Origin of the sequence: Paraglaciecola arctica BSs20135 (genome assembly GCF_000314995.1) — a bacterium.
Classification (GTDB): domain Bacteria; phylum Pseudomonadota; class Gammaproteobacteria; order Enterobacterales; family Alteromonadaceae; genus Paraglaciecola; species Paraglaciecola arctica.
Genome location: NZ_BAEO01000060.1, coordinates 115,343 through 173,013 on the forward strand (window position 1 = coordinate 115,343; position 57,671 = coordinate 173,013).

A 57,671-nucleotide genomic window follows, 5' to 3' on the forward strand; every position below is an offset into this window, starting at 1 on the left:
GATTTATAAATTCCCCCCTCGCTTTGTACTAATGGCATCAGAGGCCGCAATTCAGCACGTGGTTAACGGCCGGGAAATTCGACTTGTTCAATATGATCATGTTGACTGGGATTTCGGCACCTATGTTATTGAGCTTTTTGCAGAAAAGAGACCTGATGTGCTTGATACAGTGATAAGCCCCTTTACGGGAGACATTGCAAAATCTCTTTCAAGACCAAATTCGAGCTGGTTTACAGATTCAGGAGCCTTCCTGGAATCATTACGTAACCACTCCCCGGATACTTTACGTTCAATCCTAGCCAAAGTGGATACTGCAACAGCTTCAGAAGGTTGGAGTGATAGTCTTTCGAAAAAAGACGGTGCAAGAATATCTGCCGCCATCTTAGTGGATTTCGCCATAGAACTTTCTGGAGAAATAGGAGCTCTAGCTCAAAGGCTACGTAAACACTTTCCCTCAGCATCCATTCCAAAACAAAAAGCACTCCCCTTCGCCGAAAAACGTTCAAGCCGCTGACGTCATAGTCGATAATTTTATTGGGTTTACCAAGCTGGGTTTACCAAGCCACCCATAACAATTTGACTAAATAAAAAGACAAGCTAGGCTTTGATAGGGGTTTACCAAGCCACCCATAACAATTTGACTAAATAAAAAGACAAGCTAGGCTTTGATAGGGGTTTACCAAGCGGGGTTTACCAAGCCACCCATAACAATTTGACTAAATAAAAAGACAAACTAGGCTTTAGTTAGGAAATAAATCAAAGGATTGATGTCATGCCCCAGCCACGTAGTAGTCAAATTTGTTTATCGGATACTCCTTATTACCATTGTGTTTCCCGTTGTGTACGGCGTTCTTTTTTGTGCGGTGTGGATAGTTATTCAGGTCAAAGTTATGAACATCGCCGTGGATGGGTTGAAGAGCGGTTGTTGTTTCTATCTTCAATATTTTCAATTGATATATGTGCTTATGCTGTGATGAGTAACCATGTGCATGTGGTATTACATGTGGATGTGCAACAAGTGATGGCTTGGACAGATAGTGAAGTGGTTGAACGCTGGCACCGCCTACATAAAGGCACATTGCTCACGCAAATGTTTGTAAGAGGTGACACGTTAAGCCAAAGTCAACAACTCACCTTAGATGACACCATAATCGAGTATCGCAAGCGCTTACATGATATTAGCTGGTTGATGGGTAACCTGAATGAACATATTGCCCGAGAAGCCAATAAAGAGGATGACTGCACAGGCAGGTTCTGGGAAGGACGGTTTAAATCACAAGCCTTATTAGATGAAGCAGCATTACTGTCCTGTATGGCCTATGTTGACCTTAACCCTATTCGAGCCAAGATAGCGGATACCCCAGAAACGTCAGAGCACACCAGTATTAAAAAACGCTTAGAATCAATAAAAGCCCCCATCACAACACCTTCACTGATGTCTTTTGTCGGCAACCCCAGACAAGATATGCCAAAAGGCATCGCTTTCTCACTCAAAGACTACTGTGAGTTAGTGGATATAACAGGCAGAATAATCAGAGATGACAAAGCAGGACATATTGAGCATCAACAACAACCCATATTACAAAGGTTAGGTTTATCAGACGACCAATGGCTCACCCTCACCACAGAGTTTGAAAGGCATTTTTGTTATGCTGCAGGAGCAGAAATGATGATGAACCAGTTCAAAGCGCACACAGGCCATCAACGTATTCGAGGCATGGGTAAAGCAAAAACGCTGCTACGTTGCGCATAACCTCAAGAAACCAGTCAATGTATAACCAATAAGGCACAGTTGTGCCCACACCCAGTTTAAAAGCCTATTTTTTCCACAAAAAGGCTGAAACTAACCTTCTGTTTCATTCCTCCTATCAATCCATAGCATTTACACACTGAAAATCGATATTGAATATTTAGGGTAGAATCATAATTTTATTATGGGTGGCTTGGTAAAAGCTGGCTTGGTATAATTTTATTATGGGTGGCTTGGTAAAAGCTGGCTTGGTAAAAGCTGATGACAACCACGACGTGATTGTTTGAATGTAAGTCAATGCCCGAGTAAAATGACATAACAGCCTCCCGTTGTGATGGTTTGAGCACCTTTCAGCATAGCTGAACATAGACTCGGAGGCTGACTTGAGGATTTTTACAGAGAGCACAGAGGAAAAACAGGTGAAAAACAGGTGAAAAAGAGAGTTGTTATCTATCACAATACATAAACCATTTATGATTTAACTTATCCTCGTTGGCTGGGCTAGTAGGCAAACATCAAGTTGTAAGTATTTGAGAGCACTTGTATCTAAGTAATTCCCTTAGTGCGATTACTGCAGGGCTGACTTGTTTTCTGCTTGGGCAGACTAGGTGGAGTTCTACTGATGGTGACTGATAATTGGAGAGGATCTGTAGCAGTTTTCCACTGAGTAAGTCTGCAAAGACATCTATCTTCGCCCTATATGCAATACCTTTGCCGCGAGTAGCCCAGCGTCGAACAATATCGGTATCATTACTCAACTTGTTACCATCAACTCTAATTTTGCAGTTTCCAGACTTACTCATATATTCCCAATTGCTAAAGGGATGTCCATCTCTTTTATGTAGTAAACAATTGTGTTTTCTCAGGTCCCTAGGATGTACAGGCTCACCGTATTTAGTTATGTAATCTGGTGATACACAGGTGACCCTATCCATAGCCGCAATCAGAAATGACACCATTGTTGAGTCTTTGGGTTGGCCATAACGAAGTGCTACATCAACGTGGTCTAAATAAAAATCAGAAAGGGAATCACCTATACTTAAATCTATTGATAAATTGGGATGTAGTTCGACTAATTCATCAATCCAAGGCAGCACTACATTACGACCTAAATCTGATGATACCGACAATCGTAGTTTTCCGCGTATATTTCCTTCAAACTGATGAGCAGCTATTTGCCCTTGCTCTAAACTGTCTAGTGCTTGTCGACAATGAAACAGAAATTGCTCTCCTTGAGGAGTAATACGTAGCTGTCTTGTTGTTCTTATAAACAATGGTACATCTAGCTGTTTCTCTAATCGTCGAAGAGCAGCGCTAACGGCAGGTGGCGTTACACCTAACTGTTTTGCCGTTTCAGTTATGCTGCTTGTTTCAACAATTCGAATAAATAAACTTAGATCTGATGTGTTCATTATAAACTTATTTTTAATAGTGTTTTAAGTATTGGTGTGTTTTTAGTTTATAGAAAGTGATTGATAATGTCTTATCTTCTTTATAAAGTTTTTGATTAATCAAAGGTACTTATGAGTTCCCCCGCTATATTTGAACATTCGCTAGATCGTCCGCTAATACTACCTTGTGGCGCAGTTATTAAAAATAGACTCGTAAAATCTGCTATGTCAGATTCGCTTGCTGACGGGGAGGGTAATGCGACAAATGCTCAAGCTCGACTTTATGAAAGGTGGGCTGAAGGTGGAGTTGGGTTATCTATTATTGGTGAGGTACAGGTAGATCATCGCTATCCTGAAAAACCCGGTAATTTGGTTTTAGAGAAGGGCACTGATCTTTATATGTTACGTACTTTAGCTGCTTGTGCCTCAATTAATGGCGCTCATATATGGCCTCAATTGGGTCACGCTGGAGGGTTGTCTCATTTGCCAATAAGTAAACCAAAAGGGCCTTCTGCACTCAATATTGATAATTTTGAGTGTGCTGGAATGTCGGCGGTGGAAATATCTCAGTTACCTGAAATATATGCTAAGGCTGCAATAATTGCGAAGGAGGTTGGCTTCACAGGTGTACAAATCCACGCTGGTCATGGCTTTTTACTTAGTCAGTTTTTATCTCCACTATTCAATCATCGACAAGATAAATATGGCGGTTCCATAGCAGCACGATGCAGAATTATTGTCGAGATAATCGATAAGGTCAGAGATGCGGTTGGTAATTCATTTCCTGTAGGAATAAAGATTAACTCAACAGATCAGCTTGAAGGCGGTTTAACAGAAGATGATGCTTTAGAAGCTATCCGTATTCTCGATAATACCTCGATTGACTTAATAGAAATAAGTGGGGGATCTTATTTTCCAGGAGCAGAATCTAGCTCCGAAGGGGCTTTGAAAGGGCCATATTTTATCGAATTTGCAGTAAAAGCAAGATGTCTAACACGTATACCTTTAATGGTAACTGGTGGCTTTAAAAATTGCGATCAGGCAGTAAAATCACTGGAAAGTGGTGTTGTCGACTTTGTAGGCTTAGCGCGAGCATTAGTCATTAAGCCAGATCTTGCTAATGACTGGCTATCAGGCACAAATAATGGGCCTGATTTTCCTAAATTCGAATCGCCACCTTCTGGTGGAATAACGGCATGGTACACGATGCTTTTAACCGCAATTGGAAATGATAACGATGATGGTTTTAAAACTGGGCTTTTATCCGCAATCCATCAGTATGAGAGTCGTGATGATGCTCGCTGTAACCAGTGGATTCAAAAGTTTTCAGACTAACGAATAACTAATTATTAAGTCTTGTGACGCCGTGAGGCTTCAGTAATCTGGGATTGACCTTCCCAGAAAAATATCCCGTTGCACATGCCAAGTTCCCTTTTTATTCTTTGTTGGATTTGTTACTCCGCACCCTGCACGACATGGACGACTCTCTATGAACTCATTCGTCATCAATGGGTCATCACTAAATTCGACACTATCGATATAATAAGTGCCTTTTTGGGGCTCAATTACATGTAAATGAATATGCTCAGGTATACTTCTATTTGGATATGCTTGCGGACGAATTGTTTCAAAACTATATTTGCCATGTTTGTCGGTTAACACCCAGCCTCGGAATCCACCATGAAAGGTTTTCCCTTTAGGATAAATTCCTTCATTATTCGTTTGATAGGCATAAATGATAACTCCTGCTGCTGGCTTTCCGTCGATCTTGTAGGCAGTTCCATTTAGAATGAGAGGTTCCCCTTCCACTTTGTATGGCGCAATTCTGGCATGAGACTTTAATTGTTTTGGCAATCCAACGAATACTAACTCGCATCCCTGACATGGACCACCAATCGTTGGTTCATTGGCAACTGCGGAAGTAATTACAAGAAAAAATGTAAACATTAAAATCATAGATTTTTTCATATTAGGCTCTCTCTTTTATTTTAAATTATTAAAAAAACATCTTTCGTAATGTGTCGTCTTTCCTGATGAAGTGATGATAGGACCCTGCAAAAACATGAAGGATGATGAGCAGGCCAGCAATCCATTTTCCCAAAAAAACATGAACCAGTTCAGCTACTTTTTCTAGTGATTCTATGGTTGTTCCAGCGACCTTCTGAATTTCGATGTCCCCTGAAAAATCTAGATCATAAACGAAAAAGAAATCAATTTTCCCTCCGCCAGAATGTAGGTAGTTTGCAATTGATAGGTAGCCAGTTATTGGCATGGTGAACATGATTGCATACAACGAGAAGTGAACCAGCCTTTTAGAAACAACAATCAGTTGAGATTTAGTTTCATTTGTTGGGACTGGATCCAAGGTTCGCCACAGTATTCGTAAGATGACAATGACGCCAATACTAATACCGACAGACATATGAAGTTGAATAGCAAACCAATTTTCAAATTCGCTTTGCGCAAGCCATTCACGGAAATAAATAGCTACATATGACACTGCAAATAACATTGCTGTTATCCAGTGAAAAGATTTTGCGATTAATCCGTATGACTGGTTTGTGTTGGTGAGCTTCATTTGTGTACCAAGAAAAACATCCAGAAGATGCCTGCAAAGTCACATATGAATTACTTAGACTCAATACCAAATCACTTAAAGTGATGAGTTTATAGCTTTAGCTGAGGAGCAATCAAATCGACGCCTGAACTGCTTGACATAATTTCTGCTTAGGCGAAGGGTTGTGCCATTGAGCAACGTCAAGTCATAATCGCCATTTAACCTAGATTGGTAGGAATGGATCTTGTCCAAATTTACAATGAATGAGCGATGTACTCTAACAAATCGAGGAGCCAAACTTTCTGATAAGGACTTAAGAGATGCGGTGTGCAGATATTGTTTATTCGCCAACTGGATAGAAACGTAAGGCGTAGCGGATTTAATAAATAGTATATCCGAAAACTTAATAAGGAAGTTACTTTTGCCTGATTTTATAGATATAGAATCAGGTCTCAAACTTTGCTTAGCAGATGCCTGATCTTTAAAATTTTGTTCTCTTTTCTTTTTTATTATGAAGTACTTTAAACTGCTAATGAATGCTGCATACACTAACAATATCTTAACCAAGTCGTTGGCTAAGGTATAAGTTAATACTTTCATGAATCCGTATGATTGCTCTCGAAAGATGGATGATAAAAACCAAATTATTAATGCAACAAGCAATAAATGCGCTAAGGAAGCAAGAGTTAACATCTTTGCTAAGAATGTAAAAGAGACGGTCGATTTTTTATCAAATTGCAGTTTAATCAAAAGGATAATGGGAGGGAATACTACCCAGAAGCACTTAAACAGCATGGACTCATAAAGAAAAAATGGATATCCATTTCGTTGTGAATGCAGATAATCCTGAAATATTGCCAGAGTTATAGTCATGGTCAATAATGCTAAAGCTGTTAGTTTTAGGCTGTGATTTTCTAGAGTATAACCGCCAAATTTAAGCTTATATATCATTCAGTATCCCCTCATACTCCGAATATCAAATTTTTGGATCGCGACTATTACTTTCAAAACATCATAACGAAACATTGGTAAGTGTAGTAGAGCGATTAGTAAATTATGTTTTGGGTCTAATAGGGCAAGTCCACGGCGTAGATGTCCCCTTGAACTCACAGGCTTTAACGGATATTTACAGCCTGCGACCGACTGTTTTTCGCTCAGGAGCCATTCTCTATAAGTTTGGGGATGTGTCAAATCAATAGATTCGCAGAATAATCATATTGATCTAAATATATTTGATATCAATCTTGGTTTTTATCAACTGCTTTTCTCTGCGGACTCTGTGGTTATTATTCTTATCTTTTTTGACTTTTTTTTAGGTCTGTTGTTTTAGGTCAACACTGCAAGAGTATTCTGTTATAATCGCGCCGATTTTTTGAACAGCTTTTTAGAACTTTTTTGAGACCATAATGCCAACTATTCAACCTGCCTCTCGATCCAAGCCTGTCGCCCGTATGAAAGCGGATCGCGGCTTGTTTTCCTTTCCTAAATATTGGGCGGAATGTTTTGGGCCTGCGCCGTTTTTACCTATGTCCCGTAAAGAGATGGATCAACTTGGTTGGGATAGTTGCGACATTATTCTGGTTACCGGTGATGCCTATGTGGATCACCCTAGTTTTGGTATGGCGGTAATTGGTCGGACATTAGAAGCGCAGGGGTTTAGAGTAGGGATTATTTCTCAACCTGATTGGCATAGCAAAGATGCGTTTATGCAACTCGGCGAACCTAATTTATTTTTTGGTGTGACCGCAGGCAACATGGACTCGATGATCAATCGTTATACAGCCGAGCGTAAGTTACGTCATGATGATGCTTATACCCCAAACAACGAAGGCGGAAAACGTCCAGACCGTGCAGTTACTGTTTATACTCAGCGTTGTAAAGAAGCCTATAAAAAGCCTGTTGTCATTGGCGGTATTGAAGCCAGTTTAAGGCGTATCGCTCACTATGATTATTGGTCAGACAAAGTGCGTCGTAGTGTGTTGTTTGACTCAAAAGCCGATATGTTGATGTTTGGTAACGCTGAGCGACCTTTACTCGAAATGGCTCATCGTTTTGCTGCTGGTGAAACCATAGACCAAATGCAAGATATCCGTGGTACGGCAGTTATTCGTAAAGAGCCGTTACCCGGTTGGCAAGGTGTGGACTCGACCCATCTAGACAGTATTGGTAAAATTGAACCTATTATTAGCCCATATGAAACTATAGAAGATAAATGTGCAGTCTCCTCAGAAGCGGAGAGGCAAGCGGCAATTGAAGAGCAAAAAGCTCAGCCTATAGTGATCCAGCCGTTTACCTCGAAAACCGAAAGGCGCAAACCTTGGGATAAAACCTATGTGTTGCTGCCAGCTTATGATGTGGTGCGCGCCGAAAAAACCCATTACGCTCATACATCACGTATTTTGCATAAAGAAACCAACCCAGGTTGTGCCCGTGCACTTGTGCAACGCCACGGTGATCGCATTATTTGGATCAACCCACCTGCTTATCCACTGGAAACCGAAGAAATGGATGCGGTGTTTGATTTACCTTATGCACGTGTGCCACACCCTAGTTATGGTAAGGCGAAGATCCCAGCCTATGACATGATCAAAACTTCAGTGAATATCATGCGTGGTTGTTTTGGTGGTTGTACTTTTTGTTCGATTACCGAGCATGAGGGCAGGGTGATCCAAAGCCGTTCAGAAGAATCCATTATTCGTGAAATAGAAAATATTCGCGACAAAGTACCAGGTTTTACCGGTGTTATCTCCGATCTTGGTGGTCCAACGGCGAATATGTATAAGTTGCGTTGTAAAAGCCCTAAAGCCGAACAAGCTTGTCGTCGTTTATCTTGCGTATGGCCAGAAATATGTGGGCATCTCGATACAGACCAATCACCTACGACAAATTTATACCGTAAGGCCCGTGATGTGGAGGGGGTTAAAAAAGTATTGATTGCCTCGGGCGTACGTTACGACTTGGCTATAGAAGATCCTGAGTATGTTAAAGAATTAGTGACCCATCATGTTGGTGGCTACTTAAAAATTGCTCCAGAACATACCGAAAAAGCACCGCTTGATAAAATGATGAAGCCGGGCATGGGCACTTACGACAAGTTTAAAGTGTTGTTTGATAAATACACCAAAGAAGCGGGCAAAGACCAATACCTTATTCCTTACTTTATATCGGCGCATCCGGGTACTGAAAACGAAGATATGCTGAACTTGGCGTTATGGCTCAAAGAGCGTAATTTTAAGTTAGATCAAGTACAAAACTTCTATCCGTCACCTATGGCCAATGCCACCACTATGTATCACACCGGCAAAAACCCGATACATAAAGTGAATCACAAGAGTGAAGAGGTACAAGTGCCTAAAGGTGAAATTCATCGCCGCCTGCATCGAGCATTTTTACGTTATCACGACTCAGCCAACTGGCCGTTATTGCGTAAAACTCTAAAAGAAATGGGCAAAGCACATCTTATTGGCAACAGCCCTAAATGTTTGGTACCTGCAGAAAGCCGTAATGAACTTAAAGGCCGTGATCAGAAAGAGTTCGCCAAGCGTTCAGGCAATAAAGCGTTTGCTAAAGGCAAGTCTGCTAATGCTGCAAAAGCGCAGAAGGGGCTCACGCGTTTTAGTGACAATCAACCCCATAACGACGCGGCTAAAGCAGCCCAAGAAAATCGTGGGAAATCGAGTAGTAAAAAAAGAAAACCACATTAAATTAATGGTTTAGAGCAAATTTGCATTTTTGTATTAATACAAGGCAATCTGTTGATCTAGTAATCTATGGTCAATCAACAAAAGTGATTGACCATGTGTGTTGTCAACTAAGTTTGGGCGCTCTGTGGGCGGTATGGACTATCTCAAACACAGGTTACCTATAACGGATAGTAAATGGCTAACTTACAGGTTTTTACAGACGCTAGTGTTAATACTCAGTTGAAAGTGGGATATGGCGCTTACCTCGTTGTATCCGCTCAAGATACCTCTATTGATACGCTGAAAACCAAGGTGAAAATCAAACGTTTTGAGCACACAAGCTCGACTAAATTGGAATTACAAACCTTGTTGTGGTCATTGAATGAAATTATTGCATTCAATGATAATAGCGATATCACTTTGACTATTTATACTGATTCTCAAAATATCATAGGTTTGCCTGATAGACGAAGTCGCCTCGAACAGGATCATTATTTATCAGGTAATAATAAGCTGCTGAATAACTATGCCTTGTATCAGGAGTTTTACCGCGTAATCTCTAAAATAAAATGCCAATTTGTCAAAGTGGTTGGCCATCAACGTTCTAGTAAAAAAGATGAAATAGATAGAGTGTTTAGTTTGGTTGATAAGGCATCTAGGCGAGCGTTGCGTGATGAGTTTTAAAGTGCTTTAAGATTTATGCCAAAATTTGAGCGAACAGTATTTCCGAATAATAAAAGGCACATGATCTAATGTGCCTATATCTATATATTTTATAAATGAGGACCCGCTAAGGTAAGGGCTTTACCTTCTTCATTATCAGTGAACTTAGTAAAATTGTTGATAAACAATTCGGCTAGGTTTTTTGCTTTTTTATCCCATTCATCCAAGTCCGAATAGGTTTTTCGTGGGTCTAAAATGTGGCTATCTACTCCCGATAACGTTTTTGGGAATGCTAGGTTAAAATAGGGCAAAATTTCACATTCAGCATTTTCCACTTCGCCACTTAATATTGCATTAATAATAGCCCGCGTTGCCGCCAAACTAATACGTTTACCTGTGCCATTCCAACCAGTGTTAACTAAATATGCGCTTGCTCCTGCATCGGCCATTCTTCGCTCCAATACTTCGGCATACTGAGTTGGATGTAAGCTTAAGAAAGCCTGTCCGAAACAAGATGAAAAGGTAGGGGTAGGGTGAGTCACACCGCGTTCGGTACCAGCTAGTTTTGCAGTGAAACCTGATAAATAATGATACTTAGCTTGTTCACTGGTTAAACGTGATACTGGCGGAAACACCCCAAATGCATCGGCGGTCAAAAAAATAACTTTTTTGGCGGGGCCTGCTTTGCTAATGCCTAGAACGCGATTTTCTATATGTTCAATGGGATATGACACACGAGTGTTTTCTGTTTTTGTGTTATCAGAATAATCAGGAATATTGCCCTTAATGACAACATTTTCTAATAAGGCGTTACGTCTAATAGCGTGATAAATTTCTGGCTCTTTATCTGGATCTAAATCAATGGTTTTTGCATAACAACCACCTTCGAAATTAAACACTCCATCATCGTCCCAACCGTGTTCATCGTCACCAATTAAGGCGCGCTGAGGATCGGCTGACAAGGTTGTTTTTCCTGTACCCGATAATCCAAAAAATATCGCGGTATCATTATTTTTACACACATTTGCCGAGCAATGCATTGAAGCAATACCTTGCAGAGGAAGAAAGTAGTTCATCATTGAAAACATGCCTTTCTTCATTTCGCCGCCATACCAAGTGCCGCCAATTAATTGCATTTTTTCAGTTAAGTTAAATGCAACAAAGGTTTCGGAGTTAGTCTGATGTTTTTTGAAATCTGGGTCGGAAGCTTTTGAGGCATTCATGACCACAAAATCGGGTTCAAAATTATCAAGTTGCTCTTCTGTAGGGCGAATAAACATATTTTTCACGAAGTGGGCTTGCCAAGCAACTTGCATAACAAACCTGACGTTAAGTGCCGTATTGGTGTTTGCCCCACAAATAGCATCCACCACATACAGCTCGCCATCTGAAAGTTGTTGCTGACTGATGTTTTTTAACGCTTTCCAGGTTTCTAATGAAATAGGTTTATTGTCGTTATTATTTTCTGGGGTCTTCCACCAAACTGTATCTTTGGTTGTATCATCTTTTACCAAAAATTTATCTTTTGGCGAACGCCCTGTATAAATTCCAGTGTCAACATTGACTGCACCCGAATCAGTGACTGTGCCTTTCTCGAAACTTTTTAAGGCTTCATCCGTTTCAGCTGCAAACAGGGCATCATAGGTGGGGTTATGGATAATATTGGTTATGTTTTTGAGTCCAATCGTCGCTAAATGCGCGCGAACTTTATCGAGTCTGGTACTTTTTGATCTTTGTGGTTGCTGTTCTTTAATTGTCATATTTAAATCCCAAGGCGCTAGTTGTACTGGACTTGTTAATCTGTGGCATTATCCTCACTGTTTTTATACACAGAAAAAAATAATAAATCACAATAACCATATTATGTCGGTTATAAGGACTGTGAATAAAAGATTACAAAATGGAAAGAGATTTAAATTTAGCAACTCATTAAATATAAAAAAGAGAGCCCTAGGGCTCTCTTCTATTTATTACTTACAAACTAAGTTGAAATTAAGCTTTTTTCGCCGCTGGCTTAGCAGCTAATTTAGCAACAGCAGCTGTTAATGCGTCTATTTTTGCACTTAACTCTTCGATTTTCTGGTCATTGTCTGTGTTGTTCAAACCAAGTTTGCTGCGAACTGTCTCGATGCGAGCTTCGATTTCAGTTTTTTCAACCACTTTGGTTTTTACTTCTTCAACTTTGTCTTTACCTTCAGCTTCAAGCTTTTCGCCTTTAACTACTAGCTCGTTAAACAATTTGTTTGAATCTGTTGATAGTGATTCGATACGGCCTTTTACTTCTTCATAGCCTTTACCATATGCACCAAGTCCAGCTAACCAAACTTTACGAGCCATATCTTCAGCAGTAGCGGCTTTTTCTTTAATCATGTCGATGTTGTTCATAATATTTACTCCGTTGATATTTAAAATTATGGGTCTTGCTTTGATGGGTTCTATATTAGGGAGATAAATTAGAAATCGCATACTAATTACACAACTATTTTGAAATTATTTTAAATCTTAGTGAGCGACTTAATTATTCCTAAATTGGCGTGCGATTACGCGAATTTTAAAATATGGAACTAATTATGTTGTTTGGTGGTTTTATTATCATCGCTGAAAGCTGGTTTGAATTGTGGCGTTCTGAATCTATGCTGGGTCCAGTGCTGCAATCAGCGTTCCGATATGGTGGCTTTATTGGTTTCATTGCTTTGTTCGTGGTCGCGAAGTACAGTTAACCTGAACACCGGAGAGGCCAAACAGTCCCACACCACTTTTATTGCGTCAATCTTCGTTGAACTTGCATACAATAGTGCTAGTACTACACAAGTTCGCTTCGATAACCCCAATAAAACATTGCGAAATTAGGTTGTTTTTCAAACCATTCTTCGAAGAATATTTCAGCTTGCGCATACATCATATGATGTACTAGGCCGCCCCGTTTTTAGTGAATTTCTTTAAGTGTTTTCTGCTGTGACTTGTTTTGTGCCGTCACTATATCTCTACAAAGTAACATGTCAGGAATTTTTGCTGAGGCTCCTTTGTAAAATCCTATTTCGGCCGCAAAGTTGGCGGGATTGTTAAACGTACCAAACAGAATATCGAAAATAGGTAAGTCAGAATAATTATAGGCATGAACACCTTTTTCATGATGCACTGAGTGGCTTTCTGGACGTTGCACTAAGTAGCCTAACCACTGGGGTGTTTTGATATTGGTATGTTGGAATATTACCAAAAACATAGTAATGAATAAAAAGTAAGTTGTGGTTTGCGGACTCACACCAACAATGAGCGCCAAACTTAAACTCCCTACCATAGTAAAGCCAATCATATCTAAGGGACTAAAATAAAACGCGCCATAAGTATCGACTCTTTCTACACTGTGATGCATTTGATGGAATGAACGCCACAACCAATTGGTTTGATGCATAGTGCGGTGCCAAACATAAATCAGAAATTCAAACACCAGTACGGCTATTAATGTGCTCAAATACACATTCATCGAAGCAAGGTTGAGTAGTTGATATTCGACTAGGTACTTGTCCCAATATAGAGGTAGGTAGCTAGCAAGGTAAAAATACACGACAAAGGTTAGCATTGCTCGTGGTATCCACCCTTTGACTTTTATCAGCTTGCGTCCCGGTGTTATAGCTTCGAGTATCATTAATGCTGCATATAGAGCGAGGACGCTCAAAGAAATAGGGTCAAGTAAGATTTCAATTGGTGTAGGCATAGTCTTTTCCTTGATGACAAATAGTGTTGGTTGCAGCTGTCTAGTATCGAATGTGACTATTCATTTGCTTGAATTTTGCGTAACCATTAGCTAACCATTAAGTAATTTTTTTGGTTTATCCTTTGTTATAGGAGGTTGTTGGTGCAAAATGTTGGTAGCAGGGAATACTTATGAAATATCGAGTCGCAGAGTTTGAAATTGACACAACACAGTTCCAGATTACTTCTGGCAGTACTGATGTTTCTGTTGAGCCCAAAGTGTTCGATCTGCTGGTTTATTTGATAGAAAATCCCATGCGAATAGTCTCGCGTGATGAATTGTTTGAGAAAATATGGGCAGGCCGTGAGGTCTCAGATACAACCTTAAGTAACCATATTAAAAGTGCTAGAAAGACTCTTGGTGATAATGGTGATCTTCAACTCGTTATAAAAACTATTCGAGGACGTGGTTATCAGTTTGTAGCAGAGGTGTTGGAAATAGCTGCAGAAAATCTTCCCGAAACGATCCCAACTCCTTTATTAAATAATCAGCGGCAACTCACAAAACTGGGTTTATTGATCTTTTCTATTATTATTTTGATATTTTTGGGGTGGCAGACGACTAGGCCTACCTCGCCCGATCTTGTGTCTGATCCCCGACCTTATCTACTGGTGGTACCCTTCAGTGTTTCAGGAGGAGACATCGATAAATGGCAACCCTTTGCAGATCAAATCACTCGCGAAGTGATTTTAAAACTCAGACAAATTTCTGGTTTACGAGTGATCCCAGCTTCGTCGGCATTTGCTTTTAAACATAACAAAACACCAGCATATGTTCGTGAAAAACTTCCCGATGTGCATTATTTATTAGATGCCATTGTGAGTGTAGAAGGCAATGTAAGCATTCAAATAACCACCGTATTAGAGAGTTTAGATAACCATGATTTGGTATGGAATGACCACTATCAAAGTCGCATTGATAACACCAATTTCTTCTCGGTTCAGACCGATATCGCCGCATCAGTCTCTGATTCTCTAAAGGTAGTGATCCTTGCAAAAGAACAAAGTGCATTAGCTGAGTTACCAACATCCAATTTGGCCGCTTATGAACTCTATGTGGCAGGTCAAAAGCAGTTAAATCTGCTGACTTATGATTCTTTGAAACTTGCAGTTGTGTTGTTTTCTCAGGCTATAACATTAGATCCACAATTTGATGGGGCTTATGTAGCCAAGGCTGACGCCTTTCGTATAATCATGTCTTATTTTGAGAAGCCTGCAGAGGTTTTACCTAATGTTGTTGACTCAGTATTGTCTGCATTGGCTATTCGGCCAGATTCAGCAGAGGCGCTGTCATCTCTGGGCTTGGCTTATGTATTTGCATGGCGCTGGCAAGATGCTTGGAAAGTATTAAATGCTGCCCGCGCAGAAGACCCAAACCTTGCACTCACAGAGCTTGGTTTTGCACTTTATTATTCTGGTATTGGCGACGTGGAGGGGGTTTATAAAACATTAGAAAAAGCCAATAAACTCGACCCGCTAAACATTGAGCTTGCTGACTGGGGACATTGGGCATTAGCAATGGTGGGTGAAAATGACGCCGCGATACAATGGGCCAAAGACAAAATCCAATTACATCCCGAAGTCGGATTAATATACAGTGGAGCCAGTGTTTCAGCATCATTGGCCGGTGAGCATCAACGTGCCATTGCATTAGCCCAAAAGGGCGTATTGTTAGACACGGGCTCTCCATATTCTCTACTAGCATTGGCACAAACCTATGGGCACGCCGGACAGCTAAGTAAAATCCCCCCTTTATTAGACAAAGCTGAAAAAGTTGAAAGTTTTTTATGTCCCTACGAAACCGCCATCACTTATTTGCTGATTAACCAGCCAAACAAAGCGTTTAAGCTGTTTAATGATGCAGTAAACTACCGTTCAAATTGCCTTGTTTTTACTCGTAACGATCCGCGATTAAAAAGCATAAAAAATGATCCGCGATTTTTAGCATTATTAACAAGAGTAGGCTTAGATAACGATTCTGTTGCCAAGTACTCTCGTTAAATTTCGAAACTATTAAAGTGCTAGAAAAGCCTCTTGATTGATAAGCCCGATTACTGGTTATTGTCATCATCGATATTTATCAGTTGAGGTTTTCTGAGAAAAATCCCATCCCTCATTTCCAGAAAATATTTAAAGAATGTATAAAACGACCTTCGCCAATGGACTTAACTTTCACTGTTGAGTCACTCCCAAAGTACATATTTCCAGCAATTGTGTAAAGAATGTGTAAATCGACTTTAGTCAATGAACTTAGCTTAAACCCTTAAGTCACATCAGCATCTATTCGATAAGCCATTTGTTTATCGACATCTGTAATAAAACAAAAGTAACTGGAGATACAATGAAGTTTAGCAAAGTGGGTCAGCCTTTTTATCAATCACTCATGTTATGTATTAGCTTATCAATATTGGTGCTATCGGGATGTTCTAGTGATGATGATAACGGGACAGGTTATGTGAAGTTTTATAATGCCTCGCCCAATGCCCCATCTATTTTTTTAACAGTAGATGAAAACCTTGATGACGATGATGATGACGAAATAGAAGTAACCTATAGCTCGGTAGGTTATACCAAAGTCAGCGCTAATAACGCCTTAGATACTGATACCTATTTTATTGAACTGGCTTGGCAGGACGAAGAAAGCAGCGATAGAAACGATCTAGAAATTATCTACGAGGACAGTGTTAGCATCAAGTCAGATGAAATTAGTTTTATTGCTTTAACTGGTGATGTACGTAACCCAGAAGTACTAAGGTTTGATATAGACATTATCGATGATGATGACGACGCTGATGATGATTTATTTAATATCCGTTTGTTGAATATCCATGAAGGCATTCAAAGTGTCGATTTATATGTATCTAAAGACAACGAAACGTTTAACGAAGCGGAGTTTTTGGCCACAGTTAACTATCAGACCCTATCTGACAATATAAAACTTGAACAAGACCAGTATATTTTTTATATCACCTTACCGGGCAGTACTGACGTTATTTATACCTCAGTAGATCAGTCCTATTCGGTGGTAAGCCAGTACATCATAGTGCTGCGTGACAATACAGGTGTGGGGTCTTCAGATTTTACTATTGACAGCATTGGGACTAATGGCATTACAGAATTGCAAGATGTTGATTCAGAAGCGGAATTCGGTTTTTATAATGCCATTGCTAATAACGATTATTTGCCTGATTACCAAGGAAAAATTGATATCCAGGTTAGAATTGGCGACGTGAGTGAAGTCGAAATAGATAATTTGGCTAAAGGTCAGTTTAGTGAGTCGACTATCACCTCTAATGGCGACTACGCCTTCGACGTTCTTAATTCTGATACTAGAGATCTCTACATTAAAGATGCGTTGCTTAGCCTGCAAGAAAACGCCGATAATACTATCTTTTTATATGGTCGAAAAGATGCGGTTGACGAAGATGAAGATGGTGATGTTGACGAAAATGGTGATGGTATAGTTGATGACTATGAGATTGTAATCAAATCTTTGACCCTGACTAAAAGTAGCAGTTCAAGCATATACAGCCACGGCGTAAAAGTGGTTAATTTGGCAAATTCAGAAGATTTTAGCCGAGTGACTTTTTACTTTGTGCTAAATGACGAGATTATTGCTACTGCTGAAAACTTATTATCGGTTTTACAAGAAAACTAAGGTTCTTTGACATTACTTAATAATACTTATGATATTTACGCCATCGCGACCATAGACGGTACCGATATCGTTTTGGATAGTCTGAACATGGTATTAGGTGAAAATAGTCAGGAGCAATTTTTGATATTTGAGCAAGATGATTCTGCCTCATCAGGGTATCAAATGTTTTTGGTTAATCAGAAAAAATCTGATTAAACCTATCTAATTGTTGTCGAAGTTTATGAGCATGCCCTGTCATTTGCTTCGGCCAACCCATTTTCTATTTATTCCTTATACAAGCTTTTAAGTGTTGGGTAAGCGTTTGCGTTATTTAAACCGTCGCTTGCTGTCACCTCAATATCTTGCGGTGATACATAAGTAAAAATAGTTTCAGCAGGATCTCCAATGAAAAAAGCAATAATTGCAGGTAATTTTACTCTTTCACTTTTAGCTATATCACAAGTTAACGCAGCGCAATATAAAGTTATTGAATTGCCAGTGGCAGAATTGGGCAGCAGTACTTTCCCAGTGGCAATCAACAATGTGGGTGAAACGGTTGTTAATATGGAGCTGCAGTACAGCCCGCCTATTGATACAAGTTTAATCAATTTTGAATCTGCCATTGTCATAGCAGGGTTAGAGAATATTGATGGTGTGCGTGGCGGGGATTTGAGTGATTTTGATTATAGTTGGATATATAGTTATGTATCGACATATTCAGAAGACCAACAGTTTCAACAAATAGCCAGTTTAAATAGTTATCTAGCCACTGAAACCTACAGTGAGATATTACGAGGTTTCGATACTATTGACCCTAATACCGATGGCTACAGAAACAGTGTGACCACACAAGTAAGATCGATCAACGATTTCGGTTATACAGTAGGTAAGAGTCAAGATGGCTTTTACACTTTGACTTATCTTAACGAAGACTTTTACGATCTGACTTATGTACTAAACGATTTCTATTCTCGGGGCTTTGCCCAAGTGGATGGTGACATCACAGAACTGCCACCACCAGATGTCACGGCTGGTGGTCTAAGCGATGCTTATGATATCAATACTAGCAACCAAGTGGTGGGTTATGGCACAACTGAATTTGTATCAGATACCTATTCAACAGAAGTTGAGAGCTGTGGTGATCCTAGTGAAAGAGGTGACGTGCCAGAAAAATCTTGTTTACGTTCATTGAGCATTAGTTTAATGAGCAATGTGGCTTCGGTCGCCCAGCAAAGAGGTTTGATATGGCAATTAGATGAGCGAGGAAATTTAATTGACACTTACACGCTTGGAATGCTGATTGAACCTGATGATGCAAGCACTGCTGTGTTTACTAGTACCGCAGTAGCCATTAATGATTATGGAATTGCAGTGGGAGTATCGCCTAGTTATTATCAGGACACCACAACATTAACTACAGCCGCCGCTATTTATATTGGTGATCAAGTTACTACCATCAATGAAGATGAAGATGTGTATACCAGCACAGCATCGGATATTAACAACGACGGCCTAGTTGTGGGGTATATTACTAAAGATGTAAATGGTACTACTCGCAACAAATTTTTTGTACATGACATCGAAGCCGATCTCACTACTTACCCAGACGACTTTTTTGATGGCTCTTCTAGTGAGGCAACCTCTATTAATAATGAAGGCTTTGTCGTGGGTTACGGTGAATCAGATTATAGTTTGACTACTCGCAGAACTGAGGGCTTTGTGTACGATTATAAAAATGATATTTTTCAAGGGCTTAATACACTTATTGAATGTAATTCAGAATACGATATCGTGCAGGCGAATGGGATTAATGATGATAATGAAATTGTCGCAACAGCATTGGTTTCAAAACCGCAAAAAAACATTCGCGGTGAAATAGTCTTAGATGAATTAGGTGGGCAAACAGAAGTAGATACAGTTGTAGCGGTAAAACTGGTTCCCATATTAGGTGGTTCTATTGATAACTGTGACGTTTATGAAGAAGAACAGGTACGACAAGGAGCAAGTATGCCTTTAGTGCTTAACTTAGGATTATTTTTGTTGTGTTTAATTCGACTAAGAACAACTAAGAAGGACTAAGAATAGAAGCTTGCCATAAGGATTAATGCCTTATGGCAAGACGTAATCGAGTTCGCAAAAGTTGCTTAGATGACAGCTTTTGCGTTTATTTGATGAGTTCGTAAATAACTGAAAATCCAGCCCCCCATCGCTCCTGCTAGGCTCTGGCAGACAAAACCAAATGTGCTGCGCGCTCCTGCTAAAAGGGTTATATCTAGAATAGGATGCATAGCCAAAAGTGCCACAGCGACACCTATGCCTCCGGCCAAACAATACATAATATAAGGGGATAACCCGAACTTTTTGATTAATAGGCTTGCAACGATAAAAGCAATCAAAAAACTAACGGCTATCACTACCCCATAAGTTGGGTATAGGCCTAATAGATCATCAATACTCATACTGAGGCGGTCGTTGAACAATATTTCCACCCCTACCTTGGTCAATTCAGCCATTACAAATTGGCTATGAAACAAGCTTGCTAAAACAAATGCAAAAATCACTGCAACAAGAAAATGTGTACAAAGTCTAAGGTAAAAATTTAATTTCATAATGGATTACTTATTTTAGTCTTGATGCGGATTAAAGAATGAGGGCGATAATGAGCGAACTGGATGTTAATATCAATAAAACTATGTTCCGACATTCGGATCCTATTCTAATTTAGAGACTGAACAACTATGCCATATCGGGGTTTTATTTTTGCGTTGATTATACTATTAAGCTGCAATGTTGGTGGCTTAGCGGCGCAACAGTCACAGTTCCCTAACTATCAAATACAGGAAATTGCCAGCGGCCTAAATTTTCCTTGGTCTTTAGCATTTTTACCTGATGGAAGTTTACTGGTCACCGAGCGTACAGGGAAATTAAGAAAAGTAAGCGGTGGTAATGTTTCTGAACCGATTAGCGGCTTGCCTGATATTTATGTGAAAGGGCAAGGTGGATTGTTAGAAGTGATTTTACACCCCAACTTTTCCGAAAATCGATGGTTATATCTTTCTTATGTTATAGGTAATGATGATAAAAACGCTTTACAGGTTATGCGAGCAACATTAATAGACAATAAGCTGACTGAACAGCAGGTTGTTTTTACCGTGACTCCTTTTAAGTCAACCCCAGTTCATTTTGCCGGGCGTATGGCGTTTCTACCTGATAACTCTTTGTTAATAACCAGTGGTGATGGCTTTGATTATCGCGAAGATGCGCAACGACTCGACAGTCTATTAGGCAAGATAATCCGCATCAAAGATGATGGTAGTGTGCCAAAAGACAATCCATTTTTGAGCGACACTCCCGACGCAGCAAACAATTATGTGTTTAGTTATGGGCATCGAAATCATCAGGGCATACTTTACGATCCTAAGCGTCAGGTGATTTTTTCAAACGAACACGGGCCAGATGGTGGAGATGAACTTAACATTATCCAGGCAGGAGTGAATTATGGCTGGCCTGTTATCACCAAAGGACTCGATTATATTGGCTCACGCATCAGCCCTTTTACTGAATATCCCAACATGCAACAACCTTTTTTAGATTGGACTCCGTCTATCGCTCCTTCAGGCATGGCTGTGCATTCTGGAGAAATGTTTAAAGCTTTAAATGGCGACTTGTTAGTTAGCGTATTGAAGTTCAAAGAGGTGCGCTGGGTACAGATGGATGATTTAAAAGTAGTGGGGCAGACATCTTTATTTAAAGAACTCGAGCAAAGGATACGCGATGTCAGAGTGGCCCCAGATGGTTCAATTTATATATTAACCGATAGCGATAAGGGAAAAATCCTTCGAGTGTTGCCAGATTAGCTTTATTAATAGTTTTTTGTTAAAAAACTGTTAATTTCAGTAACTTATAACTTAAATGAATACTGATTATAGCTAAACAAGTCTTCTTCACAATTCCACTTTTTGTTAATAACCCTTATACTGTTGGGGTTTAATTCCTATGTTTCAGGGTCTGATGTTTTAAGCATTAACCTGAGTACACTCATTTTGTTAGGAGCCTATCGTAAACACTTTGCAGAACATGGCGCAGAGTATTTCCCAACTAAACCGTTGCACCTTGAGCAAATTATCGGTTTAGTTGAGTTAATAAAAGCGCCAGCCGCTGGTGGATAAGCCACTTATTGTCAGTCGTGCTTATTTTACCAAATGATGCTTAATGGTTAAAAAATTAAGTAGACAGTAGACAAAATTTTAACCTGCTAATCATCAGATTATTAGCATGTAATAGCCCTTTGGAGTTGTATATGAGTTTGTTTTTAGAATATCTTGAAGAAATTGAAAGTCGTAAGAAAGATCTTGGATTGGCGCCTAAGCCAATTGATGGTGCTGAATTATTAGCCGAAATTATCGAGCAAATTAAAGACTCGGCTCATGAGCACAGAGAAGTGTCGCTTAATTTCTTCATCTATAACACCTTGCCTGGCACAACCAGTGCAGCCGGTGAAAAAGCTAAATTCTTAAAAGAAATCATCCTTGGCGAAGCGGTTATTGCTGAAATCTCAGTTGAATTTGCTTTTGAATTGTTATCACACATGAAAGGTGGCCCTTCAATTGAAGTGTTACTTGACCTTGCATTAGGTGACGATGCTGGGTTAGCTGCTAAAGCATCTGACGTATTAAAAACACAAGTATTTTTATACGATGCTGATACAGCCCGTCTTGACGCTGCTTTTAAAGCAGGCAATGGGGTTGCTAAAGAACTTTTAGAAAGTTACGCCCAAGCTGAATTCTTTACAAAATTACCTGAAGTAGCTGAAAAAATTGAAGTGGTGACCTATATAGCGGGTGAAGGTGATATTTCTACTGATTTATTATCGCCAGGTCATCAAGCTCATTCTCGTGCAGACCGTGAATTACACGGCCAATGTATGATCACCCCAGAAGCGCAAAAAGAAATTCAAGCGTTACAAGCTAAACATCCTAACGCGAAAGTGATGTTAATTGCCGAAAAAGGCACTATGGGTGTAGGTTCATCTCGTATGTCTGGTGTGAATAACGTCGCACTGTGGGCCGGTAAGCAGGCAAGTCCCTATGTACCATTTATCAACATTGCACCGGTAGTTGCGGGTACAAATGGTATTTCTCCAATATTCTTAACCACGGTTGATGTAACCGGCGGTATTGGTCTTGATCTTAAAAACTGGATTAAGAAAGTCGATGCAAATGGCAAGACAGTGGTTGACGAAAATGGCGATTCAGTACTAGAAGAAGTTTACTCAGTCGCAACTGGAACAGTATTAACTATTGATACCAAAGCGAAAAAGTTATTCAACGGCAGCAAAGAACTGGCTGATATATCGTCAGCCTTTACCCCGCAAAAAGTAGAATTCATGAAAGCGGGTGGTTCTTACGCTGTGGTATTTGGTAAAAAACTGCAAACATTCGCTGCTGAAACCTTAGGTGTCGATGCGCCTGCAGTATTTGCACTTGCAAAAGAAACCTCAATCGAAGGTCAAGGTTTAACCGCAGTTGAAAAAATCTTTAATAGAAATGCTGTTGGTGTAACCTCTAAAAATGCATTACACGCAGGTTCGGATGTGCGTGTTACAGTCAATATTGTGGGTTCTCAGGACACCACTGGACCAATGACATGCCAAGAGCTTGAAGCAATGGCAGCGTCAACTATTTCTCCAATCGTTGATGGTGCTTACCAATCTGGTTGTCACACGGCTTCAGTTTGGGATAGCAAAGCAAAAGCTAACATTCCTAAATTGATGAGTTTTATGAACGCTTTTGGCCTTATCACAGCACGTGATCCTAAAGGTGTTTATCCCGCAATGACTGATGTAATTCATAAAGTATTGAATGATCTCACAGTGGACGACCGCGCTATCATTATCGGTGGTGACTCTCACACTCGTATGTCTAAAGGTGTCGCATTTGGTGCTGACTCAGGCACAGTAGCGTTAGCACTTGCTACAGGTGAAGCGGCCATGCCAATTCCTGAGTCGGTAAAAGTGACCTTTAAAGGTCATATGAAAAAGTACATGGATTTCCGTGACGTGGTTCATTCAACACAAGCGCAAATGCTTAAGCAATTTGATGGCGAAAACGTTTTCCAAGGCCGTGTAATCGAAGTACATCTTGGTACTTTATTAGCTGACCAAGCATTTACCTTTACTGATTGGTCTGCAGAGATGAAAGCCAAAGCGTCAATCTGTATTTCTGAAGATGAGACCTTAATTGGTTCTTTAGAAATTGCTAAGAGCCGTATCCAGATCATGATCAACAAAGGTATGGAAAACTCTGCTAAAACCCTACAAGGTCTTATCGATATCGCTAACAAGCGTATTGAAGGTATCAAGTCAGGTGTAACACCTGCGCTAACACCAGATAATAACGCTAAATATTATGCAGAAGTGGTGATTGATTTAGATCAAATTAATGAACCTATGATTGCCGATCCTGATGTAAACAACGATGACGTGTCTAAGCGTTATACCCATGACGTTATTCGCCCTGTATCTTACTATGCGGATAAGCCAGTAGATTTAGGTTTTGTGGGTTCTTGTATGGTGCATAAAGGTGATATGCAAATTATCGCGCAAATGTTCCGCAACATCGAAAAACAAAACGGCAAAATTGAATTTAAAGCGCCGCTTGTGGTAGCGCCACCAACATATAACATTGTTGATGAGCTTAAAGCTGAAGGCGACTGGGAAATCTTGAAGAAATATTCAGGTTTTGAATTTGATGATGCTCACCCTAAAGATGCTGCACGTACTAAGTATGAAAACATCCTTTATTTAGAACGCCCAGGCTGTAACTTATGTATGGGTAACCAAGAAAAAGCAGAACCTGGCGACACAGTTATTGCTACTTCAACTCGCTTGTTCCAAGGCCGTGTTGTGGCAGATAGTGCTGAGAAGAAAGGTGAGTCATTATTAGGTTCTACCCCATTAGTGGTGCTTTCAGCTATGTTGGGGCGTTTCCCTTCAATGGATGAGTATAAAGCTGCAGTTGACGGTATTAACTTAACTGACTTTGCTCCACCTACTCATGCATTAACTTCAGAGCCAGCGGCAGTAAGAATTGCTGATCCTAGCTAAGTTAGTACATTTTAAAAGTTAAAGTAAAAAAAGCGGTAGGGGCGACTTCTTTTAGTTGAACGAGGTAAAACTTGAATCAACTAATATAGGGAAGTCGCCTTTATATTTTTCATCTTAGTATTCATAAAAAATTCATACCTCTGTATTGACCGACCTAAATATCAATAACCAGCTTGCATAAAAATGAAGTAAATATTGATACTAAACAAACAATGGTCCGCTCCAATTATACTTTTTGTTAATAACCCTTATACTTGTGCGGTTACATTCCTACACTCCAGTAGTTGTAGTTGTTTTCGGAGTCAACCTAGAGGACCAAATTGTGCTAGAAGCCTATCGTAAACACGTTGCAGAACGTGCCGCCCAGAGTATTCCCCCTAAAGCCCTAAACGCTGAACAAGTTGCGGGTTTAGTTGAGTTGTTAAAAGCGCCACCTGCTGGTGAAGAAGAAGTATTATTAGAGCTAATATCTGATCGTGTACCTCCTGGTGTTGATGAAGCCGCTTATGTTAAAGCAGGTTTTCTGACTGCAATCGTTGAGGGTGAAGCCACTTCGCCTTTAATTTCTAAAGACGCTGCCATTCAATTGTTAGGCAATATGCATGGCGGTTACAACATAGTCACTTTAGTTGCAGCTCTTGATAACCCAGACTTAGCCGAATTGGCCGCAGAAGAACTTAAACATACCTTATTAATGTTTGATGCATTCCATGACGTAGAAGAAAAAGCTAAAGCCGGTAACGCTTACGCAAAAGACATCATTGAGTCTTGGTCTGATGCTGAATGGTTTACATCGCGCCCAGATATGCCAGAAAAAATCACTGCCACTGTGTTTAAAGTAACTGGCGAAACCAATACCGATGATTTATCGCCTGCACCTGATGCTTGGTCTCGCCCTGATATCCCATTACACGCTCGCGCTGCATTTAAAATGACTCGTGATGGTCTTGAGCCTGAAAAACACGGTGAAGTAGGACCGTTAAAACAAATCGAAACAATGAAAGCAAAAGGGCATCCTGTTGCTTTTGTGGGTGATGTTGTAGGTACAGGCTCTTCACGTAAATCGGCGACTAACTCAGTTTTATGGTTCTTTGGTGAAGATTTACCCGGTGTACCAAACAAACGTGGTGGTGGTATTTGTATCGGTAGTAAAGTCGCGCCTATTTTCTATAACACTATGGAAGATGCCGGTGCGTTAGTATTTGAAGCCGACGTTGAAAAAATGAATATGGGCGATGTGATTGATATCTTCCCACTGGAAGGCAAAATTACCAACTCAAAAACGGGTGAAGTTTTAGCCGAGTACCAATACAAGTCTGATGTACTACTCGACGAAGTGCGCGCTGGTGGCCGTATTAACTTAATTATTGGCCGTGGCTTAACTGAAAAAGCCCGTGAATCTTTAGGTCTGGGTCCATCTGATTTATTCCGTAAGCCTGATCAACCTGCTGATACAGGTAAAGGTTATACCCTTGCACAAAAAATGGTGGGTCGTGCCTGTGGTGTAGACGGAATTCGTCCTGGTACATACTGTGAACCTAAAATGACCACAGTTGGCTCACAAGATACTACCGGTCCTATGACCCGTGATGAGCTTAAAGACTTAGCTTGTTTAGGTTTTACTGCTGACTTAACCATGCAATCCTTTTGTCATACTGCCGCTTATCCAAAACCAATCGATATCGAAACTCAGCATACCTTGCCTGATTTTATTATGAACCGAGGTGGTGTATCACTTCGCGCTGGTGACGGTATTATTCACTCTTGGTTAAACCGCATGTTGTTGCCTGATACCGTAGGTACTGGTGGTGATTCACATACTCGTTTCCCTCTAGGTATTTCATTTCCAGCGGGTTCTGGTTTAGTTGCCTTTGCTGCTGCAACCGGTGTGATGCCCCTTGATATGCCTGAGTCAATCTTAGTGCGCTTTAAAGGTAAAATGCAGCCTGGTATCACCTTACGTGACTTAGTACATGCCATTCCATTATACGGTATCAAGCAAGGTTTATTGACTGTTGCCAAAAAAGGCAAAGTGAATGCTTTCTCGGGTCGAATATTAGAAATTGAAGGTTTAAACGACTTAACGGTTGAGCAAGCGTTTGAATTGTCTGATGCGTCTGCAGAACGTTCAGCTGCGGGTTGTACCATTAAGATGTCGGAAGATTCTATTGCTGAGTACTTAACCTCTAATATCACTATGTTACGTTGGATGATTAACGAAGGTTACGGCGATGCTCGTACACTAGAAAGACGTGCTCGTAAGATGCAAGAATGGTTAGATAAACCTGAATTGATGCAAGCTGATGTAGATGCTGAATATGTAGAAGTAGTCGAAATTGATTTAGCTGAAATTAAAGAGCCCATTCTATGTTGTCCTAACGATCCGGATGATGCGAAAACGTTATCTGAGGTAGCAGGCAACAAAATTGATGAAGTCTTTATTGGTTCTTGTATGACTAATATCGGTCACTTCCGAGCAGCAGGCAAGTTGTTACAGCAGTTTGAAGGCACATTGCCGACCCGTTTGTGGATGTCACCTCCTACCAAAATGGATCAAGCTCAGCTTACCGAAGAAGGCTATTACGATATTTATGCCAATGCGGGTGTTCGCCTTGAAATGTCGGGCTGTTCACTTTGTATGGGTAACCAAGCAAGAGTTGAGCCCAATTCAACTGTGTTGTCTACCTCGACTCGTAACTTCCCTAACCGTCTAGGCGATGGCGCAAATGTGTATTTGTGTTCAGCTGAACTAGCCGCAGTAGGTGCGATTTTAGGTAAGATCCCATCTACAGAAGAATATATGTCTTATGCGAGTAAGATTGAGTCTATGTCTGCTGAAGTATTTAAATACTTAAACTTCGACCGTATGGACGCGTTCAAAAAAGCTGCAGAAGAAGCACAGGCAAATATTATTCCAGCCTTAAATATTGCTTAGTTTCTAACTGGCAAATATAAACCGGTATTACCTTTTGGTAGTGCCGGTTTTTTTATGCCAATTATTGTTAAGTACCAATCTGAACTTATTGGTGATTTACCATTCAGACTGTTAGTAATTTTTGATTAGGATGAAGAATGCAATTTTCTATAAAGGTCATCTTGGTAGTTGCTGTCGCCACTCTTTTTGCAGGGTGTACCAAGAATAACGTCAGACAATTTGTCGGTAGTGCTGTCGCTGATGGTGCAGATACTGAGGTGAAATATAACGCACTTGAATGTAGGACGTTGCAGCAGCGATGTGTGCAAGGTGATTTTCAGGAATGGGAAACCAGCAATAAAGACATGGGCTGCTCATGCAAAAAACTGTAATATGTACAGCTAACTTTTTTAAGTAAACAATATTATGTCTATTTTTCGTTTTCCACATATGGTTATTTTATTAACCCTTATTGCTAGCATGAGTTTTGCTAACTCTGGCGATTTGGTGTTTTCACAGATTCAGGTCAAGGTTAAGCAGCAAGTGTATCCCTTGGAATATGCCGATACCTTTGAATTGCGTGCACAAGGCTTAATGCATAGAGAAAATATGTGTAAGACCTGCGGCATGTTGTTTAATTTTGAACAACCGAGACAAGCCGGCATGTGGATGAAAAATACCCTTATCCCCCTCGATGTGGCTTTTATACGTACAGATGGCAAAATTACTGATATCAAAGCTATGCAACCCCACGACTTATCTACTACAAGTGCATCACAGAAGGTGCTGTACGCTTGGGAAATGAATCAAGGCTGGTTTGCACAAAACGGTATCAAAGTAGGGGATACTGTAACGGTTCCGCTGAGCAATAAACCATAAGCGAAAATATGGAATATATCTTAACTTGTTGCATCTGCTTAAACTCCGCAGTAGCCTGAATCAAAACAGGCTACTCAAGACGAATATACTATTCCAAAATAGCTGATCCATTCTCCAATTTTTACTTTTTAATTATAAACAAAAACTGTTATTTTTATACACAACAAGATTTAGTTTAATGAGTGAAAAACAGTGAGTAACACCGCGATTAATAACCTGAATGTAGCTAAGTTTGGTGGTACTAGTGTGGCAAATTTTGCTGCCATGCAAAATTGCGCCAACATTATTAAAAACAATCCAAATACCAAAGTAGTAGTGGTCAGCGCATCAGCAGGTGTCACTAATCTGTTAGTGGATATTGCCCATACGGCCATGTCTAAAGAACAAATTAGACAAAAACTATCTGAGATAGACAGTATTCAACAGGCTATTTTACAGGCCCTTAAAAACATTGATGAAGTAGAGCCAAAACTACAACAGTTACAAAGTTCATTATCTGAGTTAGCCCTACATGAAGAAATAAACCATCGCGCTGATTTAAAAGACTCCTTGTTGTCTCATGGCGAAAGGATGTCTTCATTGTTGTTCAGTGCAGTGTTAAACCAATTTGATGTAAAGGCTGAAAACTTTGATGTGCGTAATGTACTTAAAACCGACAGTGAGTTTGGTCAGGCTGTACCAAACCTCGAACAAATAGCCATTGCGGCTAAACAACTGATGTTACCTGCATTGGTTGATTCTGTGTTAGTTACCCAAGGGTTTGTTGGTTCTGACCAACAAGGCAACACCACAACTTTGGGGCGCGGAGGGTCAGATTTTACCGCGGCCTTGTTGGCTGAAGGATTAGGTGCCGAAACCTGTGAGATTTGGACTGATGTGATCGGTGTTTACACTACTGATCCTAGGATCACTGCATCAGCCCGTCCATTACCAGAACTGAGCTTTGAAGAAGCCGCAGAAATGGCAACTTTTGGTGCCAAGGTATTACACCCGGCTACAATGGAGCCTGCACTTAGACAAGATATAAAAGTTTTTGTTGGTTCAAGTAAAGAGCCTGAAAAAGGTGGTACTTGGATTGTCAGAGATTGTGTTACTGAACCTTCTTATCGTGCAATTACGCGCCGTAAAGAGCAGGTTATGGTAACTGTTAAAACCCCTAAGATGATGTATGCACAGGGTTTCTTGCAAAAAGTATTTACTATCATTGCCGAACACAAACTCAGCGTTGATTTGATCACCACATCAGAAATTTCGGTGTCTTTTACCCTAGACAACCCAGCTAACTCAGTGTTGAAACGTCTTAACCAAGAAACCATTGAAGAGCTAGGCCAATTTTGTGATGTCTTAGTCGAAGAAAACTACGATTTGGTGACTGTGGTTGGAAACAACATGCACAGTGCTGCTGGCGTTTCTAGCAAGATCTTTGCAGCTGTTGCAGATTATAATTTACGAATGATTTGTTATGGTGCGAATCCCCATAATCTTTCTTTGTTGGTGAATGACAGTGACAGTCAGGATGTGGTTTGTGCTTTACATAGGGCTTTGTTTGAGTAAGAGCAGATGCGAGCTAGGAGCTTTAAGCTAAAGCACTAAAAGCTTGGGTTATGTTTAGTGGCATCCATGACTTTTTCACATTGATCCCCTTCTGTACGACTTACTTTTTGCTTCAGCAGCAAAAAGTAAGTATCAATCTTCTGAGATATCCAAAAATCCCGACAAATATATGCCTTGGTTTGATCATCAAATATCAACTCTAGATTAGTCTTTTCAACAGGCTAACTTTGTGAAATGCTGTAAAAATCAATCGGAATGTTGGGGTAAGTACGAAGCTAACCTTTGTATTTAACTCGACTTCCAACCAGTAAAGGTTATGTTTTCAAATAAAAAGAAAACATAACAAATTTCCCGACCATAGTTGCAGCGGAAAAAGGCCACCATTAAAAGTGTAGCGGCTGGTATTTGGTAATGCATCAGACGGCTTGGAAGGTAATAACACATGCAAAAAAAGAAACTGATACGAATACTTAGAATAATCATGATCCCCGTTGGGTGCATCAGTATTGTGATATTCCCGCCTTGGAATGGAATATGGGCTTGGATCACGCCATTACCTGATACTGTGCAACAGCAAGTTAATGATGCCGTTGGTTATGGGCTGGACGGCATTATTGTGTATGTGGATAAAGCAGGCCAAGCTCCGGCTTTGTATAGCGCTGGCTGGCATGATCGAAAAAATAAAATACCTGCCTACCCAAAAGCTTTATTCAAGATTGCCAGTATCAGCAAGTTATACGTTGCCGCTGCTATCGCCAAACTAGTCAATGAGCAACGTTTGTCATTGGATAAAACCCTCGCTGATTATTTTCCAGAGCTTGTGGGAAGAATTGAAAATACACAAATAATAACCTTGAAGATGATGGTGCAACATCGCAGTGGCATTCCCAATTATACTGACCATCCTGACTTCCATTGGGATAACCCACCAAAAGGCAGTAGTGGGGAGCTTTCATTGGCACTTGATTTGCCGGCTCGCTTTGAACCAGATGAAGATTATGAATATTCGAATACTAATTATTTATTGTTAGCTGAACTCATAGAAAAGGTGGTGGGTTACGGCCATTTCCAATTCATCAAGGAGCAAATATTAATACCTCTTAATTTGAATAATACCTTTAGTTCGCTTAATGAGGTGGATAGTGACGATGTTATGAGTGGATATTACGTAGGCTACGAGCACGATTTTAAGAATATTGATTTCGGCATGTTAGCGACAGCTGAGGATGTGGGGATATTTTTAAGAGCGTTAAACGATGGCTCATTGTTTAACGCTAATGAGCAGGCCATTTACTCCTCTATTTATGTGTATGAACATAAAGGTTGGGTTTTGGGATACCAGAGTATTGCTCGTTACCACAAAGACATTGATACTGTGGTGATCCAATTTGTGAATACGGTCAGTGACGAGACCGAATTAACAGCGCTTGTTGTTTACAACCGAATTGTCAGGATCCTACGTAAGGAAATAAATATTGATGAATAATTGCCCCGTGTGTGGTGAGAACAATTTTTGCGGTAACTTATCACCCAGCAATAAAGATGAAGCCTGTTGGTGTATGGATAGTGCAATAAGCTTTCCAGATAGTTTGTTAAACCAAGTATCTGATGCAGATAAAAATAAAAAATGTATATGTAAAGCTTGTGCTTTGAAACATCAATTGCACAGTTCTAGTCGAAACTAATACCTGTGGCCTAGCCCATTTAATTTACTGTGTTTGCAGTGTCGCTTCGATTGCTTGCTGATTATTTGAGTCAACCACACAGTTTCGACCATTGTCCTTAGCTTGATATAAACGTTGATCAGCTTTTAATAATAGTGCTTCGAGATTATCTCCATCTTTTCCATACATCGCCATGCCAGCACTGACGGTAATAGTGAGGGTGATATCATCGTGAGTAAAATGTGTATCTGCTAGCTCTTGTCTGATTGAATCTACCTGTTTAAAACAATTTACTTCACTAGAGCCGGCTATTAATAACGCGAATTCTTCTCCACCAAATCTAGACAATAAATCAGTTTTTCTGACTCTTGCTTGAATAAAGTTAGCAATATAGCGCAGACCTGCATCGCCAACATGATGGCCATGTTGATCATTAATTTTTTTAAAAAAATCGAGATCAAAAAGTACCACAGCAAGAGGGGATTTATGGCGTTTTGCATATTCAGCATAAAGTGTAAACGTTTCTGCTAGTTTCATGCGATTACCTAAGCCAGTTAACTTGTCGGTACCCGCCAGGTCGAGTAGGCGCTCTTCATTTTTTTCTCTATTTACCTCATATACATGAGCCAATGAGGTTATGACACAAACGCTAATAATAATGTTCAGTGAATTAGCTATATTTATTGCTATATCACCTTCTATAAAGCGAAAGTGGTACACTGTTATGCCACTGATAATAAAAAATAGTGACACCCAAAAACCTTGTTTTCTACCCATTAAAAGATACGAAATTACTGGAATAGTTAATATCCAAACAAATATGGAGCCTGCCGAATTAGGCACATACATGGCATACACCATAGCGGAGAAAAGCGGTAACAAATAAATGGTAACCCAACGCTGTAAGTGCATGGTTTGCATAATTCTATGCCATAAAAAAAATGCAAATAAGCCAAACACCGACTCGACTGCCGCCAATGACCAAAGTCCGCGATATATGTTAAGAATGGAAAATATCACCCCTCCTACCATGGTAAGCAATAACAATACACGCATGACACTACGCCGATATTGAACATTTTGTTCCAAACTATTAAGCATATAGTTCTCTTGTTAGGTCATGACATTTTGTTTTATACAGCTAAAAGCTATTTTTTTACCCACTTGCCACCGACCCACAGATAATGACCTGAGCTGGTTTTGTCATAAGCTTTTTGGGCCGCTAACTTTTCTACTTGCTGAACTGTGATACCATTTTTTGCTGCGAGTTGAGCATACACAGTTTTGCGCTTAGCATTGATATCCTCGACGAGATCTTGTGCATCTTTTTGTGCGACTACTACACCTAAGTAGCCATTGTCTTTTTCGCCTACTAGCCCTTTTTGTTTAGCTTCATCTAAGCCTATGGCAAAAGCAATACTGCTAAAAAGCATGCTAACAATAATAAGGGATTTAACTATTTTGTTTTTCATAAGATTCTTCCTAAATTGGTTTAAAACAAGTTACTGTCTTCACTAAATACATCATCAAGTTCTTTATCCACTTTTACGCGAATTTCATGATCAATTTTCACATTAATATTGATTGTAATTGGCTCTTTGGTTTCAACTTGTACTGTGTGTGTACAAGCAGATAGAAACCCGATCGCCACAAGCACCAAATATGTTATTTTCACTTTTTTTCACCTTGAGTTATTTTCTGTTCAATTTTATTTTCTACTGATTTAACTAATCGTATCGACTCTAGCAGAGAAAATATATTTTCTTGATGACTATAATTAAAATTAACCCCCTGCTTTTTAACTGGGTTGTTACCTATTAGGGAAAAATCAAAAAATATCCAGCCATCTGGGGTAAATTTCACATTGCTTTTGAGCTGGGTGAAATCAAGATTTTCCAACAATGCCAATTCAGGTTGTTGGGCTTTAATAGAGTCAAAGGAGGGGTTATCCACTATAGTTAATTTCCCACCAGATAGACTCGAAGCCCAGCCTTCTTCTATGCTTATTCCTTGCTTGTTGATAATCAATGGTAAGTCGCCGTTAATATTCCCAGTAATTTTGATGCCTGGTTGTTGTTGCAGTGCCACAACCTGAGCCAAATCAATATTCTGGAAATTAATAGAAACCTGCTGATTTCTTCCATCTAACCATAATTGACTGGTTGAAAAGCTACCATTGAAGATCTCGCCCTGAACCTGCTTTAAACGAAGTACGCTGTCCTTGGCAATAACATTGGCTTTAAGTTGTGAAATTGGCACCCCTACATCAATAGAATCGATGTGTAGAGTAGATTCGCTTAACTGAAGTCCTGCTGAATCAAAAGTGAGTGGCGTTTGGTAAGTTATGTTATTTAGAACATAGTCTTGGTACTTTGCTGACACTCCTTGAAAATCCGCCTTGCCCAGTGCGATAAAAGATTGGTCTGCTTGAGGTAAGGAAAATTCTATACTGGCCGACAGATTACCTTGTTCAATAATCAGATCGTTTTCCAGTTGTGACATTATGTTTGTTAAGGCAAGCATATCTTGCTGGTCAATTAGCAGCTTTGCTTTAGTTTTTTGTTGCTCTAGTTCAATCAAAAAACCTTGTTCTAAGCTAATTTTGTGCTGACTGGATATTGTATTGTTTGGCACATTTGCTTGGCCTAGATGAGCAACAGTGATTGGCTGCAACTTGATGTTTTGTGCCCTTATATTTGTGACAGTTGAGTGCCCTGAAAAACTCAGTGTTGCCAATTCCTGTATATTCAAGTCCATGTGGTTGCTAATATTTCCCACGTTGGCGTCGGGGTGATCCAATTGCAAAATTTGGTTATCTATACTCAGTTGCAAATCATTCAAACTCGCCCCTGAAATCCCAAAAGTGTGAGAGGTTTTAGCTAGTTTAATGTCGCCCGTTTGTATCTCTGAACTATCTATTGTGCCCTGCATTTTAAGTGGTTTAGTACCAGAATGCTGCAAGGTAAATTCAGTTGTTAGGCTGCCTATAAACAGCCTGTCCATCTGCAAATGGTTGACTACTAACCGATTGTTAGCGTCGCTGATTTCCCAACTCATTGGCTGTGGTGTATTCAATGCGGAAACATCAGCAGAAACTCTGCCTTGTGCTTGTATGTCCAACATCCCTGCTTGAATTTGTTTTGTTTTAATAGGCTGTTTAAGTGAGATGTTGTAGTTTACTGCAAGTTCACCTGTTGTTTTATAGTTCAAACCATCAAGCAGGATACTGCGAAGAGGATTTTGAGTATCTACAATTTGTAGTTTTGGCAGATTAATTTGTGATCTATTTAAAGTCACTTTTTGCGGAAAGACAAAAGACAGTTTCGGTAAATCATCTGTTGCAAAATAATCTTGAATTAACGAACAGTTGAGCAGTGAAACATTGTTTGAAAGTTGACTTAAATCCAAACTGATATTTAGACTACTGATGTCTACACCAACTAATACATTACCTTTAAAAACAGTATCAATAGGACAACTTGAAACATCAAAACGGCTGGCTATATCTAAGCTGCTAGCTGCGCTAAGTAAGTTTCCATCAAAGGTTAAAAGGGTTGTTATTTTGCTTTCATCTGATGCAAGTTCTGCTAATAACTCAGTATTATCTTGTGATAAATTTTGGGCTTGGGGTATCCAATTGGTGAGATCAGATAAGCTCCACACTAGATTGCCAACTAAAGTGTTTTGTTGCATTTTAACGGAAGCATTCAGATCACCGCTGATACTCCATTCGTTGCTTGAAGTTGTGTTCACACTTAAGTGTAAGGGCTGAAGCAATTCAAAAGAGTCAATTTCAATACTTGAGATACGTAATTTGGGTAAAGAGGTAGGTAAATTTAGGCTAGTAGTTTGATTTTCTTTTTTTGGCTCGTTATCCACACTGTTATCAGTAGTTAGGTGTTTAACTTTTAGCAGTTCAATACTTAAAATGTTGGACCATGGCTGCCAAATGGCTTTTTGAACTAAAATTTCGCCAGCGGGGAAGGTTACACAAGCTTGTTTAACATTGAGGTTAAGTTGCCAATCCAATGAAAAGTCTAGACAGTTAACGTGCAAATTCTGTGATTGAGCCAAGTATTCGATGCTTTTGATGGCAATAGGGCGACGGAAAACAAAGGCTGTAATCAAGATAATGACAAACAACAAAATTGCGATCAGTTTTTTACTAGGACGCTTTTGCCAAAACAATGCTGTCATCACTTTCCTGTAGTTGTTTATATAGTCACTGTACCTCAGACTATATAATTAAACGATAGTTTACATCAGGTTATTAAAATCCAGTGGATTGGAATTATTGTACATTGAAGACGTTTATTAAACCCTGAAACTTCGCAGCTAATCTTAATAAAAGATCGATTTATTTTTTTAGCTCTTTTTTTAGCTCTTTTTTACCTATGCGCTGCTTGGTTTTCTGTCTGCGGTATTCGGTGATCCATATGACCTTTTTAACAAAAGAATTTGAACCACGGAGGACACAGAGAGCACAGAGGAAAAACAAGAAAAACTATTATTTAAATGATCGGTTTTAATCAGTATTTTTCTTTTCTCTGTGCAGCGAAGCGCTCTGTGTCCCTGTGGTGAATATCTTTTTATTAAGCAATAAAAAACCCCTAATAAAGACTATTAGAGGTTTTGATTTAGTACTGATAAGTGGTTTAAGTAAAAATCCACTTATCATTAGTTAATTAACGATTAACCGTTGCTGACATCTTCAAAGTCAGCATCAATCACATCGTCGTTAGCGCTATCACTGGCAGCATGCCCTTGCTGTTGACCCGTTTGTGATTGAGCTTGTTGCTGTGATTGCTCAGCTTGCATGATGTTAGTGTAAGCGTCTTGTAATGCTTTTTGGCGCATTTCAATCGCAGCTTTATCATCACCGTTCACCGCCATTTTTAGTTGCTCAATTAGCGTTTTAAGCTCTGTTTGCTGATCCTCTGCTAAGCTCGTCATTGAGGTTTGCACAGTATGGATTAGTTGATCGGCTTGGTTACGTTGCTCAACTAACTCACGCTTGAGTTTGTCTTCACTAGCGTGCTGTTCACCATCTTGCACCAATCGATTAATTTCATCTTCTGTTAAACCACTTGAAGCAGTAATTTCAATGCTTTGCTCCTTGCCCGTTGATTTGTCTTTAGCTGATACTTTTAAAATACCATTCACATCAATATCAAACGTCACTTCAACTTGCACCGAACCTCGTGGACCTTGCTTAATATCCGTTAAGTTAAATTGACCTAACGACTTATTATCTGCTGCCATTTCGCGCTGGCCCTGCAACACATGTACTGTTACCGCAGCTTGGTTGTCTTCAGCCGTTGAAAATGTCTCAGAGGCCCGTGATGGTATGGTGGTATTTTTTTCAATAAGCTTAGTCATGACACCGCCTAATGTTTCAATACCTAGTGATAATGGTGTGACATCCAATAACAACACATCATTAACCGTTCCAGACAATACACCTGATTGAATGGCTGCACCCATAGCTACGGCTTCATCTGGGTTGACATCTTTACGTGGCTCTTTACCGAAGAAGGCTTTAACTGCCTCTTGTACTTTTGGCATACGTGTTTGACCACCTACCAAAATAACTTCGCTAATATCACTAGTGCTTAAACCTGCATCTTTTAATGCTTGTTCGCACGGCGCGATTGTATTTTTTACTAAATCATCAACTAATGACTCTAATTTCGAACGTGTCACTTTTACGATTAAGTGTTTAGGGCCACTGGCGTCTGCTGTTATGTAAGGTAAATTCACCTCGGTTTGCATGGCAGATGACAACTCGATTTTCGCTTTTTCAGCCGCTTCTTTGATACGTTGTAACGCTAACGAATCTTTGTGAATATCAATACCACTGTCTTTTTTGAATTCGTCAGCTAGGTAATTAATTAAACGTAAATCAAAATCTTCACCACCTAAGAACGTATCACCATTGGTTGCCAACACTTCAAATTGCTTTTCACCGTCTTCATTGGATATTTCAATAATAGAGATATCAAAGGTACCGCCACCTAAATCATAAACCACCACTTTTTGCTCAGCTTTACTATTTTTATCTACGCCATAAGCAAGTGCCGCTGCCGTAGGTTCGTTAATAATACGCTTTACATTAAGCCCGGCAATTTTACCTGCGTCTTTAGTGGCTTGACGTTGTGAGTCATTAAAATATGCTGGTACGGTAATCACTGCGTCGGTCACCGTTTCGCCTAAATAAGCTTCAGCATCTTTTTTCAATTTACGCAAAATTTGTGCTGACACTTCTTGTGGAGACAATGCTTTACCATTGACTTCAACCCAGGCATCACCGTTTTTTGCTTTGACAATTTTATAGGGTGCTAATTTAATGTCTTTTTGCACTTCTTTATCGTCAAACTTACGACCAATTAATCGCTTAATCGCAAATAAAGTATTTTTTGAGTTTGTAATAGCTTGTCTTTTAGCTGGTTGACCCGCTAGCGTTTCATTGTTTGCATAAGCAACAATTGATGGAGTGGTGCGGCTACCTTCAGCATTTTCTATAATTTTTGCTTTGCCACCTTCCATCACTGCTACACATGAGTTTGTTGTACCTAAATCAATACCAATAATCTTAGTCATAATAATCACCTATCATTTAATTAAAACGTCTGATGCTTTATGGCAGTTTTCCAATAAGCACTTTGACAATATAAACAACCTTATATAAACCGACTAACATGCTTGGTTTAACGTTGGATGTTTGGTTAGTGGCGCTATAATACTCAGGTGCTAGAAATGCTTCTGTCACAAATATGACAGTAATCACAAAATTGTTTTAAATATATTTTAAAGATAAAAATCAATAAATTAGCGGGCTGGGAGTTAACTGAAAAATAACATTCGCTTTTGTTATCTAGTCACAACAAGGTAGAATAAAAACACTTGTTAGGCTGAGACCTAAAATACTTTCACTATGGAGAAAACCATTTCTCATCTACCTCACAAAGCCAGCCCGGTGTTAGTTAAACAAGCTAATATTTTTGCTGATTTACCGGCAAAGTTAATTGGAGATTTCCAACAAGAATTTCAACTTAACGAATGGCATAAAGGAGACTATTTTAACTCTGCTTTATTAACACAACGCTTTTTTGTGATAATAGAAGGGCAGGTAGAAATTAAACAAAGTAATCCTGAAACAGGTAGAGAGGCTACCTTAGATATGTTGTATGCCGGCGACTGTTTTGACCTAATAGTGCTGTTGGATGATCAACCTCATGATGTGATTGTTTCACCCTTAACAACGGTAAAATTACTGTCAGTTAAACTTGAGACTATGCGCCAGTGGTTGTGGACCTATCCAGAATTTAATAAACAATTCATGCCTTATTTAGCACAAAAAATGCGCGAAAAAGAAGAGTTAGCCAGTAGTTTGATTTTACATAATGTGGCCACTCGATTGAGTCGTGTTATTTTGAAGCATATAAATAAAATTAAGTTTTATATCAGCGGCAAAGAAGATGAGCAGCAGCATATAGTCAATGGTTTAAACGATGACACTTTAGCGCGAATGTCTGGAACTGTGCGCCAGATAGTGAATAAACAATTACAGCTTTGGAAAAAAGACGGCACCATAGATAAAAAGCGTAACCAACTGATCATTAAAGATTTAGAAGCCTTGGAGGAGGAAGCAAAATATACCCAAACTTTGTCGAATGCACCTTTTACGAATTCCCAGCCACGAAATAAAAGTTAATCTTTAATCTACTAAGTAGTAACTGATTAGATACTAAGCTCTGTTCTTAGTTGGGTAAAACAAGTAACGAACTGTCAATAAATCGCTCCTCATGAGTTAGTAAAGTTGAGTCAATTGGGCTCTCAAGTTAAACTGCTCCGGAAAAATTGCGGCTCACACTCAATAATTTATCTTATTCGATCCATGCTTGTGTTGCTTTTAGTCATTAAAAATTTGTTGCTTTTAACTGCCTTCATTGGATTTTTATGCAAAACACACACAAAAAACGGGTAAAGATACTCATCGCCGTCATTCTGATACTTTCAGGCTGTGCCACTATCATCAAACTAGATTTGAACAAGTTATACGGCGATGAAAGTACCGATAATCGGGCGCCAGCTAGCGCCGAGTTGTCTTCAATTGATAGCCCAGCTACTGTTTTTTATCAAGATAAAGTTGCCCCTATAATTGAATCGCGTTGCGTAGTGTGTCATGCCTGTTACGACGCTCCCTGTCAGTTGAAAATGAGTTCCCCAGAGGGAATCGAGCGTGGAGCCAATAAAGAAAAGGTTTATCACGGCTCACGTATTTTAGCGGCAACACCAAACCGTTTATTTATCGATGCTCTGAGCTCTTCCGAATGGCGAGAACGTGACTTTTATCCCGTTCTTAATGAACGAAAACAAACTCCCATAGCTAATACACAAGCATCGGTGTTGGCACAAATGCTTACTCTAAAACAGCAACATCCACTACCAGACGATAAACTTTTAGATGAAAGGTTTGACGTCAGTATTAATCGCACTCAACAATGCCCAACTGTGCAGGAATTTGATGGTTATGCAAATGATCAGCCTTTCGCTGGGATGCCCTATGCACTTCCAGAACTTACTGATACAGAGCACAATATATTAATGAGCTGGATTGAAAATGGCGCTTATATGCCAGCTCGTGCAGCTATTTCTGAAGCCGAACAACATGCGGTTAGAAAATTAGAGGGCTTCTTAAATGCCGACAGCCTAAAAATGCAATTAAGTGCTCGCTACATATATGAGCACCTTTTTAGTACACACCTGTATTTTAGCGAGTTAAGCAAGCCGAATACCCAACCACAGTTTTTTAATGTGGTACGCTCAACAACCCCAACAGGGAAACCTATAGAGGTTATTGCCAGTCGTCGTCCGTTTGATCCGCCTAATGTAAAACGTGTGTATTACCGTTTGCAGCCCGTGATGTCGACTATTGTCACTAAAACCCATCAACCCTACGCCATTCACAAGCAACTCATGGACAAATGGCAAAAATGGTTTGTGGATGCCGAATATGAAGTGACTAAGTTACCCAGTTATAAGCCGGCCATCGCGGCTAATCCATTGACTGCATTTGCTCAATTACCGGTAAATGCTCGTTACCGCTTTATGCTTGAACGGGCGCAAAATACCATTATGGGTTACATAAAGGGTCCCGTTTGTCGTGGCCAAGTGGCACTCAACGTGATTAACGATCGTTTCTGGGTATATTTTGTGAAACCTGAAGTAGCAAATGCACCTGAAGTTAATGCCTTTTACGCGTCGCAACAGGATAATCTGCGCCTTCCGGCAGAACAAGAAAGTACGGCTCTGGCAGTAACCTGGCTCGAGTATGCATCTCGTCAAAGTGATTATATTTCTGCTAGAAAAAACTTTGAGAATACTGTGTTGCAAGAAGGAAAACATTTAACTCCTGATGATATTTGGGATGGCGATGGTGAAAATGACAATGCAACACTCACCGTATTTCGCCATTTTGATAATGCTAGTGTTATTAAAGGTTTAATAGGGGCTCCCCCTAAAACAGCTTGGGTGATTGATTACCCCTTGCTTGAACGCATTCATTATTTATTGGTGGCCGGTTTTGATGTATACGGTAATTATGGACACCAACTTTTGACCCGTTTATATATGGATTTTCTACGTATGGAAGGGGAATCTAACTTTTTAGCCTTTTTACCACCTCAAAGTCGTCGCGAAGAGTTAGCATCTTGGTATCAAAAAGCTGGCCCTGAATTGACCAAATTTGTAGAAGGTGGAATGAACTCCTTTGAACAATTAAGCGGTGTAGAATTTACTAGTAAACAGCATAAAAAAGAGTTGTACGGTATTTTTGCAGAGCATGTAAAAAAGGTGCAGCCCAATTTGTTTAGGGTGCAGGACAGCAAATTAGGGGAAAACAGCAAAGCACTGTTAGGGCAACTAGCCAAGATTAAGGGCATTAGTGCTTCGATTCTTCCGGAGTTGAGTATGATCATGGTTGAGTTAGATAATAGCGGTCAACCTGAAATATTCACTCTTGTACGAAACAGTGCTCACTACAATGTGAATAGCTTATTTTCTGAAGGCGCCAATCGCGATCAGAAAAATGATGACGTCACGCTAGTTCATGGCCTACTTGGTAGTTATCCTGATGCATTTTGGCGAGTCAAAGAAGCAGACTTAGCCAGCTTAGTGACTAAGGCCCTACAAATTAAAACAGAACAAGATTATGTAGCCTTTCTAGATGAGTTTGCCGTACGCCGCACCGCGAAAGATTTTTGGGCCTTTAGCGATAAGCTTAACCAAACCTTTATGCAGCACAACCTTATTGAGAGCGGTTGGTTAGATTATAATAGATTGGAAAACCGCTAGGTGGTTAACGTTGGGTAGGAGCAGTAGCTTGATAAATACCAAAGCGGTTTAGACGCCAAACCAAAGTGTATAAAAAAGCCAGTACATAGGATGTACTGGCTTAATCTAAAAACCTTAGTCCCTTTCAGGACGAGGTCTGGAATTAACTTTATAGATTAATCTTGATAAAGTGATTCCGCTGCTTTCCACATATCATCAACCAAATCCCAACCTAATGAGTTAGTTTCATGGTAATGCTCATCAGCTCTACCTAATGCTTGCCCGTAGCGACAAATACCTTCTATTACAGGAACAAGTGCACCAAGTGCCTCTAACATAGCTGCATCCTTTTCCGTAACTGCTTTACATCTTGCACCACTAATCCAGTTTTCACCTTCTATCGCGCTAAAGCTATGGAGCTCAGCACAACTTGGTGCACCTAAAGAGGCGAGTACATCATCAGGGCAAAATATCCGATAATCACTTAATGGAACATGGTAGCCGAGTTGATCAGTACCTAAACCAACAGTAAAGGTAATGTCTTCACTGGGCAGAGATAACAAATATCCGGGAATAATATAATCGTCACCTACTGCATGATACTCAGACTTTAAATAATAGTTTTCACTGGCACCAGAAAAATCCTCTGGTAAACCAATAACAAGTTCAGGTGGGACTTCTCCAGGCATATACATCATGCCAACATCACCAAAATCTACCCGAGTAAAGCGTGTTTTGGTTACGCTTCCTTCTAATACGGATCCAAATACAGGATCATCAATAGTAGAAAAACCATGGTTGATACATGATTCAACCGAGAATGGAATTTCACATGTATAGCTATCACGTTCTTGCCAACCTAGTCCGCCAGTAGCGGCTAAATAGCTAAATCCAAAATTAGACATCTGAGTGAAATAATCGTTTGTGGTGACTGTTATTTCGCTTATATCAAACTCTTCAGCTTGGTCAATAAGTGCTACAACTGCGTTAAATAATTCATGACCAATAGACTCTGTTTTTAAGAAGTTTTTACATTCATAGCTGCTGCAATCTTCCCGTAACATTGCGGCACCTTCCGGCACATCATGACCATTACCAACGGGATGTTCGTCGGTCACTACCCATGCAGGGGCATGAAGTGTTGCAATTAATACGCCTATAGCACCGTTCAAATAAAGTACTTCACCACCATGTGACTCTTTTAAACGCTGTTGCAATACACCTGGAAAGTCAGCAGTGAAATATCTATCTTCAGCATTACAGTTAACCTCAGTACTTGGACAATCAACTGCTGCTGGATCTGGCTCAAAACCTAAGGTTGTTTCTGGATGACTGGCCCACTGCACCATAGTTGCAATTGATTCTCCGCCATCGAAAGCATTAAATGTCATTACATTTAGACGATCATCGGTAATTCTGGGATCGCGCTGGTCAAAAGCGCCATAACCATGCATACCAGTTGCTAGTTTTGTGGTTGCTGGCTCTATAGCATCAATCGCTTCATGAATTGATAAGGCTATTTGGTCAGATGCCATTTGATACCAATCATCATTAATACTAAAAGCGGTACCCGGACCATGATGATTGTGAGTAGCATGAAATAATATTTTGGCTTCCACCCAATCATCCGACATATTTACTCGAGCATCTGCAATCATTTTATCGACATCAGCCGCAATATGCATATAGGTATCTGTACTGACCAAAACGACTTTTTGTCCGTCATAATCTAACGCAAGGGTTGTAACACGAATATCATCATGAACCCATGATGCATCAGGGTCTCCATTGCCTACATCTACTTGTCCTTGATCCCAGTCAGCGATAAATAGGCCTGGATTATTTGCATCAACTTCACTAGCACTTAACCAGCCAGGAACATTATCAAGATAGGTTCTGCTTCCATTTACAGTCGGTAGAAGGCTCTTACTTGAAGCTCCAGCAGAAAGTTTTGGAGGCTCGATAACAACTTCAATCTCGTCCTTGTCGTTGTCATCAACACACCCCGTTAATACAGAAGTAAATAAAAAGCAGGTTATAATTTTTTTAACATTTATCATTGTCTTCCCCATATTTTTATCATTGATATAACTAAGCAGAAATTTTATCATCATAAAAATATGATGTTAATAATATGTTTTTAAAGTGAAAATTATGTTAATTGTCGGTATTTGAATTTAATGTGATATTAATCATGTTTTAGGTGGGGTAGATGTCAACCAATGAAATAACACAAAGCACTACGGCAGTGGAAGCGGCAAACGCTTTGGCAAAAATGCATGCCACTGTCACTATGAATCCTTTGCATTTAGCAAAAATACCAGTTCAAGAAAGAGGGAAAATTAGATTTAACGAAATTATTAGGGTTTCCGAAGAGCTAGTTTTGAGTCTAGGTATTGATAATGTCAGTCATTATTCAATTGCTAAAGCTGCAAAAATACCTCCTTCATCGGTATATCAATATTTCCCTTCAATTGCTGCATTATTTGCGGTAATGGCAGAGAAACATTATATGGATGTGTTCCAGAAAATACCTGAAATTATTGAAGATATAAACGTAAGGTCATGGAAGGATCTTGCACCGGTGATCGTTGAAAGTGCTTATGATTTTTATACCCAAGATAAAGTGAGTGAGATCTTATTTTTAAATGTATTTCTCACTGCAGGCGTACGTGAATATTCAGTTTCGAGAGTCACTAGATTAGGTCTGTGGTACAAAAATTATTTCATGTTGCTATATAAAAAAGCAGATATTGAAGGTTTAGAAGAAAAACTAACCATTAGTCTTGAGTTGACTAAATCTATTTTTGTGCGCAGCATCAATCTACATGGTGAGATTACACTTGAATACAAAAAAGATGCTTTTGTTGTGGTTGACCAATATCTAGGGGAATTTTTTAAGCATATTCAATAATGGCAGTTACACCGAATCTGCCGGATTAAAACAGGACGTTTTTAAATAAATGCTGGGGAAATCCCAGTGGCTCACCAACTGTTTACCTTGCCAATCTTCAATCGTTAACCACAATCTATTAGTGTTGTTTCTTCAGAGCAAATTAAAAATTACGCGGCTTCACAAGGTGTATACTTGTTGAATAATGCGGGCGTATCCTTTATTTTATTTCCGCACATATATGAAACTACTTAATCGTTTTATAGGTCTTTAGTAGTTGTCGAGTCATTAGTCAGCTTATGCATAGCGACCTTTTCATTACTCATTACCCAAACTTAAACAAGCATTGTAAGCCAAATGAGCGACTATCGTTTACTTACGACTATGGAGATAAAACTATGATTACGTTTACCGTCAACGGCGAAACTCGCGAATTTTCTGGGGATCCTACTACCCCGATACTTTGGTATTTACGGGACGAATTGCAACTGACTGGGTCTAAATTCGGATGCGGTATGGCACAATGTGGTGCCTGTACTGTGCACGTTAATGGTGTAGCACAGCGTTCTTGTGTGTTGCCAGTTTCAGCCGTATCAGGCAGTAAAATAACCACAATTGAAGGCTTGAGTAAAGACGGTGATCATCCTGTACAGCAAGCATGGATAGAGCATAAAGTGCCTCAATGCGGGTACTGCCAATGCGGGCAAATGATGCAAGCTGCCAGTTTACTAGCAAGTAATCCTACCCCTTCAGATGAAGAAATTGTGCAGGGTATGTCGGGCAATATCTGTCGATGCGGCACTTACCCTCGTATTCATAAAGCGATTAAATCTGCGGCCAAAACCATGGCTGGCGTTGAGTATTTTATTCCTGAAACTGAGGGTGAAAAAGCATGAGCCAATATTTTGATTTAACTCGTCGTAGTTTTTTAAAGTCTAGTGCCGCGGCAGGCGTTTTAGTGCTTGGCACTTACTTTGCTGGCGCTGCCCCTAGAGTAATGGCAGGGGTACTTGCCAAACCATCAGAATCCGCAAAAACAGCCAATTTATTTGTTGCACTACGCCCAGATGGAATAGTTGAAATTACCTGTCACCGCTCTGAAATGGGTCAACAGATCCGTACCGCGCTGGCGCAAATTGTAGCTGACGAAATGGAAGCCAGCTGGGACAAAATCGTAGTTATTCAGGGCAAGGGCGATCTTAAGTATGGCGACCAAAATACCGATGGCTCACGGAGTATTCGTTACAATATGCAACGTTTACGCGAGATGGGCGCCAGTGTTCGTTACCTTATGCGACAAGCAGCGGCAACACGCTGGAATGTGCCTATCGACTCATGTTCTGCACAGCAGCATCTCGTTACTCATAGCTCAGGAAAAACGCTAACTTACGCAGAATTGGTAAATGATGCCTTGAGTATTACACCACCAGAGCTAGATAAAATCCTCCTTAAAAAACGCAGCGAATGGCGATATATCAATACTGCTATGGAGCATATCGATTTAAAAGACATAGTGAAGGGCAAAGCAATTTTTGCTGCAGATGTATTAGAGCCTAAAGCTCTTATTGCAGTCATTGTGCGTCCTCCTGTTGTTGGTGGAAAGGTCAAACGTTTTGATGCAAAAGCAGCAAAAGCAATAAAGGGCGTTGTAGATGTTATTGAGATCCCAGCACCAAAAGGTGCACCTTTATTTCAGCCCAAAGGTGGTATTGCTATAGTTGCCAATAATACCTGGGCTGCTATACAAGGCCGCAGAGCATTGTCGGTGACTTGGGATGATGGAAAAAATGGCGATTACAATTCAGAAGCATTTAAGGCGAGCTTACTCGCCACTGTTTCTTCGCCACAGTCGTCGGTCCGTGAAATAGGAGATGCGGCGACTATCCTTGCCAAAGCCAGTGATAAGCTGGTGGCAGATTATTATGCACCTCATTTAGCCCAGGCGCCTATGGAGCCACCTTGTGCAACTGCAATGTACTATAAAGATCGGGTAGATGTGTGGGCTGCAACCCAAAATCCACAAGCCGATATGGCCACTGTGGGGGCGATGGTGGGCCTGCCAAAAGAGAAAATTAACGTCCAGGTTACTATGTTAGGTGGCGGTTTTGGGCGAAAGTCGAAGCCCGACTTCTCAGCAGAAGCCGCTTACCTTTCAATGAAAACGGGGCAGGCTATTCGTGTTCAATGGACTCGTGAAGACGATATACAGCATAGCTTTTACCATGCAGTGTCGGCTCAACATATTGAAGCATCGCTAGATAAAAATGGCGCTATAGAAGCGTATTTACACCGCACTGCGTTTTCACCTATTGCTTCTACCTTTCAAGAAGGCGCTACCGCGCCCGGTAGCTTCGAGTTACGTTTAGGGTTTACCGATAATCCCATTAACACACCTAACATGAAGTTAGAAAACGGTGAAGCCCCAGCAAAAGCACGTATTGGCTGGATGCGTTCGGTATCAAATATTTTTCACGCATTTGCCATTCAGTCATTTATTGCGGAAGCGGCACACAAAGCAGGCCGCGATCAAAAAGACTATTTATTGGAAACCATTGGCCCAGCTCGTATTGTGGATGTAACTGAGCAAAATGCACAATACGATAACTACGGTGCCGATAAAGCCACTTACCCGTTAGATATTGGTAGGCTACGCCACGTAATCGAAAAAGCTGCCGACATGAGTGGCTGGGGCAGAAAGCTTCCTAAGGGACGAGGTTTGGGTATAGCAGCACATAGAAGCTTCTTAACTTACGTGGCCACAGTGGTTGAAGTAGAAGTTTCAGATAGCGGTGAACTGAAAATTATAAAGTCTTGGGCAAGCATTGATGCCGGTACGGTAGTGAATACCGATACCGTGATCAACCAAGTACAAGGTGGCTCTATTTATGGTATGACTGCTGCTATTAGTGAAGGCATTACTTTCGATAAGGGCCGTGTACAGCAAAGTAACTTTCATGACTACCGCGTGCCGCGCATGAGTGATTCTCCATTAGAAATAGAGGTGGAAATTATACCTAGCGAAGCACCTCCTGCGGGTGTCGGTGAGCCTGCTACCCCTGTTTACGCCCCGGCATTGTGTAACGCCATTTTTGCTGCATGTGGCAAGCGTATTAGGCAGTTACCCATTGGCGATCAGCTAAAAGCGTAAAGCCTGCTGGTATAAAGGTAACTGGTTTTAAAAAGCCGCTTGGTTTCTCCCAAGCGGCTTTTTAGTTTCTTATACCAATCCGCATAAAGACCAATAACAATTTCCCTTTTTTACCTATTTTTCTCTTGGTCTCTTTGACTTTGAGGTAAGGTTATCCTCATTTACATCTATCGTTTTATTTTGATTCTGGTTTAATTCGCAAAAAACTCGCAAAGCGTGGAATACCTTTTGCTGAAAGGCCGTAATACTTAAAAGTGATGACAGTGCCTATAGGTGGCGGCTGTTGTCGTTGTATATCAGAAAATCCCGAGCCGATCTTAAATTGTAAACCACTGTCCAGTTCGACCAACAATGAACCTAACATGTTTTGGTATTTACCTTTGCCTGGAAAATGTGCAATTACTCTGGCTTCAGCATCTTGATGTTTTTTTAACTTGAGTAAATTGTAGCTTCTACCATCCTGATAATTAGCCTTTTGGTGATGTAACATTAGGCCTTCTGCACCTTGTGCTACCAGGTCATCTAACTTGTCCATTAGTTGGCTTTGATTAGCCAGTTTGAATTGTGGGATCACTTGGACATTGGGGTGGGCAATGGTAGCAGCTACATCATACAACTCAGCCAAACGTTGTGTAAAAGTGCCTTTATGTTCAGGTAAATCAAACAGCATAAATTTGATGTTTTTCCAATCTTCACTTGGGGTATCACGCAATACAATAGAAGCTGTTTTTTCAAAGCGGTTGCGAGCCAACCATAACTCACCATCTAAAATCTGTGGTGGGAAATCTTTAACAAACCAGGCTGGCGCGTGAATAATATTATTGTTGCGGGTAACTAAAGAAGAACCATTCCAGCGGGCGCGAATACCATCTAACTTTTCGCTGATCCAGTAGTCTTTAACCACTATGTTATCTTGGAACGAAGTGGCTAATTGTTGAGGGTGAGATGTTTTTTCAGTTGGGCCAGGGCTGCGCTCATCGGCATAACAAACCGTTGAAACCTTAGATAACAAGACAATAATTAACAAAACACAAAAGTGTATAGGCAAGTTCATAATTGGTGCATTCCATGTCGGTAAATACTTTCAAGTTTAGTGTAAAAATTACTACTTATGATATTTTTCAGACAGCCCTTAATTCCGAGTTAACACTTCTAATAATTCAATTGTAAAATAATGAGCTTTAGCAAAGAAGAGTTAAAGTGAAGGGCTTTGATGCGCTTTAATATACTGAGTCACATGGTCGAGTTTCTTCTGTGAGCTACTCGTAAGGTAAGCTGGGGATGGGAATATCCCCAGCTTGTTTAACAACATAATATCAAATTGAATATATTATTTTCACTATCAATTAAGCACAGGGCCCAACTGCCAGCCAAGGATCACCTGCGGTTGGTAAGTTATTCTGAGTCCACCATTTGGCTTCATAGATAGTGCCGCTGTAGGTCACTTGCATGCCGCCTGTGTACACGGAACCCGCATCCCAGTTGGTGGGGCAGGTTGGGCCTGTTGTACCAAGCTTAAAACTAACAACCAAACTATGGGCTGCCGACAAGTTAGTAAATGTATAACTACTGGCTGCTATTTGAGTCACGCCGTCTACCACTAAGGTATCAACGGTATAATTGGTCGCTGGTACAAAGTTAACAGTAAAGTCGTTGTTACCTTGAGCGTTGATAACACCATTGCCATCAGGTGTTGGATTGATGCTGCCATTGCCGCCCGATACACTGGCCGTAATGTCAAAAAACACCGGGGTACTGCTGGTCATATCAGAGAAGTTTCCAGTTACACCAGTAAAATTCTGAGCACTGAGGTCGCTGATTAGAGTGTTTTTTAATGTCACTTGTTTGTTATCACCGCCGGATGCTGCGGGAGTGAGCGACAGTACCGTGTCGGCGCCACTTTGGACCAACTGCAATTGACTGAAGCTATATTGAAACGTGCCCATATTAATGGTGGTTTTAGCTGAATTGAAAGTATTTACCGTAGCAATGGCATTCCATCCCCAGTTTGTCCAACCCAAAGATACGATGTATCCAATACGGTCGAAACTGCCCGTCATATTGTCAAACATATCGGCGTGTAAATCTGCCAGTCCTAGTCCTGGCATTTCTACATAACTGTAAATGCCGCCATCGGCCGCTTCTACGCCCACAACCAACGAGCCATTGCTTTCATAGGCTTTTAAATATTTAAATCCTATGCCTGCAGTACCACGAATTTTATCTACCGCAGGGTCAAAATTGTTGGCTACAGTAGTTCCAGTCCAAGCTATGGTATACACATCTGAGCGCACAATTACGCCCGCTGGATCAGCATTAATTTGCGCGGCGGTGGCACCATTAACCAATACAGATTGTGCTGAGAACGATAGCTGCGCGCCACCAGAGACATCAGTGACCACCAAGTTGGCAAGGGGAGTTGGATCTGTCCAGTCCCGCAAAATAATAATGTCTTCGCCAACGGTAAAGTCATTGATTGTGGTCACAGAGCCACTTTGTTCGTGTAATAACACCGTATCAACACCACCACCGGTAATCACTGTGTCATTGCCCCAGCCAGCTGACATCGTTTCGTCATAACTTGAGCCTTCGATGGTGTCAGCTGCGGGTGTGTCAAACAGACTATTAAACCCACCAAATTTGTGTACATAGGTGGTAATACAGGTCCCTAGTTCGTCACAAGTAATTTGGTCATTAGTCAGTAATGCTCCAGCTCCCCAAGCTCCCCGTAGATGAGCTGCAGCTAGTAGGCCTGACATAGTGGCCTGTATTTGAATAGGTTGGCCATTTTCGTCAGTGCCCGGCCAGCTCTTCGCTAAGGCTTGAGTCCAGGTCATATTGACGTCTTTTAATAACTGAGTCATCACGTTATAGTTAAAACGCATGGCATCACGCATAACCATTTCTTGTTTTGCAGGAACACGTAAATCTGCAAAAGAACTTACACCATTTTTACCGGTGAAGGTGCCTTGCCAATTGTTCAGGGAAGTACCAATAACTTTATTACCGCCGGAACCAACAACTTCAACTAGTGCTTCAGTCTTACAACCAATCCAGTTGCTATCATCAACGAATATGTAGAATTTGTCGTATTCTACACCGCTAATCACGTCTGTTTCTGGGCTGTAGTAGCCAGTGTCTATTAATACAGCTTCACCTAACTGATAGCCGATAAACCCCCAAGCATTCATGGAGTTGTACTGCATATTTCGGTACATCTGCGCATCATAAGGTGTTTGCGAGTTATAGAAGCCATCCACACCTAGTTTGGTGAAAAACTCACTGATAGTTGTTGGCTCAGGGATCATGCTGCCAGTGGTGCAGTCACGCACCATTTTTCCTGGTGCAGATACTTGAGCATAGGTGTACACCGAGTTGTTTTGATTCTGCAAATAAAAATCTGCAAGGGCGGGATTAATCCCAGACTCAAAATCACGTAAGTTATCAAGAAAATCTTGTACCCCAACATTGGTTGCTTGTGCACCAACAGAAGCCGCGCAACATAATGCGAGAAGAGATAATTTTAATTTCATTTTCAGATCCTTTATGTTTGAAATGAGAACGACCGCTGCTGCTTCTCATAATGGTAGAATGGGTGTAAATATCACCCAGGTTATTTAAGCCAGAGAACAACTAGGCTATTACGACTTTTTAAATGGGTATGTGTGAAATAACAGAGAGGCAAAAAAAGCACAGTTATTGCTAACTGTGCTTATCGGTTTACATTCTGTAACTGGCGCCAATAAAGAATCGGGCACCAAATTGATCGACCGAGTGCATATATCCAAGCTCTGGTCTGTATAGCTGCCTGACCTCATTTAAGATATTGACGCCTTCGACAGAGATATCGATTTTGTCGTTAACATGCCAGATTAAAGACGCATCTATAGAGTTAAACGGTTCAGCAGTTCCTTCTTGACCATTGTAATTTTGTCTCCATTCATCACGGGCATTATATGCAATGCGCGCACTGATTAGTTCGTCTTCATAATAGGTCGATAAGTTATAGGAATTTTCTGAAACGCCATAAAGCGGACCTTTACCGGTTGTCACACTATCTAACTCACTATCGGTGTAGGTATAGTTGGCAACCAATCCAAAACCATTACCAAAGTCTTGTTGATATTGCATTTCAATGCCATTGACTGTTGCTTCACCCGCGTTTCTAAACCGAGTAACAATACATCCTTGGCAACCTTCTATCGATTCAACTTCTGATGTTGATTCGATGTAATCAGTGATGTCCTTGCTGAAATACGTTGCACTGAGAAGTGATGAGTCATTGAAATACCATTCGATACCCAAATCAAATTGCGTCGACTCATAGGGTTTGATATCAGGATTACCTATGCTGGCAGTTTTTTGGAATACTTCTATTTTACTGGCCATCTTCATTTGTTCATATTGCGGCCGTGATACCGATTTGCTAGTTGCAAAACGCAGCAAAATATCGTCTTGAATATTATAAACAACGTTTAAGCTAGGTAGTAAATTGGAGTAACCAACACTTTGACTCAGGGTGGCATTATTTGACGCGACGTCGGTATCAACCCAGCGCAATCCTACGTTTCCTCTAAATTTACCTGTCTCGAAATTACCTTTGACATAAGCAGATGTAATATCCTCTTGAATGACAAAATATTTATCAATTGTCATAGCACTTTTATTGGCTTCGCCATATTCAAGTACTTTGTCGTTAATGACGGCGAAATTTGTCAAAGTGCTACTGTCGGACACTTCACTAAGTATGCCGCTCACAGTGCCACCATTAAACGAGCCCATGCTTAAGCCATCGGCTTCAGCCTTGGCCAATAATCCATCATGCATGTTTTCCTGTTGCGCGCTGAACTTTTGCTCTTGGTATTTTATGCCGCTCTCAACACTGGTAAACCCTAGGTTATCCAGTTGATATTCATGATCAACCTGATAATAATCGATTTCGTGATCTCTGACGTTGTTGAGGTAAGAAAACTCCATAAAAAGTTTCATTGCGTCATGATTAAGCAACGAACTAGGGTTGTCAGGGGTGAATTTATGAATATCTCGGATGTCCCAAGTAACACCAGAGTTTTGCTTATTTTCAGTATCACCAAACCAAACACTGGATTGACGACCTCTAGATTTTGCGGTTGATTTTCCTACTACGGCCGTCAAATCCCAATTATCAGCTGAATAATCCATGTTGAGATTAATCACATCAGACACCATATTCGGGGTTCTAACCACGGTATTGTTAAACAATGGTACTGCGTAGGCATCCAAGTCCTTTGCCCGGCTATGGGCGGCAACTAAAACACCTTGTTCGTTATAAACTGCGGTTTCAGCATCAACAATGCCATTAACATGCATAAAGTTAAAAATGGCGGTATTAATGTGAGGATTATCTAGCTCAAAGCGGTTGTAATCAGCAGAAAATAATAATTGATCAGTTGCTTGAAATTGCAGTGATACTTGTGAACTTGTTCTTTCTCGTTGCTCTTCAAATAAAATACTGGCAAAACCAAGAGGTGTTACCGGAAAATTCCCATCGCTATCAGGAACGGCTGGTTTGTTTACACCATCCCAAGATATTGCGCCACCAAAGGTACTTTGTGTTTCTCTGGCTACGTTATTTTTTTCAACTGAGTGGGCGACTAATATCCCAAACTTTTCATTTTCATCCTTCCAGCTGACTAAGCCTGATACATTAGGCTCCCATCCATCAGAATTGGTATTATGACTCGCTTCAACAGACCCAAATACGGTAAATGCATCCATTTCTAAGGGTTTACGTGTCTTGAGGTTTATTGTGCCACCCATGGCACCTTCGTTAATCTGCGCTTCTGTTGATTTATATACATCCATGCCTGCTACTTGTTCAGCGGATACCATTTCAAAGTTAAAGCTACGGGTGAAAGGGTCATTGTCAAACCAACCTACAGTGGCGACATTCTGGCCGTTGAGTAACAACAAGCTGTGTTCTGGTGCCGTACCACGAATATTCACTCCATCCACTTCACCATAAGTTCTCGACACAGTCACACCAGAAATACGCTGTAGGGCATCACCGATGTTTTTATCTGGAAAGTCACCAATATCTTCAGCAGACACACTGTCGAGTACAGAGGCTGACATACGTTTGGTGGCTAAGGCCTGAGTCAAGCTTCCGCGTATGCCTCGAACTTGAATAACTTCGGTATTATCAGCTTCCTGAGTGTTGGTATTGGCTGTTTGTTGAGCTACGGCCGGAAGTGCCAAACAACTGGCTAATACTGCCAGTGTTAGCTTGTTAAGTGCTTTTTTCATGTTGTCTATCCTCTTGTTTTAATTTGGTGTTTGACATTTTTAATATGTCTTTCATTTTTACTTATTATATTTCCATCATATGGACTAATGTCAAGGTTTAGTTAAAAAAGTTATTTATTTGTTAATAGAAACTCAGCTAATGCGTGGGCTGAGACCCAACGGCTAGAGTAAGTACAGATACAGTTTTTTATCTTGGGAAAGGCTCGAAGTGGGTAGTCTGGACCTAAACACAGTAGTGTTAAGTTGTCCGGATTGTACTCAAGTAATAAAGCCAGTCTTTGTTTTTGCATAGGGTCGAAATCCTCCCCTGGCAAAGGGTAATCTTCCCATATGGCGAATATGGGTCTGTCACAAAAGCGTTGATCAGGGTGATTGATGAACGTTTGTAACTGCTCAAAAGACACGGTTTTGTGTATAGCTTGCTTGTTGTGCAATTCGTTCAATAGTTCAGTGCTGGCAGCTCTAGGATCATTAGGTCCAATGCCGCGACTATTGATTAGTTTCTGCTGATTAACTGGGTCTGCCAATGGAATTAGATACACAGATTGTTCCAGTGGTAACAGATTTTCATCGCCCCGAAGTACACGAATCGCTTTTCTGGCGGCTTGCAACGAAAGTGCTGCACTGTCGCTGCTGGAAATTTTAACGGGAGAGGTTTGCAATTTTTTATAACGCATAGTCAACACATCACTAAGCCTGGCATCCAATAGGGATTCACTCAGTCGACCTTGCCGGACGGCGGCAATTACACCATCAAGTGTGGCTTGTTGGATCGCTTTGTAGTCGGTGTTTTGGTTTTCATAGTGCTCCTCAGAGAGCATGATCAGGTGTGCACCTGCCTTTAATGCCATTAAAGCTGCCTCAGCAGGTTCATACTGATGACGCATGGCCCACATATTCATGCTGTCGGTAACAATAATGCCACCAAACTTCAGTTGATGTTTTAATAAACCCGTTAGGATTGAAGGGGAAAGGGTAGCTGGCAATTTATCATCCAATTGCGGGAAACGGATGTGGCCGGTCATGATCAGATCGACCTGACTGGCCACGGCTGCTTCAAAGGGCAGCAAATCCTGCTTCAACAATACTTGCAGAGGTTTATCGACTACGGGCAGTGTTTGGTGGCTATCTTCACTGGTGTCTCCGTGGCCAGGAAAATGTTTGGCGCAGGCCAATAATCCGCCCTGATGAAGACCTTCTATGGCTGCTGATACATGTTTGGATACAAGTTGGGGCTGTCCGCCAAAACTGCGTTGGCCGATAATAGGATTATCTGGATTGGTATTGACATCAGCACATGGACCAAGGATGCAATTATACCCCAATTTGCCAATCTGTTCGGCAAACATACGATAGATGTTTTTGGTAATTTGTGTGTCATCAACTTGACCTAGAGCCAAATTACCTGGACCCAAATCCAGGTGTTGGGTCAAAATTCCCCAAGCTCCTTCTTGATCGACTGCCAATATCAACGGTGCATCACATAATCTCAAACTAGCTTGATACTGTAAGGATATAGCCAGTTCTTTGGCCTGCTGTGGATTGGCAGCGTTGTCATCTGTAAGATAAAAACCACCGATATGTCGCTTACGCACTAATTCGTTAGCATAATCAAGATCTTGGCCAGCAAACGCCAAAAGAAACAGTTGTCCCACTTTCTGCTCAATGGTCATGGCATTCAGAAGTTGATTGATATTATTTTGCACTGTCGCTTCTCCTTAAGCTGATTCAGCTAGTAGTGAACCTGAAGCTCCAGTAATCAAGGATACCAACGCATTTTTGTCGACATCTCGAATGGCAACATCTGCGCTACTGCGACCTTGATAAAGCACCACTGCACGATCACAGGTCTCCATAATGTGTTGCATATTGTGACTGATCAACAATACCGCCACACCTTGTGAGCTGATTAACTTTATCAGCTCATTAACCTGTGCGCTTTGTTCTACGCCAAGTGCTGCGGTGGGTTCATCCATGATCACAATTTCTGCACCCCAACTTACCGCTCTAGCAATGGCCACCGCTTGACGCTGACCACCTGAAAGATTGACAATTTTTTCACTGAGACTTGGAATACGGCTACTCAATCTATTCAAAGATTTCTGACTACGTTTGGCCATGGCCTTAGCATCTAGCCAACCTAACCAACGTAATACTGGATTAGTAGATAAAATTTCTCTATTAAGATAGAGGTTTTGGACAACATCAAATTCAGGAATAATCGCCAAGTCTTGGAATACCGTTTCAATACCTGCCTTGCGAGCATCCATTGGGGAGTCTAATTTGACCGCTTTGCCAGCGATCAAAATTTCTCCTTCATCGGGTGGATGAATGCCAGAAATACAACGTACCAGAGTCGATTTACCAGCACCGTTGTCTCCGAGCAGACCCACTACTTCTCCTTTGTTGACCTTAAAACTCACGCCACGTAGGGCTTCAACACCACCAAAACGTTTTGTGATTTCTTTTACTTCTAGAATGGTTTGGCTTAACTCATTTCTAAGCATTTTTTGCCTCCCTTGCACCAATAGCGACAGCAGTAATCAGGATCAAACCTCGAGTGATCATCTGCTCGTCGGTAGAAAAGCCTGATAAAATCAGACCGTTATTAATCAAGCCCATTAACCAAGAACCAATGACGGCTCCAATAATGCTCACCCTGCCGCCAAACAAACTGGTACCGCCTATGGCTACCGCCGCAATGACGGTGAGTAAATCAGCTTCGCCAAGGGTATAACGAGCACCAGCCATACGACCTGCGTATAAAAGTCCAGCAATGGCTGCACACAAAGAGCACATGACTAAAGCCTTTATCCTGATATTTTCAGTGCGTAATCCCATAGCTCTTGCTGCCTCGGGGTTACCGCCAACCGCTAATAAATGGCGACCAAATACCAGTTTGTTCATAACAAGATATCCAATCAGAGCAAAGCTAAGTGTCCACCAAAGTAAAACTGGTACGCCGAGCAGGTCACCGTTGCCTAATAGTGAGCGGAATAAGGGGTCGATAATAGGGATCGACTCTAAACCACTTACCTGTCGGGAAATGCCAGTAATGATGCCCATAGTGCCAAGCGTAATAAGCAAGGAGGACACTTTTAGCCGCTCAATTAAAAAACCGTTTATCAGACCAACCAGCACGCCGCTAAGCAATGCGCCAGCTATCGCTAGTGGTACGCCTACATATTGCAATAATATTGCGCCAACTATGGCACTCAGCGCGACTACCGAACCAATGGATAAATCAATATGACCTACAGCCAACGCAAAACTAAGGCCTACAGCCATAATAGTAATCGGAGCGGTTTGGCGAACAATATTCATAAAGTTGGCTAGGCTAAAAAAGCCAGTGTCATTGAGAAACAGGGCAAAACCTGCCAATACCAACATAAACATGTAATAGATAAAATACTGGGGTTTGAGTAGGCGAGCCGCCCAATCGCTGCGGGTTAAACTAGAA

The 57,671-nt window shown here is 40.6% G+C and carries 44 protein-coding genes (2 of these 44 running past the window's edge); 24 read left to right on the plus strand and 20 right to left on the minus strand.

Annotation, left to right across the window (positions count from 1 at the left end; genetic code table 11):
- Positions 1-514, plus strand: partial view of a restriction endonuclease gene (locus tag GARC_RS20125; RefSeq protein ID WP_007623778.1) — the final stretch only. The gene continues 2,585 nt to the left of window position 1, outside the view; the window shows 514 of its 3,099 coding nt (coding positions 2,586-3,099); the start codon falls outside the window, past its left edge; its stop codon occupies positions 512-514.
- Between the two features lie 258 nt (positions 515-772).
- Positions 773-1,753 (plus strand): transposase, encoded by a 981-nt coding sequence (locus GARC_RS20130; RefSeq protein WP_007623780.1) that lies wholly within the window; start codon positions 773-775, stop codon positions 1,751-1,753.
- 512 nt (positions 1,754-2,265) lie between these two features.
- Here GARC_RS20130 and GARC_RS20135 read toward each other — a convergent pair.
- On the minus strand, positions 2,266-3,162 hold the full coding sequence (locus tag GARC_RS20135) for a LysR family transcriptional regulator (RefSeq protein WP_007623783.1): 897 nt from the start codon (positions 3,160-3,162) through the stop codon (positions 2,266-2,268).
- 111 nt (positions 3,163-3,273) lie between these two features.
- On the opposite strand from GARC_RS20135, the gene GARC_RS20140 reads away from it, so the two are divergent.
- Positions 3,274-4,476 (plus strand): NADH:flavin oxidoreductase/NADH oxidase family protein, encoded by a 1,203-nt coding sequence (locus tag GARC_RS20140; protein WP_007623784.1) that lies wholly within the window; start codon positions 3,274-3,276, stop codon positions 4,474-4,476.
- A gap of 39 nt (positions 4,477-4,515) precedes the next feature.
- Here GARC_RS20140 and GARC_RS20145 read toward each other — a convergent pair whose 3' ends face one another.
- From GARC_RS20145 to GARC_RS20155, 3 genes are all read right to left on the minus strand, one after another.
- The gene (locus GARC_RS20145) at positions 4,516-5,109 is read right to left on the minus strand and encodes a dioxygenase family protein (protein ID WP_007623785.1); all 594 of its coding nucleotides are present in this window, start codon (positions 5,107-5,109) and stop codon (positions 4,516-4,518) included.
- A gap of 28 nt (positions 5,110-5,137) precedes the next feature.
- A complete protein-coding gene (locus GARC_RS20150; protein ID WP_007623786.1) occupies positions 5,138-5,719 on the minus strand; it encodes a cytochrome b in 582 nt (193 codons plus the stop codon).
- A 75-nt stretch (positions 5,720-5,794) separates the two neighbouring features.
- A complete protein-coding gene (locus GARC_RS20155) occupies positions 5,795-6,649 on the minus strand; it encodes a LytR/AlgR family response regulator transcription factor (RefSeq protein ID WP_007623787.1) in 855 nt (284 codons plus the stop codon).
- 455 nt (positions 6,650-7,104) lie between these two features.
- Here GARC_RS20155 and GARC_RS20160 point away from each other — a divergent pair, with 455 nt between their 5' ends.
- A complete protein-coding gene (locus GARC_RS20160) occupies positions 7,105-9,402 on the plus strand; it encodes a YgiQ family radical SAM protein (RefSeq protein ID WP_007623788.1) in 2,298 nt (765 codons plus the stop codon).
- Positions 9,403-9,576: 174 nt separating this feature from the next.
- Positions 9,577-10,065 (plus strand): ribonuclease HI, encoded by a 489-nt coding sequence (locus GARC_RS20165; RefSeq protein ID WP_007623789.1) that lies wholly within the window; start codon positions 9,577-9,579, stop codon positions 10,063-10,065.
- Between the two features lie 89 nt (positions 10,066-10,154).
- On the opposite strand, the gene pckA is transcribed toward GARC_RS20165, so the two are convergent.
- Positions 10,155-11,804: a phosphoenolpyruvate carboxykinase (ATP) gene (gene pckA, locus GARC_RS20170; RefSeq protein ID WP_007623790.1), complete on the minus strand. Its 1,650-nt coding sequence runs from the start codon at positions 11,802-11,804 to the stop codon at positions 10,155-10,157.
- A 232-nt stretch (positions 11,805-12,036) separates the two neighbouring features.
- Positions 12,037-12,429, minus strand: a complete 393-nt coding sequence (locus GARC_RS20175; protein WP_007623792.1) for a phasin-related domain-containing protein — start codon at positions 12,427-12,429, stop codon at positions 12,037-12,039.
- 185 nt (positions 12,430-12,614) lie between these two features.
- On the opposite strand from GARC_RS20175, the gene GARC_RS26815 reads away from it, so the two are divergent.
- Complete coding sequence (locus GARC_RS26815) at positions 12,615-12,764, plus strand: DUF2165 family protein (RefSeq protein WP_007623793.1); 150 nt, start codon at positions 12,615-12,617, stop codon at positions 12,762-12,764.
- Positions 12,765-12,970: 206 nt separating this feature from the next.
- Here GARC_RS26815 and GARC_RS20180 read toward each other — a convergent pair whose 3' ends face one another.
- A complete protein-coding gene (locus GARC_RS20180; protein WP_007623794.1) occupies positions 12,971-13,759 on the minus strand; it encodes a sterol desaturase family protein in 789 nt (262 codons plus the stop codon).
- A 170-nt stretch (positions 13,760-13,929) separates the two neighbouring features.
- Here GARC_RS20180 and GARC_RS20185 point away from each other — a divergent pair, with 170 nt between their 5' ends.
- From GARC_RS20185 to GARC_RS20195, 4 genes are all read left to right on the plus strand, one after another.
- Positions 13,930-15,798: a winged helix-turn-helix domain-containing protein gene (locus tag GARC_RS20185; protein ID WP_007623795.1), complete on the plus strand. Its 1,869-nt coding sequence runs from the start codon at positions 13,930-13,932 to the stop codon at positions 15,796-15,798.
- A gap of 340 nt (positions 15,799-16,138) precedes the next feature.
- Complete coding sequence (locus tag GARC_RS20190) at positions 16,139-17,455, plus strand: hypothetical protein (protein WP_007623797.1); 1,317 nt, start codon at positions 16,139-16,141, stop codon at positions 17,453-17,455.
- Positions 17,456-17,461: 6 nt separating this feature from the next.
- Entirely contained in the window at positions 17,462-17,650 is a 189-nt protein-coding gene (locus GARC_RS27450) for a hypothetical protein (RefSeq protein ID WP_007623798.1), read from the plus strand.
- Between the two features lie 189 nt (positions 17,651-17,839).
- Positions 17,840-19,513: a DUF3466 family protein gene (locus GARC_RS20195; protein ID WP_007623799.1), complete on the plus strand. Its 1,674-nt coding sequence runs from the start codon at positions 17,840-17,842 to the stop codon at positions 19,511-19,513.
- Positions 19,514-19,578: 65 nt separating this feature from the next.
- Here GARC_RS20195 and GARC_RS20200 read toward each other — a convergent pair whose 3' ends face one another.
- Positions 19,579-20,043, minus strand: a complete 465-nt coding sequence (locus GARC_RS20200) for a hypothetical protein (RefSeq protein WP_007623801.1) — start codon at positions 20,041-20,043, stop codon at positions 19,579-19,581.
- A gap of 156 nt (positions 20,044-20,199) precedes the next feature.
- On the opposite strand from GARC_RS20200, the gene GARC_RS20205 reads away from it, so the two are divergent.
- The 9 genes from GARC_RS20205 to GARC_RS20240 all read left to right on the plus strand — a co-directional run bounded on the left by GARC_RS20205 (position 20,200) and on the right by GARC_RS20240 (position 31,571).
- Positions 20,200-21,291, plus strand: coding sequence for a PQQ-dependent sugar dehydrogenase (locus GARC_RS20205; protein WP_226989245.1), 1,092 nt, complete (start codon positions 20,200-20,202; stop codon positions 21,289-21,291).
- 186 nt (positions 21,292-21,477) lie between these two features.
- Positions 21,478-21,603: a hypothetical protein gene (locus GARC_RS27605; protein ID WP_007623803.1), complete on the plus strand. Its 126-nt coding sequence runs from the start codon at positions 21,478-21,480 to the stop codon at positions 21,601-21,603.
- 131 nt (positions 21,604-21,734) lie between these two features.
- Complete coding sequence (locus tag GARC_RS20210) at positions 21,735-24,539, plus strand: bifunctional aconitate hydratase 2/2-methylisocitrate dehydratase (protein WP_007623804.1); 2,805 nt, start codon at positions 21,735-21,737, stop codon at positions 24,537-24,539.
- Positions 24,540-24,861: 322 nt separating this feature from the next.
- Complete coding sequence (acnB, locus tag GARC_RS20215; RefSeq protein ID WP_007623805.1) at positions 24,862-27,474, plus strand: bifunctional aconitate hydratase 2/2-methylisocitrate dehydratase; 2,613 nt, start codon at positions 24,862-24,864, stop codon at positions 27,472-27,474.
- A 137-nt stretch (positions 27,475-27,611) separates the two neighbouring features.
- Positions 27,612-27,845, plus strand: a complete 234-nt coding sequence (locus tag GARC_RS26955; protein WP_007623806.1) for a hypothetical protein — start codon at positions 27,612-27,614, stop codon at positions 27,843-27,845.
- 34 nt (positions 27,846-27,879) lie between these two features.
- Positions 27,880-28,332, plus strand: coding sequence for a DUF192 domain-containing protein (locus GARC_RS20225; RefSeq protein WP_007623807.1), 453 nt, complete (start codon positions 27,880-27,882; stop codon positions 28,330-28,332).
- 192 nt (positions 28,333-28,524) lie between these two features.
- A complete protein-coding gene (gene lysC / locus GARC_RS20230; protein WP_007623808.1) occupies positions 28,525-29,886 on the plus strand; it encodes a lysine-sensitive aspartokinase 3 in 1,362 nt (453 codons plus the stop codon).
- Between the two features lie 442 nt (positions 29,887-30,328).
- Positions 30,329-31,372, plus strand: a complete 1,044-nt coding sequence (locus GARC_RS20235) for a serine hydrolase domain-containing protein (RefSeq protein WP_007623813.1) — start codon at positions 30,329-30,331, stop codon at positions 31,370-31,372.
- On the plus strand, positions 31,365-31,571 hold the full coding sequence (locus GARC_RS20240; RefSeq protein WP_007623814.1) for a cysteine-rich CWC family protein: 207 nt from the start codon (positions 31,365-31,367) through the stop codon (positions 31,569-31,571). The genes GARC_RS20235 and GARC_RS20240 overlap by 8 nt, the downstream gene beginning before the upstream one ends.
- 24 nt (positions 31,572-31,595) lie before the next feature.
- Here GARC_RS20240 and GARC_RS20245 read toward each other — a convergent pair whose 3' ends face one another.
- The 5 genes from GARC_RS20245 to dnaK all read right to left on the minus strand — a co-directional run bounded on the left by GARC_RS20245 (position 31,596) and on the right by dnaK (position 38,150).
- Positions 31,596-32,651 (minus strand): GGDEF domain-containing protein, encoded by a 1,056-nt coding sequence (locus GARC_RS20245; RefSeq protein WP_007623816.1) that lies wholly within the window; start codon positions 32,649-32,651, stop codon positions 31,596-31,598.
- Positions 32,652-32,698: 47 nt separating this feature from the next.
- Positions 32,699-33,022, minus strand: a complete 324-nt coding sequence (locus GARC_RS20250) for a YdbL family protein (protein ID WP_007623817.1) — start codon at positions 33,020-33,022, stop codon at positions 32,699-32,701.
- Between the two features lie 20 nt (positions 33,023-33,042).
- On the minus strand, positions 33,043-33,225 hold the full coding sequence (locus GARC_RS20255; RefSeq protein WP_007623818.1) for a YnbE family lipoprotein: 183 nt from the start codon (positions 33,223-33,225) through the stop codon (positions 33,043-33,045).
- On the minus strand, positions 33,222-35,747 hold the full coding sequence (locus tag GARC_RS20260) for an intermembrane phospholipid transport protein YdbH family protein (protein WP_007623820.1): 2,526 nt from the start codon (positions 35,745-35,747) through the stop codon (positions 33,222-33,224). Before GARC_RS20260 ends, GARC_RS20255 begins: the two co-directional genes overlap by 4 nt.
- Before the next feature lie 495 nt (positions 35,748-36,242).
- A complete protein-coding gene (gene dnaK / locus GARC_RS20265) occupies positions 36,243-38,150 on the minus strand; it encodes a molecular chaperone DnaK (protein ID WP_007623822.1) in 1,908 nt (635 codons plus the stop codon).
- A gap of 334 nt (positions 38,151-38,484) precedes the next feature.
- Between dnaK and GARC_RS20270 the strand changes: the two genes are divergently transcribed.
- Both GARC_RS20270 and GARC_RS20275 read left to right on the plus strand, forming a co-directional pair.
- The gene (locus GARC_RS20270; protein WP_007623830.1) at positions 38,485-39,264 is read left to right on the plus strand and encodes a Crp/Fnr family transcriptional regulator; all 780 of its coding nucleotides are present in this window, start codon (positions 38,485-38,487) and stop codon (positions 39,262-39,264) included.
- Positions 39,265-39,509: 245 nt separating this feature from the next.
- Positions 39,510-41,906, plus strand: a complete 2,397-nt coding sequence (locus GARC_RS20275; protein WP_007623832.1) for a fatty acid cis/trans isomerase — start codon at positions 39,510-39,512, stop codon at positions 41,904-41,906.
- Positions 41,907-42,061: 155 nt separating this feature from the next.
- On the opposite strand, the gene GARC_RS20280 is transcribed toward GARC_RS20275, so the two are convergent.
- Entirely contained in the window at positions 42,062-43,945 is a 1,884-nt protein-coding gene (locus GARC_RS20280) for a hypothetical protein (RefSeq protein WP_007623833.1), read from the minus strand.
- Between the two features lie 152 nt (positions 43,946-44,097).
- Here GARC_RS20280 and GARC_RS20285 point away from each other — a divergent pair, with 152 nt between their 5' ends.
- From GARC_RS20285 to GARC_RS20295, 3 genes are all read left to right on the plus strand, one after another.
- The gene (locus tag GARC_RS20285) at positions 44,098-44,799 is read left to right on the plus strand and encodes a TetR/AcrR family transcriptional regulator (protein WP_007623835.1); all 702 of its coding nucleotides are present in this window, start codon (positions 44,098-44,100) and stop codon (positions 44,797-44,799) included.
- Positions 44,800-45,176: 377 nt separating this feature from the next.
- Positions 45,177-45,674, plus strand: a complete 498-nt coding sequence (locus GARC_RS20290; RefSeq protein WP_007623840.1) for a (2Fe-2S)-binding protein — start codon at positions 45,177-45,179, stop codon at positions 45,672-45,674.
- Positions 45,671-47,926, plus strand: coding sequence for a xanthine dehydrogenase family protein molybdopterin-binding subunit (locus GARC_RS20295; RefSeq protein WP_007623841.1), 2,256 nt, complete (start codon positions 45,671-45,673; stop codon positions 47,924-47,926). The genes GARC_RS20290 and GARC_RS20295 overlap by 4 nt, the downstream gene beginning before the upstream one ends.
- Before the next feature lie 175 nt (positions 47,927-48,101).
- Here GARC_RS20295 and GARC_RS20300 read toward each other — a convergent pair whose 3' ends face one another.
- From GARC_RS20300 to GARC_RS20325, 6 genes are all read right to left on the minus strand, one after another.
- The gene (locus tag GARC_RS20300) at positions 48,102-48,980 is read right to left on the minus strand and encodes a DNA ligase (protein WP_007623842.1); all 879 of its coding nucleotides are present in this window, start codon (positions 48,978-48,980) and stop codon (positions 48,102-48,104) included.
- A gap of 292 nt (positions 48,981-49,272) precedes the next feature.
- Positions 49,273-51,459: a carbohydrate-binding protein gene (locus GARC_RS20305; protein WP_007623843.1), complete on the minus strand. Its 2,187-nt coding sequence runs from the start codon at positions 51,457-51,459 to the stop codon at positions 49,273-49,275.
- 187 nt (positions 51,460-51,646) lie between these two features.
- A complete protein-coding gene (locus GARC_RS20310) occupies positions 51,647-54,211 on the minus strand; it encodes a TonB-dependent receptor (protein ID WP_007623844.1) in 2,565 nt (854 codons plus the stop codon).
- A 110-nt stretch (positions 54,212-54,321) separates the two neighbouring features.
- On the minus strand, positions 54,322-55,917 hold the full coding sequence (locus tag GARC_RS20315) for a glycoside hydrolase family 3 protein (RefSeq protein ID WP_007623845.1): 1,596 nt from the start codon (positions 55,915-55,917) through the stop codon (positions 54,322-54,324).
- Between the two features lie 12 nt (positions 55,918-55,929).
- Positions 55,930-56,718 (minus strand): ATP-binding cassette domain-containing protein, encoded by a 789-nt coding sequence (locus GARC_RS20320; protein WP_007623846.1) that lies wholly within the window; start codon positions 56,716-56,718, stop codon positions 55,930-55,932.
- A protein-coding gene (locus GARC_RS20325; RefSeq protein ID WP_007623847.1) for an ABC transporter permease crosses the window boundary here: on the minus strand, positions 56,711-57,671 show its 3' portion. Its footprint extends 14 nt past the window's final position; only the last 961 of its 975 coding nucleotides appear in the window; the start codon falls outside the window, past its right edge; its stop codon occupies positions 56,711-56,713. Before GARC_RS20325 ends, GARC_RS20320 begins: the two co-directional genes overlap by 8 nt.

Bases quoted from the DNA above. Each gene is read 5' to 3' on its own strand.
- GARC_RS20130 (WP_007623780.1), top strand. From the start codon at position 773: ATGCCCCAGCCACGTAGTAGTCAAATTTGTTTATCGGATACTCCTTAT.
- GARC_RS20135 (WP_007623783.1), bottom strand. From the start codon at position 3,162: ATGAACACATCAGATCTAAGTTTATTTATTCGAATTGTTGAAACAAGC.
- GARC_RS20140 (WP_007623784.1), top strand. From the start codon at position 3,274: ATGAGTTCCCCCGCTATATTTGAACATTCGCTAGATCGTCCGCTAATA.
- GARC_RS20145 (WP_007623785.1), bottom strand. From the start codon at position 5,109: ATGAAAAAATCTATGATTTTAATGTTTACATTTTTTCTTGTAATTACT.
- GARC_RS20150 (WP_007623786.1), bottom strand. From the start codon at position 5,719: ATGAAGCTCACCAACACAAACCAGTCATACGGATTAATCGCAAAATCT.
- GARC_RS20155 (WP_007623787.1), bottom strand. From the start codon at position 6,649: ATGATATATAAGCTTAAATTTGGCGGTTATACTCTAGAAAATCACAGC.
- GARC_RS20160 (WP_007623788.1), top strand. From the start codon at position 7,105: ATGCCAACTATTCAACCTGCCTCTCGATCCAAGCCTGTCGCCCGTATG.
- GARC_RS20165 (WP_007623789.1), top strand. From the start codon at position 9,577: ATGGCTAACTTACAGGTTTTTACAGACGCTAGTGTTAATACTCAGTTG.
- pckA (WP_007623790.1), bottom strand. From the start codon at position 11,804: ATGACAATTAAAGAACAGCAACCACAAAGATCAAAAAGTACCAGACTC.
- GARC_RS20175 (WP_007623792.1), bottom strand. From the start codon at position 12,429: ATGAACAACATCGACATGATTAAAGAAAAAGCCGCTACTGCTGAAGAT.
- GARC_RS26815 (WP_007623793.1), top strand. From the start codon at position 12,615: ATGTTGTTTGGTGGTTTTATTATCATCGCTGAAAGCTGGTTTGAATTG.
- GARC_RS20180 (WP_007623794.1), bottom strand. From the start codon at position 13,759: ATGCCTACACCAATTGAAATCTTACTTGACCCTATTTCTTTGAGCGTC.
- GARC_RS20185 (WP_007623795.1), top strand. From the start codon at position 13,930: ATGAAATATCGAGTCGCAGAGTTTGAAATTGACACAACACAGTTCCAG.
- GARC_RS20190 (WP_007623797.1), top strand. From the start codon at position 16,139: ATGAAGTTTAGCAAAGTGGGTCAGCCTTTTTATCAATCACTCATGTTA.
- GARC_RS20195 (WP_007623799.1), top strand. From the start codon at position 17,840: ATGAAAAAAGCAATAATTGCAGGTAATTTTACTCTTTCACTTTTAGCT.
- GARC_RS20200 (WP_007623801.1), bottom strand. From the start codon at position 20,043: ATGAAATTAAATTTTTACCTTAGACTTTGTACACATTTTCTTGTTGCA.
- GARC_RS20210 (WP_007623804.1), top strand. From the start codon at position 21,735: ATGAGTTTGTTTTTAGAATATCTTGAAGAAATTGAAAGTCGTAAGAAA.
- GARC_RS26955 (WP_007623806.1), top strand. From the start codon at position 27,612: ATGCAATTTTCTATAAAGGTCATCTTGGTAGTTGCTGTCGCCACTCTT.
- GARC_RS20225 (WP_007623807.1), top strand. From the start codon at position 27,880: ATGTCTATTTTTCGTTTTCCACATATGGTTATTTTATTAACCCTTATT.
- GARC_RS20235 (WP_007623813.1), top strand. From the start codon at position 30,329: ATGCAAAAAAAGAAACTGATACGAATACTTAGAATAATCATGATCCCC.
- GARC_RS20240 (WP_007623814.1), top strand. From the start codon at position 31,365: ATGAATAATTGCCCCGTGTGTGGTGAGAACAATTTTTGCGGTAACTTA.
- GARC_RS20245 (WP_007623816.1), bottom strand. From the start codon at position 32,651: ATGCTTAATAGTTTGGAACAAAATGTTCAATATCGGCGTAGTGTCATG.
- GARC_RS20250 (WP_007623817.1), bottom strand. From the start codon at position 33,022: ATGAAAAACAAAATAGTTAAATCCCTTATTATTGTTAGCATGCTTTTT.
- GARC_RS20260 (WP_007623820.1), bottom strand. From the start codon at position 35,747: ATGACAGCATTGTTTTGGCAAAAGCGTCCTAGTAAAAAACTGATCGCA.
- dnaK (WP_007623822.1), bottom strand. From the start codon at position 38,150: ATGACTAAGATTATTGGTATTGATTTAGGTACAACAAACTCATGTGTA.
- GARC_RS20270 (WP_007623830.1), top strand. From the start codon at position 38,485: ATGGAGAAAACCATTTCTCATCTACCTCACAAAGCCAGCCCGGTGTTA.
- GARC_RS20275 (WP_007623832.1), top strand. From the start codon at position 39,510: ATGCAAAACACACACAAAAAACGGGTAAAGATACTCATCGCCGTCATT.
- GARC_RS20280 (WP_007623833.1), bottom strand. From the start codon at position 43,945: ATGATAAATGTTAAAAAAATTATAACCTGCTTTTTATTTACTTCTGTA.
- GARC_RS20285 (WP_007623835.1), top strand. From the start codon at position 44,098: ATGTCAACCAATGAAATAACACAAAGCACTACGGCAGTGGAAGCGGCA.
- GARC_RS20290 (WP_007623840.1), top strand. From the start codon at position 45,177: ATGATTACGTTTACCGTCAACGGCGAAACTCGCGAATTTTCTGGGGAT.
- GARC_RS20295 (WP_007623841.1), top strand. From the start codon at position 45,671: ATGAGCCAATATTTTGATTTAACTCGTCGTAGTTTTTTAAAGTCTAGT.
- GARC_RS20300 (WP_007623842.1), bottom strand. From the start codon at position 48,980: ATGAACTTGCCTATACACTTTTGTGTTTTGTTAATTATTGTCTTGTTA.
- GARC_RS20305 (WP_007623843.1), bottom strand. From the start codon at position 51,459: ATGAAATTAAAATTATCTCTTCTCGCATTATGTTGCGCGGCTTCTGTT.
- GARC_RS20310 (WP_007623844.1), bottom strand. From the start codon at position 54,211: ATGAAAAAAGCACTTAACAAGCTAACACTGGCAGTATTAGCCAGTTGT.
- GARC_RS20320 (WP_007623846.1), bottom strand. From the start codon at position 56,718: ATGCTTAGAAATGAGTTAAGCCAAACCATTCTAGAAGTAAAAGAAATC.